Annotated in this window: 59 protein-coding genes and 3 tRNA genes (2 of these 62 only partly in view); 37 read left to right on the top strand and 25 right to left on the bottom strand. The window is 71.8% G+C overall.

Going from position 1 to position 55,621, the window contains the following annotated elements; all coding sequences use genetic code 11:
* Positions 1-265, top strand: the 3' portion of a protein-coding gene (gene ribH, locus SOM13_RS09175) for a 6,7-dimethyl-8-ribityllumazine synthase (protein WP_243216035.1). Its footprint begins 218 nt before the window's first position; the window shows 265 of its 483 coding nt (coding positions 219-483); its start codon lies beyond the left edge, outside the window; the stop codon is at positions 263-265.
* Between the two features lie 82 nt (positions 266-347).
* On the opposite strand, the gene SOM13_RS09170 is transcribed toward ribH, so the two are convergent.
* The 3 genes from SOM13_RS09170 to SOM13_RS09160 all read right to left on the bottom strand — a co-directional run bounded on the left by SOM13_RS09170 (position 348) and on the right by SOM13_RS09160 (position 2,362).
* Positions 348-1,151, bottom strand: a complete 804-nt coding sequence (locus SOM13_RS09170) for a dienelactone hydrolase family protein (RefSeq protein ID WP_320479501.1) — start codon at positions 1,149-1,151, stop codon at positions 348-350.
* A gap of 132 nt (positions 1,152-1,283) precedes the next feature.
* Positions 1,284-1,841, bottom strand: coding sequence for a TetR family transcriptional regulator (locus SOM13_RS09165; RefSeq protein WP_192058858.1), 558 nt, complete (start codon positions 1,839-1,841; stop codon positions 1,284-1,286).
* Between the two features lie 65 nt (positions 1,842-1,906).
* Positions 1,907-2,362 (bottom strand): GNAT family N-acetyltransferase, encoded by a 456-nt coding sequence (locus SOM13_RS09160; protein ID WP_320477812.1) that lies wholly within the window; start codon positions 2,360-2,362, stop codon positions 1,907-1,909.
* A gap of 325 nt (positions 2,363-2,687) precedes the next feature.
* On the opposite strand from SOM13_RS09160, the gene SOM13_RS09155 reads away from it, so the two are divergent.
* Entirely contained in the window at positions 2,688-3,707 is a 1,020-nt protein-coding gene (locus SOM13_RS09155; RefSeq protein WP_320479500.1) for a carbohydrate kinase family protein, read from the top strand.
* Between the two features lie 82 nt (positions 3,708-3,789).
* On the opposite strand, the gene SOM13_RS09150 is transcribed toward SOM13_RS09155, so the two are convergent.
* The 5 genes from SOM13_RS09150 to upp form a co-directional block, all read right to left on the bottom strand.
* A complete protein-coding gene (locus tag SOM13_RS09150; protein ID WP_320479499.1) occupies positions 3,790-5,223 on the bottom strand; it encodes a serine hydrolase domain-containing protein in 1,434 nt (477 codons plus the stop codon).
* A complete protein-coding gene (locus tag SOM13_RS09145) occupies positions 5,220-6,599 on the bottom strand; it encodes a deoxyribodipyrimidine photo-lyase (RefSeq protein WP_320479498.1) in 1,380 nt (459 codons plus the stop codon). Before SOM13_RS09145 ends, SOM13_RS09150 begins: the two co-directional genes overlap by 4 nt.
* Positions 6,596-7,066: a MarR family winged helix-turn-helix transcriptional regulator gene (locus SOM13_RS09140; protein WP_192058851.1), complete on the bottom strand. Its 471-nt coding sequence runs from the start codon at positions 7,064-7,066 to the stop codon at positions 6,596-6,598. Before SOM13_RS09140 ends, SOM13_RS09145 begins: the two co-directional genes overlap by 4 nt.
* Positions 7,067-7,348: 282 nt before the next feature.
* Positions 7,349-8,113: a winged helix-turn-helix domain-containing protein gene (locus tag SOM13_RS09135; protein WP_192058848.1), complete on the bottom strand. Its 765-nt coding sequence runs from the start codon at positions 8,111-8,113 to the stop codon at positions 7,349-7,351.
* Positions 8,114-8,634: 521 nt separating this feature from the next.
* On the bottom strand, positions 8,635-9,267 hold the full coding sequence (gene upp, locus SOM13_RS09130; RefSeq protein WP_192058846.1) for a uracil phosphoribosyltransferase: 633 nt from the start codon (positions 9,265-9,267) through the stop codon (positions 8,635-8,637).
* A gap of 92 nt (positions 9,268-9,359) precedes the next feature.
* On the opposite strand from upp, the gene SOM13_RS09125 reads away from it, so the two are divergent.
* Entirely contained in the window at positions 9,360-9,791 is a 432-nt protein-coding gene (locus tag SOM13_RS09125) for a nucleoside deaminase (protein WP_192059292.1), read from the top strand.
* Positions 9,792-9,826: 35 nt separating this feature from the next.
* Here SOM13_RS09125 and SOM13_RS09120 read toward each other — a convergent pair whose 3' ends face one another.
* Positions 9,827-10,789: a cation diffusion facilitator family transporter gene (locus tag SOM13_RS09120; protein WP_192058844.1), complete on the bottom strand. Its 963-nt coding sequence runs from the start codon at positions 10,787-10,789 to the stop codon at positions 9,827-9,829.
* Between the two features lie 45 nt (positions 10,790-10,834).
* Between SOM13_RS09120 and proC the strand changes: the two genes are divergently transcribed.
* On the top strand, positions 10,835-11,686 hold the full coding sequence (proC, locus tag SOM13_RS09115; protein ID WP_320479497.1) for a pyrroline-5-carboxylate reductase: 852 nt from the start codon (positions 10,835-10,837) through the stop codon (positions 11,684-11,686).
* A gap of 75 nt (positions 11,687-11,761) precedes the next feature.
* Here the strand turns inward: proC and SOM13_RS09110 are convergent, their stop codons facing one another.
* Positions 11,762-12,433 carry a potassium channel family protein gene (locus tag SOM13_RS09110; protein ID WP_192058839.1) on the bottom strand — a complete coding sequence of 224 codons (672 nt, stop codon included), beginning with the start codon at positions 12,431-12,433 and terminating at the stop codon, positions 11,762-11,764.
* Complete coding sequence (locus tag SOM13_RS09105) at positions 12,426-13,868, bottom strand: TrkH family potassium uptake protein (RefSeq protein WP_371740669.1); 1,443 nt, start codon at positions 13,866-13,868, stop codon at positions 12,426-12,428. The genes SOM13_RS09110 and SOM13_RS09105 overlap by 8 nt, the downstream gene beginning before the upstream one ends.
* A 72-nt stretch (positions 13,869-13,940) precedes the next feature.
* On the opposite strand from SOM13_RS09105, the gene SOM13_RS09100 reads away from it, so the two are divergent.
* From SOM13_RS09100 to SOM13_RS09085, 4 genes are all read left to right on the top strand, one after another.
* Positions 13,941-14,465, top strand: coding sequence for a metalloregulator ArsR/SmtB family transcription factor (locus tag SOM13_RS09100; RefSeq protein WP_320479496.1), 525 nt, complete (start codon positions 13,941-13,943; stop codon positions 14,463-14,465).
* Positions 14,466-14,572: 107 nt separating this feature from the next.
* The gene (locus SOM13_RS09095) at positions 14,573-14,767 is read left to right on the top strand and encodes a helix-turn-helix domain-containing protein (RefSeq protein WP_243215820.1); all 195 of its coding nucleotides are present in this window, start codon (positions 14,573-14,575) and stop codon (positions 14,765-14,767) included.
* A 106-nt stretch (positions 14,768-14,873) separates the two neighbouring features.
* Positions 14,874-14,972, top strand: a complete 99-nt coding sequence (locus SOM13_RS09090; protein WP_003792170.1) for a 30S ribosomal protein bS22 — start codon at positions 14,874-14,876, stop codon at positions 14,970-14,972.
* 102 nt (positions 14,973-15,074) lie between these two features.
* Positions 15,075-15,344, top strand: coding sequence for a glutaredoxin family protein (locus SOM13_RS09085; RefSeq protein ID WP_243215821.1), 270 nt, complete (start codon positions 15,075-15,077; stop codon positions 15,342-15,344).
* A gap of 93 nt (positions 15,345-15,437) precedes the next feature.
* On the opposite strand, the gene aspS is transcribed toward SOM13_RS09085, so the two are convergent.
* Positions 15,438-16,772, bottom strand: coding sequence for an aspartate--tRNA(Asn) ligase (gene aspS, locus SOM13_RS09080; protein ID WP_320479495.1), 1,335 nt, complete (start codon positions 16,770-16,772; stop codon positions 15,438-15,440).
* 83 nt (positions 16,773-16,855) lie between these two features.
* On the opposite strand from aspS, the gene SOM13_RS09075 reads away from it, so the two are divergent.
* Genes SOM13_RS09075 through ccsB form a run of 5 tightly spaced genes read left to right on the top strand, consistent with a single transcriptional unit; the run spans position 16,856 to position 21,717 of the window.
* The gene (locus tag SOM13_RS09075) at positions 16,856-17,503 is read left to right on the top strand and encodes a histidine phosphatase family protein (RefSeq protein ID WP_192058828.1); all 648 of its coding nucleotides are present in this window, start codon (positions 16,856-16,858) and stop codon (positions 17,501-17,503) included.
* Positions 17,500-18,132 (top strand): TlpA family protein disulfide reductase, encoded by a 633-nt coding sequence (locus tag SOM13_RS09070; RefSeq protein ID WP_243215822.1) that lies wholly within the window; start codon positions 17,500-17,502, stop codon positions 18,130-18,132. The genes SOM13_RS09075 and SOM13_RS09070 overlap by 4 nt, the downstream gene beginning before the upstream one ends.
* On the top strand, positions 18,133-18,936 hold the full coding sequence (locus tag SOM13_RS09065) for a cytochrome c biogenesis CcdA family protein (protein ID WP_320479494.1): 804 nt from the start codon (positions 18,133-18,135) through the stop codon (positions 18,934-18,936).
* Positions 18,920-20,710, top strand: a complete 1,791-nt coding sequence (gene resB, locus SOM13_RS09060) for a cytochrome c biogenesis protein ResB (protein WP_320479493.1) — start codon at positions 18,920-18,922, stop codon at positions 20,708-20,710. The genes SOM13_RS09065 and resB overlap by 17 nt, the downstream gene beginning before the upstream one ends.
* Complete coding sequence (gene ccsB, locus SOM13_RS09055; RefSeq protein WP_414655519.1) at positions 20,707-21,717, top strand: c-type cytochrome biogenesis protein CcsB; 1,011 nt, start codon at positions 20,707-20,709, stop codon at positions 21,715-21,717. The genes resB and ccsB overlap by 4 nt, the downstream gene beginning before the upstream one ends.
* 215 nt (positions 21,718-21,932) lie before the next feature.
* Here the strand turns inward: ccsB and SOM13_RS09050 are convergent, their stop codons facing one another.
* Positions 21,933-22,949: an o-succinylbenzoate synthase gene (locus SOM13_RS09050; protein WP_320479492.1), complete on the bottom strand. Its 1,017-nt coding sequence runs from the start codon at positions 22,947-22,949 to the stop codon at positions 21,933-21,935.
* 74 nt (positions 22,950-23,023) lie between these two features.
* Here SOM13_RS09050 and SOM13_RS09045 point away from each other — a divergent pair, with 74 nt between their 5' ends.
* The 4 genes from SOM13_RS09045 to SOM13_RS09030 all read left to right on the top strand — a co-directional run bounded on the left by SOM13_RS09045 (position 23,024) and on the right by SOM13_RS09030 (position 26,607).
* Positions 23,024-23,416, top strand: a complete 393-nt coding sequence (locus SOM13_RS09045; RefSeq protein ID WP_320479491.1) for a hypothetical protein — start codon at positions 23,024-23,026, stop codon at positions 23,414-23,416.
* 70 nt (positions 23,417-23,486) lie between these two features.
* A complete protein-coding gene (locus tag SOM13_RS09040; protein WP_192058818.1) occupies positions 23,487-24,395 on the top strand; it encodes a 1,4-dihydroxy-2-naphthoyl-CoA synthase in 909 nt (302 codons plus the stop codon).
* A 73-nt stretch (positions 24,396-24,468) separates the two neighbouring features.
* On the top strand, positions 24,469-25,653 hold the full coding sequence (locus SOM13_RS09035; protein WP_320479490.1) for an AMP-binding protein: 1,185 nt from the start codon (positions 24,469-24,471) through the stop codon (positions 25,651-25,653).
* Positions 25,654-25,662: 9 nt separating this feature from the next.
* Positions 25,663-26,607, top strand: a complete 945-nt coding sequence (locus SOM13_RS09030; protein ID WP_192058814.1) for a 1,4-dihydroxy-2-naphthoate polyprenyltransferase — start codon at positions 25,663-25,665, stop codon at positions 26,605-26,607.
* Positions 26,608-26,637: 30 nt separating this feature from the next.
* Here the strand turns inward: SOM13_RS09030 and SOM13_RS09025 are convergent, their stop codons facing one another.
* Positions 26,638-26,904, bottom strand: a complete 267-nt coding sequence (locus tag SOM13_RS09025; protein WP_192058812.1) for a DUF4229 domain-containing protein — start codon at positions 26,902-26,904, stop codon at positions 26,638-26,640.
* 109 nt (positions 26,905-27,013) lie between these two features.
* Here SOM13_RS09025 and SOM13_RS09020 point away from each other — a divergent pair, with 109 nt between their 5' ends.
* From SOM13_RS09020 to SOM13_RS09010, 3 genes are all read left to right on the top strand, one after another.
* Positions 27,014-27,373: a PLD nuclease N-terminal domain-containing protein gene (locus SOM13_RS09020; protein WP_192058810.1), complete on the top strand. Its 360-nt coding sequence runs from the start codon at positions 27,014-27,016 to the stop codon at positions 27,371-27,373.
* 7 nt (positions 27,374-27,380) lie between these two features.
* Positions 27,381-29,255, top strand: coding sequence for a 2-succinyl-5-enolpyruvyl-6-hydroxy-3-cyclohexene-1-carboxylic-acid synthase (gene menD / locus SOM13_RS09015; protein ID WP_320479489.1), 1,875 nt, complete (start codon positions 27,381-27,383; stop codon positions 29,253-29,255).
* Between the two features lie 98 nt (positions 29,256-29,353).
* Positions 29,354-30,205, top strand: coding sequence for a PPK2 family polyphosphate kinase (locus SOM13_RS09010; protein ID WP_320479488.1), 852 nt, complete (start codon positions 29,354-29,356; stop codon positions 30,203-30,205).
* 86 nt (positions 30,206-30,291) lie between these two features.
* On the opposite strand, the gene SOM13_RS09005 is transcribed toward SOM13_RS09010, so the two are convergent.
* Together SOM13_RS09005 and SOM13_RS09000 are read right to left on the bottom strand one after the other, a co-directional pair.
* Positions 30,292-31,743 carry an MFS transporter gene (locus SOM13_RS09005; protein ID WP_320479487.1) on the bottom strand — a complete coding sequence of 484 codons (1,452 nt, stop codon included), beginning with the start codon at positions 31,741-31,743 and terminating at the stop codon, positions 30,292-30,294.
* A complete protein-coding gene (locus SOM13_RS09000) occupies positions 31,740-32,972 on the bottom strand; it encodes an isochorismate synthase (RefSeq protein ID WP_320479486.1) in 1,233 nt (410 codons plus the stop codon). The genes SOM13_RS09005 and SOM13_RS09000 overlap by 4 nt, the downstream gene beginning before the upstream one ends.
* A 72-nt stretch (positions 32,973-33,044) precedes the next feature.
* Here SOM13_RS09000 and ubiE point away from each other — a divergent pair, with 72 nt between their 5' ends.
* The 8 genes from ubiE (at position 33,045) to SOM13_RS08960 (ending at position 41,069) form a co-directional block, all read left to right on the top strand.
* A complete protein-coding gene (gene ubiE, locus SOM13_RS08995; RefSeq protein ID WP_320479485.1) occupies positions 33,045-33,782 on the top strand; it encodes a bifunctional demethylmenaquinone methyltransferase/2-methoxy-6-polyprenyl-1,4-benzoquinol methylase UbiE in 738 nt (245 codons plus the stop codon).
* Complete coding sequence (locus SOM13_RS08990) at positions 33,779-34,897, top strand: polyprenyl synthetase family protein (protein WP_243215405.1); 1,119 nt, start codon at positions 33,779-33,781, stop codon at positions 34,895-34,897. Before ubiE ends, SOM13_RS08990 begins: the two co-directional genes overlap by 4 nt.
* Before the next feature lie 86 nt (positions 34,898-34,983).
* Positions 34,984-36,360 (top strand): FAD-dependent oxidoreductase, encoded by a 1,377-nt coding sequence (locus SOM13_RS08985; RefSeq protein ID WP_192058800.1) that lies wholly within the window; start codon positions 34,984-34,986, stop codon positions 36,358-36,360.
* Between the two features lie 113 nt (positions 36,361-36,473).
* Positions 36,474-36,962 carry a YajQ family cyclic di-GMP-binding protein gene (locus tag SOM13_RS08980; RefSeq protein ID WP_192058798.1) on the top strand — a complete coding sequence of 163 codons (489 nt, stop codon included), beginning with the start codon at positions 36,474-36,476 and terminating at the stop codon, positions 36,960-36,962.
* 3 nt (positions 36,963-36,965) lie between these two features.
* Positions 36,966-38,432: a cardiolipin synthase gene (cls, locus tag SOM13_RS08975; protein WP_192058796.1), complete on the top strand. Its 1,467-nt coding sequence runs from the start codon at positions 36,966-36,968 to the stop codon at positions 38,430-38,432.
* Positions 38,433-38,543: 111 nt separating this feature from the next.
* Positions 38,544-38,625, top strand: a tRNA-Tyr gene (locus SOM13_RS08970).
* 112 nt (positions 38,626-38,737) lie between these two features.
* On the top strand, positions 38,738-39,586 hold the full coding sequence (locus SOM13_RS08965; protein ID WP_320479507.1) for an inositol monophosphatase family protein: 849 nt from the start codon (positions 38,738-38,740) through the stop codon (positions 39,584-39,586).
* A 154-nt stretch (positions 39,587-39,740) separates the two neighbouring features.
* Complete coding sequence (locus SOM13_RS08960; protein WP_320479484.1) at positions 39,741-41,069, top strand: M23 family metallopeptidase; 1,329 nt, start codon at positions 39,741-39,743, stop codon at positions 41,067-41,069.
* A 139-nt stretch (positions 41,070-41,208) separates the two neighbouring features.
* Here SOM13_RS08960 and SOM13_RS08955 read toward each other — a convergent pair whose 3' ends face one another.
* On the bottom strand, positions 41,209-42,960 hold the full coding sequence (locus SOM13_RS08955) for a glycoside hydrolase family 13 protein (protein WP_320479483.1): 1,752 nt from the start codon (positions 42,958-42,960) through the stop codon (positions 41,209-41,211).
* 77 nt (positions 42,961-43,037) lie between these two features.
* On the opposite strand from SOM13_RS08955, the gene SOM13_RS08950 reads away from it, so the two are divergent.
* Positions 43,038-44,024, top strand: coding sequence for an aldo/keto reductase (locus SOM13_RS08950; protein WP_192058789.1), 987 nt, complete (start codon positions 43,038-43,040; stop codon positions 44,022-44,024).
* 14 nt (positions 44,025-44,038) lie between these two features.
* Here the strand turns inward: SOM13_RS08950 and SOM13_RS08945 are convergent, their stop codons facing one another.
* Positions 44,039-44,581 (bottom strand): 2'-5' RNA ligase family protein, encoded by a 543-nt coding sequence (locus tag SOM13_RS08945; RefSeq protein ID WP_320479482.1) that lies wholly within the window; start codon positions 44,579-44,581, stop codon positions 44,039-44,041.
* 138 nt (positions 44,582-44,719) lie between these two features.
* On the opposite strand from SOM13_RS08945, the gene SOM13_RS08940 reads away from it, so the two are divergent.
* The 5 genes from SOM13_RS08940 to SOM13_RS08920 all read left to right on the top strand — a co-directional run bounded on the left by SOM13_RS08940 (position 44,720) and on the right by SOM13_RS08920 (position 48,216).
* Positions 44,720-44,791 (top strand) — tRNA-Thr (locus SOM13_RS08940).
* Positions 44,792-44,842: 51 nt separating this feature from the next.
* Positions 44,843-44,916: transfer RNA gene (locus tag SOM13_RS08935), tRNA-Met, on the top strand.
* Positions 44,917-45,014: 98 nt separating this feature from the next.
* Positions 45,015-46,256, top strand: coding sequence for a type III polyketide synthase (locus tag SOM13_RS08930; protein ID WP_320479481.1), 1,242 nt, complete (start codon positions 45,015-45,017; stop codon positions 46,254-46,256).
* Positions 46,253-47,062, top strand: coding sequence for a class I SAM-dependent methyltransferase (locus SOM13_RS08925; RefSeq protein WP_320479480.1), 810 nt, complete (start codon positions 46,253-46,255; stop codon positions 47,060-47,062). Before SOM13_RS08930 ends, SOM13_RS08925 begins: the two co-directional genes overlap by 4 nt.
* Positions 47,059-48,216 (top strand): NAD(P)/FAD-dependent oxidoreductase, encoded by a 1,158-nt coding sequence (locus SOM13_RS08920; protein WP_320479479.1) that lies wholly within the window; start codon positions 47,059-47,061, stop codon positions 48,214-48,216. Before SOM13_RS08925 ends, SOM13_RS08920 begins: the two co-directional genes overlap by 4 nt.
* Before the next feature lie 48 nt (positions 48,217-48,264).
* Here the strand turns inward: SOM13_RS08920 and SOM13_RS08915 are convergent, their stop codons facing one another.
* Entirely contained in the window at positions 48,265-49,119 is an 855-nt protein-coding gene (locus SOM13_RS08915) for a UbiA family prenyltransferase (RefSeq protein WP_320479478.1), read from the bottom strand.
* A 222-nt stretch (positions 49,120-49,341) separates the two neighbouring features.
* Positions 49,342-49,551 carry a DUF3072 domain-containing protein gene (locus SOM13_RS08910; protein WP_192059271.1) on the bottom strand — a complete coding sequence of 70 codons (210 nt, stop codon included), beginning with the start codon at positions 49,549-49,551 and terminating at the stop codon, positions 49,342-49,344.
* Between the two features lie 220 nt (positions 49,552-49,771).
* Between SOM13_RS08910 and SOM13_RS08905 the strand changes: the two genes are divergently transcribed.
* The 3 genes from SOM13_RS08905 to SOM13_RS08895 are packed head-to-tail and all read left to right on the top strand — an operon-like array spanning position 49,772 to position 51,749.
* A complete protein-coding gene (locus SOM13_RS08905) occupies positions 49,772-50,233 on the top strand; it encodes an FAS1-like dehydratase domain-containing protein (protein ID WP_192058784.1) in 462 nt (153 codons plus the stop codon).
* Complete coding sequence (locus SOM13_RS08900) at positions 50,230-50,661, top strand: MaoC/PaaZ C-terminal domain-containing protein (RefSeq protein WP_320479477.1); 432 nt, start codon at positions 50,230-50,232, stop codon at positions 50,659-50,661. The genes SOM13_RS08905 and SOM13_RS08900 overlap by 4 nt, the downstream gene beginning before the upstream one ends.
* Positions 50,658-51,749, top strand: a complete 1,092-nt coding sequence (locus tag SOM13_RS08895; RefSeq protein WP_320477838.1) for a UDP-N-acetylmuramate dehydrogenase — start codon at positions 50,658-50,660, stop codon at positions 51,747-51,749. The genes SOM13_RS08900 and SOM13_RS08895 overlap by 4 nt, the downstream gene beginning before the upstream one ends.
* On the opposite strand, the gene SOM13_RS08890 is transcribed toward SOM13_RS08895, so the two are convergent.
* The 5 genes from SOM13_RS08890 to SOM13_RS08870 form a co-directional block, all read right to left on the bottom strand.
* Positions 51,746-52,399 (bottom strand): response regulator transcription factor, encoded by a 654-nt coding sequence (locus tag SOM13_RS08890; protein WP_320479506.1) that lies wholly within the window; start codon positions 52,397-52,399, stop codon positions 51,746-51,748. The two genes, SOM13_RS08895 and SOM13_RS08890, sit on opposite strands and share 4 nt — an antisense overlap.
* 2 nt (positions 52,400-52,401) lie before the next feature.
* The gene (locus SOM13_RS08885) at positions 52,402-53,667 is read right to left on the bottom strand and encodes a sensor histidine kinase (RefSeq protein ID WP_320479476.1); all 1,266 of its coding nucleotides are present in this window, start codon (positions 53,665-53,667) and stop codon (positions 52,402-52,404) included.
* A 49-nt stretch (positions 53,668-53,716) separates the two neighbouring features.
* On the bottom strand, positions 53,717-54,526 hold the full coding sequence (locus SOM13_RS08880; protein WP_320479475.1) for an ABC transporter permease: 810 nt from the start codon (positions 54,524-54,526) through the stop codon (positions 53,717-53,719).
* A complete protein-coding gene (locus SOM13_RS08875; RefSeq protein ID WP_320479474.1) occupies positions 54,523-55,443 on the bottom strand; it encodes an ABC transporter ATP-binding protein in 921 nt (306 codons plus the stop codon). Before SOM13_RS08875 ends, SOM13_RS08880 begins: the two co-directional genes overlap by 4 nt.
* A gap of 95 nt (positions 55,444-55,538) precedes the next feature.
* Positions 55,539-55,621, bottom strand: the 3' end of a protein-coding gene (locus SOM13_RS08870; RefSeq protein WP_320479473.1) for a pyridoxal phosphate-dependent aminotransferase. 1,120 nt of this gene lie beyond the right edge of the window; only the last 83 of its 1,203 coding nucleotides appear in the window; the start codon falls outside the window, past its right edge; the stop codon is at positions 55,539-55,541.

The following is a 55,621-nucleotide window of genomic DNA, read 5'->3' as shown; positions in this document are numbered from 1 at the left end:
CGCGGTCGTGGCGCTCGGCGTCATCATCCGCGGGGGCACGCCGCACTTCGAGTACGTGTCGGACGCCGCGACCTCCGGGCTCCTGCGGGTCAGCCTGGACACGGGCAAGCCCGTCGGCTTCGGGGTGCTCACTCTCGACGACGAGCAGCAGGGGCTCGATCGCGCCGGTCTGCCCGGCTCGAAGGAGGACAAGGGCGCCGAGGCCACCCACGCCGCCATCGCCACCGCCGTGCAGCTGCGAGCCCTGGCCTCGCCCCGGCCCTGACGGCCGAGGGCTGGGCCCCGGGCCCTGACCCCCGAGGGTCAGGCCCCGAGGGTCAGACCCACGAGGGCCACGCCCTCGTGGACTAGGCGAGCACCTCGTCGAAGAAGGCGCGCATCTGCGCCCACGAGCGTCGATCGGCCACGGCCTGGTACTGCGCCCCGTGCTCGGGCGAGTCGACCTCGGGCACGGCGAACGCGTGCATGGCGCCGCTGTAGGTCACGATCTGCCAGTCGGGTGCGCCCGCGTTCCGCAGCTCGTCCTCGAACGCGACGACGGCCTCGTCGGGGACGACCGGGTCGGCCGAGCCCGTCATCACGAGGATCGGCGCGTTGACCGCACCGGGCAGCGCGGGTGCACCGGTCGACAGGCCGCCGTGGAACGCCGCGACCCCGGCCACGGGCGCCCCGGCCCGGGCGAGTTCGAGCGCCGCCGATCCGCCGAAGCAGTAGCCCATCACGGCGATGCGCTCGGGGTCCACACCGGGCTCTGCGCGCAGTCGTTCGAGGCTGGCGAGGAGGCGTGCGCGGAGGGCCGGCACGTCGCCGTACCAGCGGCCCGCCTCGGCGGCGGCGCCGTCGGGCCCGGGGCGGACGCCCTGGCCGTAGACGTCTCCGGCGAGGGCGACGTAGCCGAGCCGCGCGAGCATCTGCGCGCGCACCTTGACGTGGTCGACGACACCGAACCAGTCGTGCAGCACGAGCACTGCGGGGCGCAGCTCCGACTCCGAGGAGGCGCGGGGCGGCGTCGCGAGGAACCCTTCGAGATCGGTCGCTCCGTCCCGGTACACGACGTCGCCCGATTCGACGCCTCCCGGGTCGGGCACCGTCGCAAGCAGTCGTTCGAGATCAGGGGAGAGGGGGGTCAGGGGTGCTTCGCTGTCGGTCACGCCGTCACGGTACTCCGGCCCGCTCGACCGTCGCCGCGCCTCCTCGGCACACAGCCGGCTGAACCCCGACGCGCCCGCCCGGTTCCTCCTCGGCACGGCAGCGGCAGCGGCTCGCAGGGGCCGCGCGTCGCGTCAGCCGACGAGCCGGGTGACCGCCTGCCGCACGACCTCGCAGCGGCGTTCGTGCGGCCCGGTGTGCAGATTCGACGCGTCGGGGGTGACGAACCAGGCGAGCACGAGGCCGAAGACCATCGTCAGCAGCTCGTCGGCATCCCACTCGGAGGGGATCGCGCCGGCCTGCTGAGCCTCACGCACCGCCCGTCGACGGTCTTCGAGCTGATCGTGGTCGACGACGCCAGGGCTGGGCAGCGACACCCCCTCGATCTGCCCCCAGAGCAGCAGGCGGGCGTCGTCGGGGTGGGTGGCGAGGTGGTCGTAGAGGCGGGAGGCCCAGCGGGGCAGATCGTGGGCGTCGAAGGGGATGGCGGCGAGCCAGCGATCGATGCTCTCGCCGAGTGTCGCGTCGAACAGCTCGCGCTTGGTGGCGAAGTGCGCGTAGAGCCGTTCTTTGCTCGCCTCGGCCTCGCGGGCGATGGTGTCTATGCGGGCCCCGGCGAGACCTCGGGCGGCGAACTCCGACCGCGCGGCCTCGAGCAGGCGCTCTCGCGGAGGTGTGGGGCGACGGGGCATCCCCAGATCATATGGCCGTCGGCGGTGCCCTGTGCACGACCCGGAGCGGCCGAGGAGGCGCGGTGTCAGCGGCCGCCGCCGGTCGCGTCGGCCGAGCGGGCCATCGGCACGTGCGGGATCTCGTCTTCGATGAACTCGGCGCCGTCGAGCACGAACCCGAACCGCGCGTACCAGTCGGCGAGGTGCGCCTGGGCGTCGAGCCGCACGAGTCGCCCCGCGCACCGGTCGAGCGCCAGGCCCATCAGCTGGGCGGCCAGCCCGCGACCTCGCGCCGTCGCAGCGGTGGCGACCCGCCCGATGCGACGGTCGTCGCCGTCGTGCAGCAGGCGCAGGGTGGCCGCCACCCGGCCGTCGACCTCGGCCCAGAGCATCGTGGCGTCGGGCTCGAGGTCGCGCCCGTCGAGCTCGGGGTAGGCGCACCGCTGTTCGACGACGAAGACGTCGACGCGCAGCTTCAGCAGCTCGTAGAGGGTGACGGGCGGCATGTCGGCGAGGGGCGCGGTGTGGAGGGTGACGTTCACGGGATCAGGGTATCGGCGGCCCCCGACACCGCGAGCGCGACGTCCTCTTCTCCCGGTGACACGCCTCCTGTACCCCCGCCTCGTACCCCGATCCCCTGGGCGCGTGTGTCGTTCCGGCGGCGGATGGTGCCAGCGGGTGAAGCTGACGGGGGTAGACGGGTGATTCTCCCCCCTGGGCCTCACGTCCCGGCCCGTGGCGTGATGGTGTTGTACGTCGTCCGGACCGACCCACCCGGCCCGACCGATCAGACCCGACCCGACCCGACCCATCCGACTCCGACCGACCGACCCCCGCGCGAACGCGATCGCGCCCCGTGGAAGACGCATGTCCCCCGACCACTCCGACCCCCTCACCCCGTCCGACCCGGTGGCGCCGTCCGACCCGGCCGCCCCCGCCGTCGACCCGACCGATCCGATCGATGTCCTCGACGCGGGCGATCTGGCGAGATCCGCTGGTGAGCCGCGCACGAGGGTGGTGGTCTTCGGCGACGTGCTCGACGACGTCATCGTCACCGCCGCGACGCCGGCGGCGAAGGGCACGGACACGGAGGCGCTGATCCGGCACCGGGCGGGTGGCGCCGCGGCGAACACGGCGGCGTGGCTCGGTTCGCTCGGCGGCGAGGTCGACTTCGTCGGGAGGGTCGGGGTCTCCGACCGGCACCGGCACGCGCAGCTGCTGGCGGACGCCGGCGTGCTGCCCCGGCTGAGCTACGACGCCCACGACCCGACCGGCACGGTCGTCATCACCGTGGAGGGCGAGGTGTCGTCCATGTTCACCGATCGGGGGGCGAGCGCCGCACTCGATCCCGACGACGTCCCCGACGAACTGCTCGAGTCCGCGGCCGTGCTGCACGTCACCGGCTACTCGGTGGTGCACTCGCGCACTCCCGTGCCGCTCCGCCGCCTCATGACCAGAGCGCGCGAGGCGGGCGTGGCGGTCTCCGTCGACCCGGGCAGCAGCGGTTTCATCGGCCGGTTCGGCGTCGCGGCGTTCCTCGACGCCATCGAAGGAGCCGACCTGTTCTTCGCGAGCCCGGCCGAGGGTCGGCTGCTGACCGGTCTCGACGACGAGCACGGGATCGCCACGGCCCTCGCCGAGCGCTTCGGCGTGGTCTGCCTCGTGCAGGACGACGGAGGCGCGGTGCTGGCCCGACACGGACGCTCGGTCGTCGACGTGCCCTCGGTGACGACCCGCGTGGTCGACCCCGTGGGAGTGGGCGACGCGTTCGCCGCCGGGTTCATCGACTCGTGGCGGACGACTCGCAAGCCGGGCGTCGCAGCCCGTCGGGGCGCCCGCGCCGCGGCCCGGGCCTTCGCCGTCGCCGGAGGCCGCCCGCCCGCCTGACGCCGACGGCGTCGGTGCGCGGCCCCCCCCGGGCGTCGGTGCGCGGCTCGGCCCCGGCGTCGGTGCGCGGCCCCGCCCGGCCTCAGTGCGCCGTCTCGGCCCGGACGGTGAGGGTCTGCACCCGGGGCGGGGCCTCGGGCGTGAGACGGATCTCGAAGCGCAGCAGACCCCGTGACCCGGCCCGTCGCCAGACCAGGTGCGAGGGCGCCTTCGACTCGTCGTCGGGAAGGGGCTCCGCCGAGGTCGGCGCGAGGCCGCCGACCGACTCGACGGCCTCGCCCCAGGTGCGTCGGCGTCGATCGAGGGGTATGTCGAGCTCGATGTTCTCGGCGAGCCAGTCGCCCGGTTCGCCGCCGCCGAGCACCAGCTCCTCGACCGCGTCGCGGGCGGCGAGGGTCTCGGGCCACGGCCGCACGCGGTTGCCGACCCCGGTGCCCTGCGCGGCCGTCTCGGCGAGCAGGCCGTCGAGCGCGAGCGTGATCGGCACCGACACCTGGGCGTAGGTCGCGTTCTCGAATCCGACGGCGCCGACGCCGGTGGCGGGGTGCCAGCGCATGTGCGCGGAGAAGCCGGGGTAGCCGCCGGAGTGCGAGACGATCGTGCCGTGGTCGGGGTGCTGCTCGACGAAGAGGCCGAGGCCGTAGCCGCCCGGGTGCGCGCCCAGCCCCGGGACGAAGCGCTGCAGCTGCTGCATCTCGCGTCGGGAGGCGCGCGACAGGATGCCGTCGAGGTCGCCCTCGCCGTCGGGATCGAACGCCGAGCCGAGCCAGCGGGCCCAACGAGCGAGATCGTCGGTGGTGCTGAACAGACCGCCGATCGGCGAGAAGGCGCCGGGACCCGAGAACGGCAGGGGCTCCCAGTCGTCGCCGACGCGTCGGTGTCCGATCGCCAGACCGCCGGCGGCGGGCACGTCGGTCGTGAAGCCGGTGGAGTCGAGACCGAGCGGCGCCAGGACGTCGTGTTCGACGACCTCGCGGTACGGGCGACCCGAGGCCTCGGCGACGACGCGGCCCAGCAGGGCGTATCCGAGGTTCGAGTAGGCGAACGCGGTGCCGGGGACGCTGTCGAAGCTCAGCCCGCGACGCAGCAGCGCGTCGAGGCCCTCGTCGGTCAGCGACTCCTGTCGGTCGCCCCACGGGTCGTCGGTCGGGAACCCGGCCGACATCGTCGCGAGCATCCTCAGCGTGGGCACGGGCGAGTCGGCGGTCGGCAGGGCGACGTCGGCGAAGGCCGGCACCCAGTCGGTCACGGGTGCGTCGAGGTCGAGGGCCCCGGTGTCGCGGAGCGCCAGCAGCACCGTCGCCGTGAAGCTCTTCGTGCACGAGGCGATGCGGTACGCGGTGTCCGGCCCGGGCGCGGCACCGTCTGCGCCATCACCGCCGAGCGTCCCGGAGGCGCCCCGGTGGGTCACCCCGTGCCGGTCGAAGGTCGCCCAGACCGCGCTCGGCGCCTTCCGCTCCGCCCGCCGGGCGGCGAACACCGCATCGATCCCGGAGGTGCGGGTCGGCTCGGTCACGACTGCTCACCCTCGGACGACGTGCGACGCATCGTCTCGTACGCGTCCAGAGCGGCACGTCGTGAGGCCTTGAGATCGACGAGCGGCTCGGGGTAGTCGTCGTCGTCGATCTCGGGCACCCACTGCCGGATGTAGTCGCGGTGCTTGTCGAACTTCGTCGCCTGCAGCTCGGGGTTGAACACCCGGAAGTACGGTGCCGCATCGGCGCCCGAACCGGCGGTCCACTGCCAGTTGGCGGGGTTGTTGGCCTCGTCCGCGTCGACGAGAGTGTCCCAGAACCAGGCCTCGCCGACGCGCCAGTCGACGAGCATGTTCTTGATCAGGAAGCTCGCGGTGACCATGCGCACCCGGTTGTGCATCCAGCCGGTCGTCCAGAGCTGGCGCATGCCGGCGTCGACCAGGGGGATGCCCGTGCGGCCCTGACGCCAGGAGTCGATCTCGCTCTCGGGCACGTCGGCCCACGGGAAGCGCTCGAACTCGGGTCGGTAGCTGACCGTCGCCAGATCGGGCGAGGTGAACAGGATCGTGTGGTTGAACTCGCGCCAGACGACCTCGCGGAGGAACGACTGGGCACGCTCGCGCGATGCGTCGGGCAGCGCCCCGCGCATCCGGTGCCAGATCTGGAACGGGCTGATCTCGCCGAACCGGAGGCGCGGCGACAGTCGACTCGTCGCCTCCTGCGCCGGGAAGTCGCGGTCCCCGTAGTCGGCCAGCGCGCCGGTCGCGAACGCCTCGAGCGTGTCGTGGGCTGCGGCCTCGCCAGGGGTCCAGGTGTCTCGGAGACCCGCGGCCCAGTCGGGTCGGGTCGGGAGGAGGCCCCAGTCGTCGAGCCGATCGCTCGCGACGTCGGCGGGCGAGGTCAGGGCGTCGGGCTCGTCGAGGGGGTGACGCGGCTCGGGTCGGTCGAGGCAGGCGCGGTAGAACGGCGTGAAGACCTTGAAGGGCTGCCCCTGCCCGGTCTGGATCGTCCAGGGCTCGAAGAGGAGGTTGGCCTGGAAGCTGTCGGCGACGAGACCGCGGTCGCGCAGCGAGGTCTTCAGCCCGGCGTCGGCGTCGCGCGCAGCCTTGCCGTAGCGGCGGTTCCAGTAGACGGCCCCGGCCGACACGTCGTCCACCAGGCGCGGGATCTCGATCGCCGCGGCGCCCCGACGGAGGGTCAGACTCGAGCCCTTGGCCCGCAGATCCGCGTCGAGGGCGGTGAGGCTGTGGTGCAGCCACCATCGTGAGGCGCCGCCGAGGGGTCGGATGCCCTCGGTGTCGTCGTCGAGCAGGTAGAGCACCACCACGGGCTCGCCCCGGTCGACGGCGGCGTTCAGCGCCGGGTTGTCGGCGAGGCGGAGGTCGTCGCGCAGCCAGACGATCGAAGGGGTGCTCATGCGGGGTGCTCCTGATCGGCGCGGGTGGCCGAGCCGTCGCCGAGTCGGAGCCTCGTGCACAGGTCGGTGAGGGTGACGAGCTCGTCGTGGTCGAGGCTGCCGCCGACGCGGCGACGGATGGTCGCGGCGTGGCTGATCGCCGTGCGCCGGTAGAGCTCGTAGCCGGAGTCGGTGAGGGCGACGATGATGCCGCGAGCGTCGCCCGGGTCGCTGAGCTTCTCGACGATGCCCCGGGCGGTGAGCCGGTCGACCAGTCGACTGATGCTCGGCTGGGTGAGCAGGAGGTGCCGGGTCAGATCGCGGATGCGGGCGCGCCGCTCGGGCTGACTCGACAGGTTGAACAGCACGTCGTACTCGTTGAACGAGATCTCCTGCGTCGGGAAGCAGTCGGTGAGTTCGCGCATCACGCTCACCTGCGCCCGGAAGAGCGCCTCCCAGGCGCCGACGGCCACGGATGTCTCGCTCATCTCTACCTCGCGTTCGTTTCCGTCGAGTCTACGAAAGCGCGGGGGTGTCCGTCCGCCACCGACGGTGCACGACAGAGGGCCGGTCGCCCAGTGGCGACCGGCCCTCATCCCTTGCACCGAGAGTGTCCTGCGATCTCATTCCACCTCGGCCGCCACAGCAAACGGCCTCGGTTCGATCAACCTATAACGAATCGGTAACGGCGGTCTAGCCCTGAAGCCAAGGATCAGCTGGGAACACGACCCGTCGCCGGTCGACCGGGCACGAGGCGCCGCCGGGTCGACTCAGAAGACGTCGGGCGACGGTGTCGAGGCGTGGCGGATCGACACGTCGGCGTGGCGGTCGAAGCGGTAGCCGGCCCCGCGGACGGTGCGGACGATGTCCTCGAAGGCGCCGAGCTTCGAGCGGAGGCGGCGGACGTGCACGTCGATGGTGCGCTCGTTCGGCACCTCGTCGTCGCCGTCGGCCCAGAGGCTCGAGATCAGCTCGGCGCGCTCGATGGTGCGGCCCTCGCGCAGCACGAGGTACTGCAGCAGCTCGAACTCCTTGTAGGTCAGCGGTGCGACGTCGCCGTCGAGCAGCAGGCGCTTGCGCGAGATGTCGACGACCACGCCGCCGCGGGCACCGGGCTCGTCGTCCTCCTCGACCTCCTGACGACGTGCGGCGAGCGCCGACGGGTCGTGCAGCGCCAGGCGCACGACGTCGACGTCGCGTCCGCCCGATCCGGTCGGTGCGAGGGCGACCGCGGCGTGGGTCTCGGCCGAGGGGGCGATCGAGGCCACGAGCGCCTTCAGCTGCGAGACGATGTCGCCGAGGTCGGTGCCGTCCGCGGCGGCCTTCAGCTCGTCGATGCCGACGTAGAGCACGAAGCCGCGTGCCTCCTGGCCCTCGGGCAGTGCCCGTGCTCGCCGCGCAGCGGGAGGTGCGACGGCCGCCGGGGCCGTCGCCTCGACGGAGTCGTCCACCGGCGGGACGGCGTTCAGGTGCCGGGCGGGGGCGATGGTGCGGGCGGAGGGGGCGGCGACGGGGCGGTCGAGGGTGAGGGACATGGGTACGCGGATCCTTGCGTGCGGGTGAGCGGTACCTCGGCGACGGTGACGCCATCGTTCGTCGCGGGTATCGCTCGGTTCGTGTCGGTGTCCGCTGCCGGTCAGGCGGTCGGCGGACGGTCGATGTCGTGACATCGGGGGGATGCGCGTCGGAGTGGTGACGCGGATGCATCCGGGAGTCGACGGCTCAGCAGCGGGGTGGGGCTGCGAGCTCAGCGTGCTGCGGAGGCAGCGACGGCGACTCGGCGAGGTGTGGCCGGATCAGGCACACATTCGACACAGGACGGCGTGCATCGGCATCATCATGCCGGTGCTCCCGGGGGCCTCAACGGAGGTCGGGATGAACACGCTGTCAGTCATGGGTTGATTGTGTTACAGCGTGCGTCGCGCTGTCAAGCACCATGCGGCGGGCGGCCTGGCGGGCCCGGGGGCCGCAGTCGGCGCGACGACGACGAACCGCGCCTCCCGAGGTCGGAGACGCGGTTCGGAAGCCCGCAGGAGGCGCGGGTCGGGAGGTCGGTTCAGGCCAGGCCGTAGAGGCGGTCGCCCGCGTCGCCCAGCCCGGGCACGATGTAGCCCTGCTCGTTCAGCCGCTCGTCGACGGCGCCGAGCACGACGTGCACGTCGCGGCCGGCCATGGCCTTCTCGACGGCGGCGAGGCCCTCGGGTGCGGCGAGGATGCAGACGGCCGTGACGTCGACGGCGCCGCGATCGAGCAGGTAGTCGATCGCCGCGATCAGCGAGCCGCCCGTGGCGAGCATCGGGTCGAGCACGAAGCACTGGCGGTTCGAGAGATCGTCGGGCAGGCGCTCGGCGTACGTGGTCGGCTCGAGCGTCTCCTCGTCGCGCACCATGCCGAGGAACCCCACCTCGGCCGTCGGCACCAGCTTGGTCATGCCCTCGAGCATGCCGAGACCGGCGCGGAGGATCGGCACGACGAGCGGCCGGGGCTGGCTGATCTCGAGACCGGTCGTCGGGCCGACGGGGGTGACGATGTCGACGGGCGAGGTGCGCACGTCGCGCGTGGCCTCGTACGCCAGCAGGGTGACGAGCTCTTCGGTCAGGGCCCGGAAGGTCGGTGCCGGCGTGCGCTTGTCGCGGAGCACGGTCAGCTTGTGGGTGATCAGGGGATGGTCCGCTACGTGCACTCGCATAGGCTCAACGGTAGCGGAGTCGACCGGCCCGCACCCGCCCGCCGAGAGGTCGCCGCCGCGTGATCGCGCATCCCCCCGAGTTCGACGTCTGGATGGGCCTGGCGCTCGCCGAGGCCGACGCCTGCCGCGTGTCGGACGACGTGCCCGTCGGTGCGGTCGTCGTCGACGCGTCGGGGGCCGTGATCGGCACCGGTCGCAACGAGCGCGAACTGCGCCAGGACCCGACGGCCCACGCCGAGGTGCTCGCCCTCCGCGACGCCGCACGCGCCACCGGCGACTGGCAGCTGACCGGCGTCACCCTCGTGGTCACGCTCGAGCCGTGCCCGATGTGCGCGGGGGCGATCCTCGCGGCGCGGGTGCCGCGCGTCGTCTTCGGCGCCTGGGACGACAAGGCGGGCGCGACCGGCAGCGTCTACGACATCGCGCGCGATCGTCGGCTGCCGCACCGCTCGGAGGTCGTCGCGGGCGTGCGCGAACCCGAGTGCCGGGCCCGCCTCGACGACTTCTTCGCCGCGCGCCGCTGAGTCCGTCTCGCCGGGGGAGCCGAGGAGGCGCGGTGTCAGTCGGCCGCGCGGATCACGATCGCGTCGGTGGGCGGGTCGACCCGACCGGGGCGCACCCACACGTCGGGCTCGATGTAGATCACCCGGGCGATCGGCACCGCGGCGCGGATGCGGGTCTCGACGGCGTTGATGGCGCTCGAGACGTCGGCGAGCACGGTGCGACCGGGCATCGACACCTTGACGCCGACCAGCAGCTCGTCGGGGCCGAGGTAGAGCGTCTTCATGTGGATGATCGACTCGACGTCGGACCCGTCGGTGATCGCGGCGCGGATCTTCGCGACGTCGTCGGCCGAGGCCCCCTCGCCGACCAGCAGGCTCTTGGTCTCGATGCCGAGGATGACCGCGACCGCGACCAGCAGCACGCCGATCGCGAGCGTGCCGATGGCGTCGAAGACGCCGTCGCCGGTGATCCAGGTGAGCACGACGCCGATCATGGCGAACGAGAGACCGAGGAGCGCCGCGGCGTCCTCGAGCAGCACGACGGGCAGCTCGGGCGCCTTCGCGCGGCGGACGAACGACACCCAGCTCTGCTGGCCCTTGCTCGGGCGCGACTCGCGCACGGCGGTGCGGAGCGAGAAGCCCTCGAGGGCCAACGAGACGGCGAGCACGAGCACGGGCAGCCACGGCACCTCGAGCGGGTGCGGTTCGCGCAGCTTCTCCACGCCCTCGTAGAGCGAGAAGACCCCGCCGACGCTGAACAGGATGATGGAGACGACGAAGGCGTAGACGTAGCGCTCCCGCCCGTAGCCGAAGGGGTGCTCGGCGTCGGCGGCCTTCTTGGCCTTGCGCCCGCCGAGCAGCAGGAGCACCTGGTTGCCCGAGTCGGCGAGCGAGTGCACGCCCTCGGCGAGCATCGACGACGAGCCCGAGAAGGCCCAGGCGATGAACTTCGTGACCGCGATGCCCAAGTTGGCGCCGAGCGCCGCGATGATCGCCTTGTTGCCGCCGGATGTGCTCATGTCGTGATCCCCTCGAGTCGCCAGGGTCGATCTTAGGATGGCCTGATGGTCACCATGCTCCCCACCACAGCGATTCTCGGCGCCGGCTCGATGGGAGGCGCGATCCTCTCCGGTCTGCTGCGACCCGGTGTCGTCGTCGACGGCGGCATCCGGGTCACCAACCGGTCGGAGGCGAAGGCGGTCCCGCTGCGGCACGGCACCGTCACCTCGCTCGCCACCGAGAGCGATCCGCGCGCGAACGCGTCGGCGGTCGTCGGGGCGAAGCTCGTGCTCATCGGTGTCAAGCCGCACATGGTGGTCGACCTCCTGTCCGAGATCGGTTCGGCGCTCGACCCCGGGGCGGTCGTCGTCAGCCTGGCGGCCGGCGTCACGACCGAGACGATGGAGGCGGCCCTGCCGCCGACCGTCTCGGTGCTGCGCTCGATGCCGAACACCCCCTCCGTCGTCGGGCTCGGGGTCACCGGGCTGAGCGCCGGTTCGCGGTCCACCGACGACGACCTCGCGCTGGCCCGGACGCTCTTCGAGGTCGTGGGCGAGGTGGTGGTGGTCGACGAAGACCGCATCGACGCGCTCAGCACGATCTCCGGGTCGGGGCCGGCCTACGTCTTCCTCCTGATCGAGAAGCTCCAGCAGGCGGCGATCGGGCTCGGCTTCACTCCGGCCCAGGCGGCCACGATGGCCCAGGGCACGTTCCGCGGGGCGAGCGAGCTGCTCGCCGCGAGCGACGTCGGGCCGGCCCCCGACGCGCCGGCCGAGCTGCGCCGCCGGGTGACCAGCCCGGGCGGCACGACCGAGCGGGCCGTGGCCGTGCTCGACGCGGGCGGGCTCGCCGACCTGTTCGACCGGGCGACGGCGGCGGCGCTCGAACGCAACCGCGAGATCGCGGCCGGTCGCTGACCCGGCCGACCCGCGCCTCCTCGGCTGCGGTCTCCGCGAGGTCGCAGCGACCGCGGCATCCGGGCCCTGCCGGGGTCAGCCCTCGAGCGCCGCGAACCTCTCGATGGCGGTGCTGTCGCCCGACACGATGATCAGGTCGTGGTTGCTGATGACGGTCTCGGGGGTCGCCTCGCTGAAGGCGCCGCCGGGGCTCTTGACGCCGACGATGGTGACGCCGTACTTCTTGCGGATGTTCGAGGCCGCGAGGGTCGAGCCGCGCACCGGCTTGGGCGGGTACATCTTGACGATCGCGAAGGCGTCGTCGAACTCGATGTAGTCGAGCATGCGACCCGAGACGAGGTGCGCGACGCGCTCGCCGGCCTCGCGCTCGGGGTAGATCACGTGGTTGGCGCCGATCCGGGCGAGGATCTTGCCGTGCGACTGGCTGATCGCCTTCGCCCAGATCTGCGGCACCTTGAGGTCGACGAGGTTCGCGGTGATGAGCACGCTCGCCTCGATCGACGAGCCGACGGCGACGACGGCGATGCTGAAGTCCTGGGCGCCGATCTGCTTCAGCGCGTCGATGCTGCGCGCGTCGGCCTGGACGGCGTGCGTCACCCGGTCGGCCCACTTCTGCACGAGACCGGCGCTGGTGTCGACGGCGAGCACGTCGCGGTCCTGCCGTTCGAGCTGACCCGCGGTCGCTGCACCGAAACGGCCCAGGCCGATGACGAGGACGGGGGCGTCGTGCTTGATCTTGTCAACCAACGATCGGTCGCTCCTCGGGTCGGGTGAACAGCTGGCGCCGTTGGCTGGCGGCCAGGGCGACGGAGAGTGTCACTGTACCAACGCGGCCCATCCACATCGTGACCGCGAGGATGTACTTGCACGAGTCGGGCAGGTCGGCGGTCAGACCGGTCGACAGGCCCGACGTCGCGAAGGCGGAGATCACCTCGAACAGCACGTGCTCGAGCGGCTCCTTCGTGATGTGCATGATCAGGATGCTCGCGACCGCGACGATCGTGGCGCCCCAGAGCACGACGCTGACCGACAGTCGCAGCACGTCGCTCGGGATGCGCCGCCCGAAGGCCTCCATCGAGCGGTTGCCCCGCGCCTCGGCGAACGCCGCCAGGAAGAGCACGGCGAGGGTCGTGACCTTGATGCCGCCGGCCGTCGAGGCCGAGCCGCCGCCGATGAACATCAGCATGTCGGTCACCAGCAGCGACGAGCCGTTCAGATCCGAGATGTCGATGGTCGAGAAGCCGCCCGATCTCGTCATCTGACTCAGGAAGAGCGACTGGAAGATCGTCGGGAACGCCGCGATGCCGCCGAACGTGTCGGGGTTGTCGAACTCGAGCACGATGAACAGCAGGGCGCCGGCGAACAGCAGGATGAAGCTGGTGACGAGCGTCAGCTTCACGTGCACCGACCAGCGGCGGGGGTGCCAGGGGTTGCGGGCCAGGGCGTAGATGACGGGGAACCCGATGCTGCCGAGGAAGACGCCGATCATGATCAGGGTCAGGAACCAGTAGTCGTGGGCGAACGGCGCGAGCCCCTCGGCGTTCGGTGAGAACCCCGTGTTCGTGAAGGCCATCGCCGAGTAGTAGAAGCTGTCGAGCACCGCCTCGCCGATCGGGATGCCGTCGATCACGAGACGCGGCAGCAGCAGCACCGCGATCACCGCCTGGATGACGGCCGAGCTCAGGGCGACCGTGGCGAGCAGCCCGCCGACCTCGCCGAGGCGCACGGCCTGCCCCTCGGGCACCGGGCCGGCGTGCACGCGCAGCGGATTGCTGTCGGAGGCGGCCATCAGCCGGGCGCGCAGCCCCAGCTTCCGAGACACCACCAGGCCCATGATCGAGGCGAGCGTCAGCACGCCGATGGCGCCGATCTGCACGCCGACGAAGATCACCACGTGGCCGAAGACCGACCAGTGCGTCGCCATGTCGACCGTCGCGAGACCGGTCACGCAGATGACGGAGACCGCCGTGAACAGCGAGTCGACGAGGGGTGTGGACCGCCCGTCGGCCGCCGCGACGGGCAGCGAGAAGATCGCCGTGAACAGCAGGATCAGACCCGTGAAGATCATGATCGCGAAGCGCGCGGGTGAGTGGCGACCGATGTCGTCGACGTAGTCGGTGATGCGGCGGACCGGCCCGCGGGACGCGACCCGGAGGGGTCCCTGCCGGATGGTGCGCGGGATGCGCCGGGAGGCGGGGGAGGGGCGCGTCACCCGTGCATGGTACTCCGGGCCGGTCGTCGTTACTGTGGCTGCATGCCTGACCTCTTCACCGTGATCGCCGACGGGACCCGCCGAGACCTGCTGGCCGTGCTGCTCGAGGCCCGCGTCTCGGGCGAGTCGGCCACCGGCGACGTGTCGGTCGGCGAGCTCGTCTCGCGCCTCGGCATCAGCCAGCCGACCGTGTCGAAGCATCTGCGGGTGCTCCGCGACGCCGGGCTCGTGCATGTGCGCGAGGGCGGACAGCATCGCTTCTACGGCATCGACACCGCACCGCTCGAGACCGTCGAAGACTGGCTCATCCCGTTCCTCGGCGTGGAGGTGGAGATCGACACGGCCGCGGGCGGGGCGTTCGCGGCGTGGGCGGGGGCCAGCGTGCCGGCCCCGTTCCGTCGGGCGGCCGAGAGCATCCCCGACGCGGGCGACGTGGGCAGCTCGCTCGGCCGTGCGGTCGCCGATGCGCAGCACCGCGCCTCCTCGGCCCTGCACGACGCGTCGAGCGCGCTCGACGAGCGCGTGATCGAGCCCGTCCGCAAGCGACTGGGTCGCGGCGGCGTCTGAGCGTTGCACGAGGTCACGTGCGCCCCTAGAGTGACCATCAGGCACACGAGTCACATGCGTGCGCCTGCACCCACTCGGGGAGTCCGGGTCGGACACGAGGGGGAGACATGGCGGACGACCTGTCGGACGTGAGGTTTCTCACCGTCGCCGAAGTGGCGGACATGATGCGCGTGTCGCGGATGACCGTCTATCGCATGGTGCATTCGGGAGAGCTGCCGGCCATCCGGTTCGGGCGCTCGTTCCGTGTGCCCGAGTCGGCGGTGGCGGCCGTGCTGCGCACGGGCATCGCCGACGTCGGCTGACTCGACTTCGACTTTCGGCAGTCGCCCTAGTAGACTGCCCCGAGGTATTTTTCCGCGGTTCTGATTCGGACCCGGTCGGTCCAATCCAGAAATCAGTGAGGTCTCTATGGGTTCTGTCATCAAGAAGCGTCGTAAGCGCATGGCGAAGAAGAAGCACCGCAAGCTGCTTCGCAAGACTCGTCACCAGCGACGCAACAAGAAGTAGTCGCAACATCGTCGATGCCCCCGCAGGCCCTGTGCCGGCGGGGGCATCGTCGTACCCGCCGGCGGGTCGTCGACGGGTTCCCCGCTTGCTAACGTGGCAGACGTGAGCGCACCGACCATCACCCTCCTGACCAAGCCCGGCTGTCACCTCTGCGACGAGGCCCGTACGGCGCTCGACGGTGTCCTCACCGAGACCGAGTTCGCCGGTGCGGGCCTCGGCTACGACGAGAAGAGCATCCTCGACGACGTCGCGCTCGAGGCCGAGTACGCGGAAGAGATCCCCGTCGTGCTGATCGACGAGCGGGTCCACACCATCTGGCGCATCGAGCCCGAGCGACTCCGCGCGGCCCTGCGCCGGTCCACCGCCGGCTGAGTCGGCCCACCGACGAGAAAGGACGACCCTCCGCCGAACGTGGCGGAGGGTCGTCCCTTCGATGCTCTCGGGCGTCGTGCCCGGGGCCCGCGCCTACGGGGTCAGGCGGCTGGGGCCACGGAAGAGGTAGGTGACCTCGCGGAGGTTCGGCTGGCGCAGCATCAGCATCAGCACGCGGGCCAGGCCCATGCCGAATCCGCCGTGCGACGGGGCGCCGTAGCGGAAGAAGTCGAGGTAGCCGCCGAGCTCCTCCGGCTTCATGCCCTTCTCGCGGATCTGGGCCTCGAGCACGTCGACGCGGTGCTCGCGCTGGGCGCCGGTCGTTATCTCGGTGCCGTTGTAGATGAGGTCGTAGCTCTTCGTGAGCTGCGGGTCGTCGTCGTGACGCATGTGGTAGAACGGCCGGATCGACGCGTCGTAGTCCGTGAGGAACACGAAGTCGTGGTCGAACGTCTCCTTGACGTAGGCGGCGATCTGACGCTCGCCCTCGGGGTCCATGTCGGCGTCGGCACGGGGCACGACGTAGCCGCGGTCGGCGACGATGCGCTTGGCCTCGGCGAGGGGGATCCGCGGGAACGGCGTGGTCGGCACGGTCAGGTCGACGTCGAAGAGCTCCTTGATCTCAGAGCCGTGCTTGTCGACGACCGCGGTGAAGGCGGCGACGAGCAGCTCCTCCTGCATCGTCATGACGTCCTCGTGGCTGTCGACGTAGCTGATCTCGGCGTCGACGCTCGTGTACTCCGTCGCGTGACGCGAGGTGAACGACGGGTCGGCACGGAAGACGGGTGCGATCTCGAAGATCTTGCCGAAGCCGGCGCTCTGCGCCATCTGCTTGAAGAACTGGGGGCTCTGCGCCAGGAACGCGCTGCCCTCGAAGTACTCGACCTTGAACAGCTCGGCGTTCGACTCGCTCGCCGAGGCCATGATCTTCGGGGTGTGGATCTCGATGTAGCCGCGCTCGACCCAGTAGGTGCGCATGGCGTGCTCGAAGGTCGTCTGCACGCGGAAGATGAGGGCATTGCGGGGGACGCGGAGGTCGAGGAACCTCCAGTCCATGCGCTTGTCGATGCCGCTGTCGGGGGCGATCGGCGTCTCGGGGTCGGCGGCGCTGTCGACGACGAGGGTGGCGATCTTGACCTCGATGCCGCCGAGCTTGACGCGCTCGTCGTGCTTGAGCTCACCCGTCACCGTGACGAAGCTGCCCTGCGCCAGACCCGAGATGGCGTCGGCGATCTCATCGACCTCGCCGTTCGCGGCGAGCACGTCGGCGGCGGTGCGCGGGCGGACCAGCTGGACGGCGCCCGACTCGTCGCGGAGCACGACGAACTGCACCTTCTTCTGGTCGCGGACGGTATCGACCCAGCCCGCCACCGTCACGGTGCCGTCGGGGAGGGGCGAGAGGTCGCTGATGAGGGTGCGTTCGATCACGAGGCTCGACTTTACAGGGCGGTCGGATCTTTGCGGTTCCCGTGAGGGAGGTGTGCGCGGGGCCTCGACCTAGACTGGAGGGCATGCCCGCCCAGCACATCCACCTCGTCCGGCACGGTGAGGTGCACAACCCCGAGCACGTGCTCTACGGCCGTCTCGACGGCTTCGGCCTCAGTGATCTCGGGCACCGGATGGCCGCCTCCTCGGCCGACATGCTGCAGCAGCAGGGTGCGCCGGTCGTCGCCGTCACCGCGAGCCCCCTCCAGCGCACCCGCGAGTCGGCCGCGCCCTGGGCCGAGCGCTTCGGTCTCACGGTCGCCGTCGACGATCGCCTCGTCGAGCCGGCCAACAAGTACGAGGGTCGTCGCTCCGACTTCACGATCCGCAAGCAGCTCGCCGTCCCCGCCGAATGGCCGTGGATCGTCAACCCGCTGAAGCCGAGCTGGGGCGAGGCCTACGTCAGCATCGCGTCGCGCATGCTCGCGGCCGTCGAAGACGCCTGGGCCTCGGTCGACACCGGCGACGTCGTGCTCGTCAGCCACCAGCTACCGATCTGGATGGTGCACCGCAGCGTCACCGGCGCCCGTCTGTTCCACGACCCCCGGCGCCGTCGGTGCTCGTTGTCGAGCGTCACGACCCTCGAACGTCGCGGCGACGCCTTCGTCGAGGTGGGCTATCAGGATCCCGCGCGAGACTTGCTCGATTCCGCCGTCGATCTTGGAGCAGTGTGACCACCCGTAAGACCTCCACCACCCGTCGGGCGACCACGATCTCGCGGGTGCTCGCCGGCGCCGCCGTCGTGGCTCTCGCCCTGACGGGCTGCACCTCCCAGAACGACGACCTCGCGGCCGACTTCGGCGACGGCACCACCGAGAACTACATCTCGGGCAGCGGCACCGTGACCGAGATCGCCCCCGAAGACCGCGGCGACCCCGTCGAGTTCACCAGCGAGACCGACACGGGCGAGACGCTGTCCCGATCCGACTACGACGGCGACGTCGTCGTCCTCAACTTCTGGTACGCGGGCTGCCCGCCCTGCCGCGCCGAGGCCCCCGACCTCGAGCAGGTCAACGACGACTACGCCGACCAGGGCGTGCAGTTCATCGGCGTGAACGTCCGAGACCAGGCGGCGACCTCGCAGGCCTTCGCCCGCACCTTCGACGTGGGCTACCCGTCGGTCGTCGACACGAACGACGGGGCCGTGCAGCTGGCCCTCGCCGGCACGATCGCACCGAACTCCGTGCCGACCACGATCGTCCTCGACCAGCAGGGCCGGATCGCCGCGCGCATCCTCGGGGGTCTCGACGGTCCGAGCATCCTCGACACCCTGGTGTCCGACACCCTCGCCGAGCAGTCCTAGGTGTACCAGGGCAATCCCTTCTTCGAGGCGGTGGTGAGCGGGCAGCTCGCCGTCGCGCTCCCGGTCGCCCTCCTGGCCGGTCTCATCTCGTTCCTCTCGCCGTGCGTGCTGCCGCTCGTGCCGGGCTACCTCGGCTACGTCGGCGGGCTGACGGGTCGATCGGTCCCCGCGGCCCGTGGCGACGCGGCGCCGACGCCCGACGCCGTGACCGCAGCCGCCCGCCGCGATCGCCGTCGCGTCGTGCTCGGGGTGCTCCTGTTCGTCGCCGGCTTCACGGTCGTCTTCGTCGGGGCCAACCTCGCGTTCGCGGCCGCCGGCTTCTGGCTGATCCAGTGGCGCGACCTCATCGTGCGGCTGATGGGCCTGGTGGTGATCGTGCTGGGTCTCGTCTTCATCGGGCAGTTCGGCTTCTTCCAGCGCACGCTGAAGCTGCCGGTCACGCCCGCCACGGGTCTTGCCGGGGCCCCGCTGCTCGGCATCGTCTTCGGCATCGGCTGGACACCCTGCATCGGTCCGACCCTGGCCGCCATCACGGCCATGTCGCTCGACTCCGCGTCGCTCGGGCAGTCCGTGCTGCTCGGCCTCTTCTACTGCATCGGACTCGGCGTGCCGTTCCTGCTCGTCGCCCTCGGCTTCGGCTGGGCGTCGCGGTCGATCTCGTTCGTCAAGCGGCACATGCGCGCCGTCAACATCGTCGGAGGTTCCATCCTGATCGTCATCGGCCTGCTCATGGTGTCGGGCCTCTGGTCCGATCTGATGTCCCGTCTCGGGTCGGTGATCGCGAGCTATGGCACGATCGTCTGACCGCGAGCCGCTGACGCCGGCCGACGAGACCGACGCCTCCGCCGATCCGCTGCGGCCGAGCGACCACGTCGATTCGGTCCGGGCTCCGTCCGAGGGCAGGGGCGGCGACGGGGTGACGCAGCCGCGACTCGGCCCGATCGGCTACCTCCGCTTCTTCTGGCGGCAGCTGACCAGCATGAAGACGGCGCTGTTCCTCCTCATGCTGCTGGCGGTCGCCGCGATCCCCGGTTCGCTCGTGCCCCAGCGCACCTCCGACCCGAACGGGGTCGTCCAGTACCGCACCGACAACCCCGATCTGTTCCCGATCCTCGACAAGCTCGGCGTCTTCGACACCTACTCGTCGCCGTGGTTCTCGGCGGTCTACCTGCTGCTGTTCATCTCGCTGATCGGCTGCATCATCCCGCGGACGAAGCACCACTTCGAAGCCCTCCGCGCCCGTCCGCCCAAGACCCCGGCCCGGCTGTCGCGTCTCGCCGGCTACCGGACGGTCACGATCGATCAGAGCGGAGGAGGCGCGGGTCGGCCCTCCGTCACCCCCGCCGCCGCCGTCGAGGCGGCCCGTGCGCAGCTGAAGCGCGCCGGCTACCGCACCGAGGTCTTCGCCGACTCGGTCAGCGCCGAGCGCGGCTATCTGCGCGAGACCGGCAACCTGGTCTTCCACGCGGCGCTGGTCGGCGTGCTGCTGACCGTCGGCGTCGGGGGAGGATTCGGCTACGCCGGTCAGCGCGTCGTCGTCGAGGGTCAGACCTTCACGAACGTGCTCGGTTCGTACGACTCGTTCAATCCGGGTCGGTGGTTCGACGACTCGCAGCTCGACCCGTTCAGCATCACCCTCGACCGGTTCACGACCGACTACGAGGAGCAGAACCGCGACGCCCTCGGGCAGGCCCTCGACTACACCGCCGACGTCACGACCCGCACGCAAGACGGTGACGACGACGAGAAGCGTCAGATCAAGGTCAACAGCCCGCTCGCCATCGGCGGCTCGAACGTGTACCTGCTCGGAAACGGCTACGCGGTCGACGTGACGGTGCGCGACGGCGACGGCGACGTCGCCTTCCGCGACACCATCCCGTTCCTGCCGCAGAACACGAACCTCATGTCGCAGGGCGTCATCAAGGTGCCCGACTCGTCGCCTGAACAGCTCGGCATGATCGGCTTCTTCTACCCGTCGGCGGTCGACACCGAGTCGGGCATGCTGGCCTCGAACTACCCCGACACGCTCAACCCGGTGCTCAGCCTCAACGTGTACACGGGCGACCTCGGACTCGACGACGGCGTGCCGCGATCGGTCTACGCCCTCGATACCGTGGGGCTGACCGAGGTGGCGGGTGCCGACGCCGACACGAGCGCCATCCGCGTCACCCCCGGCGAGACCGCCGATCTGCCGAACGGTCTGGGCACCGTGACCTTCGACGGCGTCAAGCGCTTCGCGTCGTTCGACGTGCATCACGACCCGTCGCAGCTGTGGGTGCTGCTCTTCGCCGGCCTCAGCTTCGCGGGTCTGCTCACGGCGCTGTTCGTGCCCCGACGCCGGGTCTGGGTCAAGGCCCGAGACACCGGGTCCGGTCTCGTGCTCGAGTACGCCGGTCTCGCGCGCGGCGAGGATCCGACCCTCGAGAGGGCCGTGGGCGACATCACCCGAACGCATCTGACCGGGCTGGGCGTGCCCGCCGAGGCGGCGAAGGCGGTGGCCTCGGGCGAGACAACCGCTTCGACGTCGAGAGACGACGAGTCGTCGCCCGCACCCGACGGACGTAAGCTCTCCTCGTGACCGCCGACCTCGCCTACTACTCGCTCGTCGCCGTCTACTCGGCGATGGCCATCTACACGATCTCGTTCGTGGCCTACGCGCTCGACCTGGCGAAGCGCTCCGGCGACGCCCAGCTCGCGGCGAAAGAGGCGTCGAGTCTCGACGGCGGTCGCGCGCCGGTGGCCTCGGCCTCGACCGCACGCGGTTCGTCGACCGTGGTGCTCGACCGCCCGGCCACGACCATCGGCGGTGACACGACCGACTCGTCGGGTCGTCGCCGCCCGTCGCGCTTCGAACGCGTCGCCACGTCGCTGATGGTCCTCGGCCTCGTCGTCCACGTCGCCTCGGTGATCATGCGAGGCGTCGCCGCCGAGCGGGTGCCGTGGGCGAACATGTTCGAGTTCTCGCTGACCGGCACGGCGATCATCGTGGGCGTCTATCTGCTGGTCAAGCAGTTCGTCGACATCTCGTTCCTCGGCGCGTACGTGATGGGTCTGAACCTGATCCTGCTCGCCATCGGCACGGTCAACTACTACGTCGCCGTCGTGCCGCTGCAGCCCGCACTGCAGTCCGCCTGGCTCGTCATCCACGTGCTCGTCGCGATCCTCGGCACCGGGTTCTTCGCCATCGCGGCCGGCCTGTCGATCGCCCAGCTGATCCAGACGCGTCGCGAGCAGGCGAAGCTCGCCGGTCTCGGCTTCATGCAGACGCTGCCCGGCGCCGATCGTCTCGAAGACCTCGCGTACCGCGTGGCGCTCGTCGGCTTCGTCCTCTGGACCTTCACCCTCATCGCCGGCGCCGTCTGGGCCGAGCGCGCGTGGGGCCGGTACTGGGGCTGGGACACCAAAGAGGTCTGGACCTTCATCATCTGGGTGCTCTACGCCGGTTACATCCATGCGCGGGCGACGCGCGGCTGGCGCGGTTCGCGGTCGTCGTGGCTGTCGATCATCGGCTTCGCGGCCGTCATGTTCAACTTCTCCGTGGTCAACGTCTTCTTCAAGGGTCTGCACGCCTACTCCGGCCTCTGACCCGCGCCGCGTCTGATCCGCGCCGCCGCCGACCAGCGCTGCGTGCGTCGATCGGGGTCGGGCGGGTTCCCGTCATCCCTGGCGGGTCAGCGCTGACCCGCCCCAAGTGACGGGAACCCGCCGCAGTACGTTTCTGCCACTGCCACTGCCACTGCCACTGCCACTGCCACTGCCGCTGCCGCTGCCACTGCCACTGCCGCAGTGTGCCGCCGCCCTCAGCCGGCGAGCACGGCGTAGGAGGCGCGGAGCCGCTCCAGCCAGAACTCCCGTCGGTCGTCGCTCGCCGCGTGCCGCCGCAGCAGGTCGACGTCGACGTCGACGCGGCGCACCTCGATCGCTCCGTCCACCGGCAGCAGCGGCGCTCGCGTCACGTCGGCCGCCAGCAGTGCGGCCGTTCCCAGTCCGCAGTCGTGCCGCAGCTCGGGCATCGCGGCGGCGAGGTGGGCGCCCATGCTCAGCCCCACCGAGGTGTCCAGGGCGCTCGACACGACGACCGGCAGCCCGGCGGCGGCGACGATGTCGAGCGCGGCCGTGATCCCGCCGAGGGGCTGCGCCTTGATCACGAGCAGGTCGGCGGCCCCGGCCCGGGCGACGGCGAGCGGGTCGGCGGCCTTGCGCACGCTCTCGTCGGCGGCGACGGGCACGCCGAGCCCGGCGGTGCGACGCCGCAGCTCCGCGAGCTCGGGCACCGTGGCGCACGGCTGTTCGACGTACTCCAGGGCGTACGGGGCCAGGGCGACCAGCGCCTCCTCGGCCTGCGCGACCGTCCATGCTCCGTTCGCGTCGATGCGCACGCGACCGGTGTCGCCGATGTACTCGCGGGCGGCGGCGACGCGGGCGACGTCGTCGCGCAGCGTCTCGCCGGGGTCGGCGACCTTCACCTTGACGGTGCGGCAGCCGGGGTAGCGGTCGAGCACCGTCCGCACCTCGCCGGGAGCGACGGTCGGCAGCGTCGCGTTGACGGCCACCGAGGAGGCGCGGGTCGTGTGCTCGACGCCCCACCCGAAGTCGATGGTCGCCGCCAGCCAGGCGCTCGCCTCGGCGGGGCCGTATTCGACGAACGGGCTGAACTCGGTCCAGCCGTTCGGGCCCTCGACGACGAGGGCCTCGCGGGCGTCCAGGCCCCGGAACCTCGTGCGGAGCGGCAACCGAACGACGTGCGCGTCGTCGAGCAGATCGGCGAGCGGGGGGAGGCGCGGCGCGGCGCGCGGGGCGGGGCTGCTGTTCGACACGGGGCCAGTCTCGCACCGCGGGCTCGACCCGGGCGGCCCCTGGCGCACCCTGGGGTTGGGTAGCATCGTGGGCCATGGCCGCAGCAGAGAACGACCCGAACGACCCGACCACCCGCCCGGCCGCACCGGAGGGCCTCGACATCCTGGCCGACGACGCCTCGGGCGTCGAGGTCGGCGATCGCCCCGCGGCATCTCGGCGTCTCGGCCTCGTGACGTTCGTGCTGGCGCTCGCTCTGCTGGCCCTCGACGGGATCGCGGTGGCGCTCCTGGCCGGAGACCTGGTCACCCCGGCCGCGACGATCGCGCTCGTCACGATGCTGGCCTCGATCGTCGTCGGGGTCGTCGCGCTCGTCGCGGTCGTCCTCCGCCGCGGTCGCTGGTTCGCCGTGGCGGCGGTTCTTCTCAGCGTGCTGGCGAACCCGTTCGTGCTCGTCTTCCTGCTCGCCCGGGTGCTCCCCGCCTTCTGACCCGCGCCGCGGTCACCCGCACCCGCTCACCCGCACCCCGGCGTCGGCGGCCGGTCGTAGGCTGGGGCGCATGAGCGACGCCGTCTCCGACCTGTTCGACCCCACCGAGTGGCGAGAGGTCGACGGGTTCGACGGCCTCACCGACATCACGTACCACCACAGCGTCGATGGGCGGGTGGCGAGGGTCGCGTTCGACCGGCCCGAGGTCCGCAACGCCTTCCGTCCGCACACCGTCGACGAGCTCTACCGGGCGCTCGATCACGCTCGGATGAACAGCCGCATCGGCGTCGTCCTGCTGACCGGCAACGGGCCGAGCGCGAAAGACGGCGGGTGGGCGTTCTGCAGCGGTGGCGATCAGCGCATCCGCGGTCGCGACGGCTACAAGACCGAGGGCGATCAGGCGAACGTGGCCGACCCGGCGTCGGCGGGTCGCTTGCACATCCTCGAGGTCCAGCGCCTCATCCGCTTCATGCCGAAGGTCGTCGTCGCCGTCGTGCCGGGCTGGGCGGCCGGCGGCGGTCACTCGCTGCACGTCGTCTGCGATCTGACGATCGCCAGCCGCGAGCACGGCAGGTTCAAGCAGACCGACGCCGACGTCGGCTCGTTCGACGCCGGCTACGGCAGCGCCTACTTCGCGAAGCAGATCGGTCAGAAGTTCGCCCGCGAGGTGTTCTTCCTGGCCGAGGAGTACAGCGCCGACCGCGCATACGAGATGGGCGCGGTCAACCGCGTCGTCCCGCACGCCGACCTCGAGCGCGAGGCCCTCGCGATGGCGCGCACCATCCTCACCAAGTCGCCGACGGCGATCCGCATGCTCAAGTTCGCGTTCAATGCCACCGACGACGGCATCGTCGGGCAGCAGGTCTTCGCGGGGGAGGCCACGCGCCTGGCGTACGGCACCGACGAGGCCGTCGAGGGTCGCGACTCGTTCCTCGAGAAGCGCGAGCCCGACTGGTCGCCGTTCCCCTGGCAGTACTGATGCCCGTCGTCGACGCCGGGCTCGCGAGGCGGGCGTCGCGAGGCCGGCACCGCGAGCCGAGGAGGCGCGACGCATGACCCGCCCCCTCCGCCCGATCGACGCCCGTGACCAGGGCGCCGTGCTCGAGGCCCTCCGGGTCGCCCTGGCAGGTGGCCCGGCCGTCGCGCCCCGCACCGACGACCGGGTGCCCGACGACCTCCCCGCGACCGTCCCGGTGGCCGTCGCGCTCGTCGTCGAGACGAGCGGGTCGACCGGTCACGCGAAGCGCGTCGCCCTCTCCGCCGACGCCCTCCTGGCCGGGGCCGCCGCCGCCGACCAGGCGCTGTCCGGTCCGGGTCAGTGGCTGCTCGCCCTGCCCGCCCACTACATCGCCGGTCTGAACGTGCTCGTGCGGTCGATCACCGCCGGCACCGAGCCGGTGCTGCTCGGGCCGGGCGGCTTCGATCCGCGCGCCTTCGCCCGGGCGGCCCGGCGACTCGACCACCCGGTGCGCTACGTCTCGCTCGTGCCCGCGCAGCTGGCGGCCCTGCTCGACGCCGCTGAATCGGAGCGGGGGTCCGAGGCCGCAGGGGCCGGGTCCGCACCCGACGACGCCGGTGTCGCCGGGGCGCTGCGCGGGTTCGCGGCGGTCCTGGTCGGGGGGCAGGCGACGCCGGCGTCCCTGATCGCCCGAGCGCGCCTCCTCGGCGTCCCGATCGTCCGCACCTACGGGGCGAGCGAGACCTCGGGGGGCTGCGTCTACGACGGGGTGCCCGTCGGTCGCACCCGGGTCGAGATCGTCGACGGGCAGATCGAGCTGAGCGGGCCGTCGCTGTTCGACGAGTACCTGGCCGACCCCGAGCGGACGGAGGCGGCGCTCACGACGCGCGACGGCCTCCGCTGGTACCGCACGGGCGACCACGGCACGGTGTCCGACGAGGGCGTGCTGACCGTGACGGGACGCCTCGACGACGTCATCGTCTCCGGCGGCGAGAAGGTCTCGCTCGGGGTGGTCGAGCGCGTCGTGCGCGAACGACCCGGCCTCGACGCCGCCGTCGTCGTGCGCTCCCCGCACCCCCGGTGGGGCGAGGTGCCCGTCGTCGTGACCACGGGCGCGGCGCCCGATCTGCTCGAGCTGCGGCGGGCGGTCGTCGAGCGTGCAGGGCGGGCGGCCGCGCCCGATCGCGTCGTCGTGCTGGCCGCGCTGCCGCTCCTCTCGAGCGGCAAGCCCGATCGTCGCGCCCTCGAGCGCGCGGTCGGGGGCGACCGGCCGAACTAGAATCGGGCCGTGGCGAAGACGAAGAGCAAGAAGGCACGACCCGGCGGACGACCCGGCGGGCGACCCGGTCGGCAGCCCGCGCGGCGGGTGACCGCCCGCGACTGGATCGGCGGCGCTCGTCTGCGCACCCTGCCCCTGGCCGTGGCGCCGGTCGCGCTCGGCACCGGCGTCGCCGAGGCCAACGGGTCGAGCGACCTCCTCCTCGCCGTGCTGTGCCTGGTCGTCGCCGTGCTCCTGCAGATCGGCGTCAACTTCGCCAACGACTACTCCGACGGCATCCGGGGCACCGACGCCTTCCGGGTCGGGCCGTCGCGGCTCACGGCCTCGGGGGCCGTCCGTCCCCGCAGCGTCCTCCGGGTCGCGCTCGGCTCGTTCGCCGTCGCCGCCGCGGCCGGTGTCGCCGTCGTGATTCTCTCGGGTCACTGGTGGCTGCTCGCCGTGGGGGCCGCCGCCGTCGTCGCCGCATGGTTCTACACCGGCGGCAAGCGCCCCTACGGCTACAACGCCCTCGGCGAGGTCTTCGTCTTCGTGTTCTTCGGCCTCGTCGCGACCGTCGGCACGACGTACGTCCAGCTCGACCGGTTCCCGGCCGACGCCTGGATCGCGGGCGTCGCATCGGGGCTCTTCGCCTGCGCGGTGCTGATGGTCAACAACATCCGCGACATCCCCCAAGACGCCGCCGCGGGCAAGCGCACCCTGGCGGTCGTGGTCGGCGACCCGGTCGCGCGGGCGCTCTACGCGCTCTTCCTGCTGCTGCCGTTCTTGATCCTTGCGTACTTCGGGTTCCTGTACTTCGATGCGCCGTACGTCTACTTCACGCTGATCGCGGCCATCCCCGCGGCCATCATCGGCGTCACCGGTCGCACGCCGCGCGAGCTCATCCTCGCCCTGCAGCTGTCGTCGCTGACGGCGCTGCTGTGGGCGTTGGCGCTGTCGGCGGTCCTGTACTTCTAGGCTGCGGCCCGACTGCGCTCCGCTCGACGCTCAGACGTCGTCGCGGTCGGAGCGGCGGATCTCCTCGTCCTCGGCGATGTCGTCGCCGTGACGCGTCTCGGGCTTCGATCGACGCTCCGCGAGGTCGAGGGCGACACGACGTCGGAGCGGTGCGAAGAAGATGTACGAGACGCAGAGCCCGACGATCGCCGCGACGATCGTCGCGATGTAGGGGTCGATGCGGATCACGAGCAGGACGGCCAGCGCCACTGCGAAGATCCCGAGACGGATGAACGTGTACTTGACCCAGGGTTTCACCCGGCGATTCTACGGCGGCGAGACCGTGCCCCAGCCGGGTGGCTCACAGGTCGGCCACGGAAGGGCCCACGGTCAGGATCCGCACCGGGACGCCGCCTATAGTCGAGGAATGGTGAGGTTGTACGTCGTTGGCATCGTGATCGCCGCTGCCTTCATCATCTACGCCCTGGTCGACTGCCTCTTCGCGGACGCCTCCAGGTTCCGTGCTCTGAACAAGCCCCTCTGGGCGTTGATCATCGTCGTCCTGCCCGTGATCGGCGCCATCCTCTGGTTCCTCCTCGGCAAGAACCGCAAGAACCGGCAGCCCGAACGGCGCCGGTTCGTCGCTCCCGACGACGACCCCGAGTTCTCCGGCCGCTCGGCCTCCAACATCAGCGATCTCGACCGCGAGACCACCGACGAGCGCATCCGTCGTCTCGAGCAGGAGCTCTCCGAGCTCGACGAAGACGGCAAGACGGGCACGGCGTAAGCCGGCCATGTCCAGCGACCGCGACGATCAGTCGAGCGGCAGCCCCGCGACGGATTACGCCGTCGAGCTGCTGTCCGCCCTCGTCGACGTCGGCGTCCGCGATGTCGTCCTCAGCCCCGGCTCCCGTTCGCAGGCGCTGGCGCTGGCCGCCGCCGAGCTCGAGCGCTCGGGGCGGATCCACCTCAGGGTCCGCATCGACGAGCGATCGGGGGCGTTCCTCGCCCTCGGGCTGGCCGTCGAGACCGGCGCACCCGTCGTCGTGATCACGACCTCGGGCACCGCCGTCGCCAACCTGCACCCGGCCGTCCTCGAGGCCCATCACTCCGGGGTGCCCCTGGTGCTGCTGACCGCCGACCGACCGACCGAGCTGCGGGGCATCGGCGCCAACCAGACCACCCACCAACCCGGTCTCTTCGGTCGCGCGGTCGCGTTCGTCCGCGACGTCGAGGCTCCCGTCGAGGGGCCGGTCGACGTCGACGCCGTCCGCGCCCTCGCGCACGACGCCGTCTCCGCCGCCCTCGGCCACCGGCAGGCGGCCGGGGGTTCGCCGTACGGCGATCTGCCCGCCCCCGGGCCGGTGCAGCTGAACATCGCCTTCCGAGAGCCCCTGTCGGCGCCCGTCGTGCGGATCCCCGACGCCCGCCCCGATGCGGTGACCCGCGCCTCCCCGGTGTCCCGTCTCGCCCTCGAGGTCGACAGGGTCCCGGCGACGATCGTCGTGGCCGGTCACGCGGCGACCGACGAGGCCGAGCGAGTCGCCCGTGCCCTCGGTGCGCCGCTCGTGGCCGAGGTCTCGAGCGGCGCGCACTTCGGTCCCAACCTGGCGCTGGGCTATCGGGCGCTGCTCGGCGAGCACGCGTTCGGGGGCGCGGTGCGACGCGTGATCGTCTTCGGTCACCCCACCCTCACCCGGCAGATCCCGGCACTGATCCAGCGGTCCGACGTCGAGGTGATCGTCGTCCGCGGCTCGTCGCCCGAGGCCTACGACCCGGGCCGCGACGCCCGTGTGGTCGACGCCGTCGATGTCCCCGAGGGCGCCGCGGCAGTCGAGCCACGGCGGCACGGCCGACACCAGGCCGACGCGGCGGCGGTCGACGACGCCGCGGCCACTGCGACGGCCGTGGCCACTGCGACGGCCACGGCCACGGTTGCCGGCGCCGACGGCCCGTCGCCCGAAGACCGCCCGCATCGCGCCTGGGTCGGTCGCTGGGTCCAGGCCGGACGACTCGTGGTCGGCGACGACGAGTCCGCGCCCGACCTCGAGTCGGCCACGAGCGACGAACCCGCCGAGCGGGCCGCGTTCCTCCGCGGCGAGGTGGCGCTGCTGCGTCGTGAGGTCTCCCGTCGCGCCCTGGTCGAGACCCTGTGGCGCGTCACCTGGCCCCACGACCGACTCGTGCTCGGTGCGTCCCGGCTGATCCGCGAGGTCGACGAGGTCGTGCCCGGCAAGCGCATCCCCGTGCACGCCAACCGGGGTCTCGCGGGCATCGACGGCACGATCGCCACCGCCACCGGCATCGCCTACGCGAGTCAGCTCGACGAGTCGCGCCCGGGGGTCACGCGGGTGCTGCTCGGCGATCTCACCCTGCTCCACGACGTCGGCTCGATGCTCTTCGGCGACGGCGAGGTGAGACCCCGCCTGCAGGTGATCGTCGGCAACGACGGCGGGGGGACGATCTTCGACGGGCTCGAGGTGGCGGCCACGGCCCCCGCCGACGCGATGACCCGTGTGCAGTTCACCCCGCACAGCGTCGAGCTGTCGGCCCTGGCCGCGGCCTACGGGTGGCAGTACTCACGCGCGGGCACCCGGGCCGAGCTCGACCGTGACCTCGCCCGACGCTGGGACGGCCCCGTGCTGATCGAGGTCCCGCTCGTCCGCTGACCCGCCGACGGCGGCTCGACGTCCGGCCTCCGGGCGGCCGGCTCACGGCCTCCCGCGGTCTTGGTCCCCGCTTCACGCCCGAGTCGTAGGCTCGACCCATGGCCAAGACCTGGACGACCCCGCCCGCCGTGTCCCTCCGAGCCGACGACGCCGTCGACCTGGCGGCGATCGATCCGTCGTCGACGCCCGGGTTCGCGGGAGACAAGCAGTACGCCGCGCAGTCGCTCGAGTCCGGTCGTGACACTCTCGGCGACCTGCAGGAGAGATTCTTCGCCTCCAGCCGCCATGGCGGCGACAAGGGTTCCGTGCTGCTCGTGCTGCAGGGCATGGACACCGCGGGGAAGGGCGGCATCGTCCGTCACGTGGTCGGAGCCGTCGATCCTCAGGGCGTCGCGCACCACGCCTTCAAGACCCCGACGGAGGAGGAGCTCGCGCACGACTTCCTGTGGCGCGTGCGCCGCGAGCTGCCGGGCCCGGGCATGATCGGCGTCTTCGACCGGTCGCACTACGAGGACGTCCTGATCGGCAAGGTGCGCCGCCTCGCCTCGCCGGAGGAGGTCGAGGGTCGTTACGACGACATCGTCGAGTTCGAGCGCGAGCTGGCCGAGGCCGGCACGACCGTCGTCAAGGTGATGCTGCACATCTCGTCCGACGAGCAGAAGTCGAGGCTGCGCGAACGACTCGACCGCCCCGAGAAGAACTGGAAGTACAACCCCGGCGACCTCGACGAGCGCCTACTCTGGGACGACTATCAGGAGGCCTACCAGACCGCGATCAGGCGGACGTCGACCGACTCGGCTCCGTGGTACGTCGTCCCCGCCGACCGGAAGTGGTACGCCCGGGTGGCCGTGCAGCGCCTCCTGATCGACGCCCTGGCGGCACGCCGCCCGGAGTGGCCGAGCGCCGAGTTCGACGTCGAGCTCGAGAAGACCCGCCTCTCGTCCACCTAGGCGCCCGAGGCCCCGCGGGTCGCCCGCTCGCGGCCGTCTCAGCTCGGGGTCGTCTCAGCGCGGGGTCGTCTCAGCGCGGGGTCGCCTCAGCGCGGGGCCGCCCGCAGCGACGCCCCCGTGCCGCGCGGCAGGCTGAGACCCTCGACGATGCTGACCAGAGCCAGAGCCGCCAGCACGATCAGGGCGATGCGGTAGCCGGTCGGGTCGCCGACGCCGGTCGTCCCCAGCACGCCGTCGGCGATGCGGACCACCAGAGCTGTCAGAGCGACCCCGAGTCCGACGGCGAGCTGGCCGGTGATCGACGACAGCGCGTTCGCCGCACCGAGGCGCTCGGGCGGCACGTCGGCGAACTGCAGCGTGTTGTAGGCGGTGAAGCCGACCGAGCGGAACACCCCGCTCGCGAGCAGCACCAGGGCGATGACCACGGGCGACGTCTCGGCCGTCACGAGGGCCGCCCCCACGAACGTCGCAGCGAGGCCGACGGTCGAGACGGTGACGATCGGGATGACCGCGAGACGCCGCAGCAGCGGCGTCGTGAACGGCTTGACGCCGAGGTTGCCGACGAAGACCCAGGTGAGCATCAGACCGGCCTCGGCGGGCGACCACCCGAAGCCGTCCTGCAGCAGCAGGGGCACGACGAAGGGCACCCCGTTGACGACGGCGCGGTAGACCGAGCCGCTGAGGTTCGTCACCCGGAACGACGGGATGCGGAACGCCGTCAGATCGAGCAGGGGGTGCGCCACCCGACGGAACCAGCGGCCGGCGGCGAGCACCAGCAGCACCGCGAGCACGAGCAGCCCCGCGCCCGTGACGGCGGTCGGGGCGCCGCCGAGCAGCTCGAAGGCCACCACCCCCGACACGACCGCGGCGACGACGAGGCCGAGCCCGACGACGTCGAGACGGGCGCGCGGGGCACGAGGCACGGCCGGGATCACGCGCCACGCGGCGACCAGCAGCGCCGCCCCGACGGGCACGTTCACGAGGAACACCCACTGCCAGCCGAGGTGCTCGGTGAGCAGGCCGCCGACGAGCGGCGCGATGACCGGTGCCACCAGGGCGGGCCAGGTGAGGTACGCGATGGCGCGGATCAGCTCCGACTTCTCGGTGCTGCGCAGCACGATCAGGCGCCCGATCGGCACCATCATGCTGCCGGCGAGACCCTGGACGGCACGCGAGGCCGTCAGCGAGACGAGGTCGCCGCTGAGCGCGCAGGCGAGCGAGGCGACCGTGAACAGCACGATCGCGGCCAGGAACACCCGACGTGCGCCCCACCGCTCGGCGAGCCAGGCCCCGAGCGGGATGAACGCCGCCACCGCGACGAGATAGCTCGTCACCGCGATCCCCACCTCGGCGGGCACGACCTCGAAGTCGCGGGCGATGGAGGCGGTCGCCGTCGACAGGATCGTGGCGTCGAGGTTCTCCATGAAGAACGCCGCGGCCACCACCAGCGCCACCGGTCGCGACCACGACCCGGGTGCGGACTCCGCGTCGAGCCGGCCGGGCCCCGCGGGATCCCGAGGAGGCGCGGGTGGCGTCACTGCGCGAACGCCCCGACCACGGGCTGGAACTTCATGCGGGTCTCGGCGACCTCGCGATCCGGCACGGAGTCGGCGACGATGCCGGCCCCGGCGAAGGCCCGGACGGTGCCGTCGGGGGAGACCTGGGCGCAACGGAGAGCGATGGCCCACTCGCCGTCGCCGTCGGCGCCGACCCAGCCGACCGGGCCGGCGTAGCGACCGCGGTCGAACGGTTCGAGCTCTCGGATCAGAGCCAGCGCCTCCTGGGTGGGGGTGCCGGCGACGGCGGCCGTGGGGTGGAGGGACGCGATCAGGTCGAGAGAGCTCGACCCGTCGGTGAGGCGGCCTCGCACGTCGCTCGCGAGGTGCCACAGATTCGGGAGCTTGAGGGTGAACGGCTGCTCGGCCGTGACGATGCCGTCGGCATGCCGACCCAGCGAGAGCAGGAGACTACGGAGCGCGTACGAGTGCTCGTCCAGGTCCTTCGGCGAGGTCGCCAGAGCGTGGGCCGCGCGCTCGTCGCTGGCCGCGTCGACGCCCCGGGCAGCGCTGCCGGCCAGCACGCGCGCCGTCACCTCGCCGCGCTCGGTGCGGACGAGCGTCTCGGGGCTCGCGCCGATCAGCCCGTCGACCGCGAAGGTGTAGCAGTCGGGGTAGGCCGTCAGCAGGGTCGCCGCGACGAGGCGCAGATCGGCCTCGGCGGGGATCCGCCCGACGAGGTCGCGGGCCAGCACGACCTTGCTGACGTCGCGGTGCTCGATCGCCTCGACGGCGCGGGCGACGGCGTCGGCGTAACCCGCGGCCGACAGGTCGCCGTCGGTCAGTCGCAGTCGGACGGAGGCGCCCACCGGCATGGCCGCGGGCGTCGCGGCACCGTCGACCCTCGTGATCCAGGCGACGCCGTCGCGACGACCCAGCACGATCCGAGGCACGATCAGGACGCTCGTGTCGGTCGACTCGTCGTCGAAGGCGAACGAGCCGAAGGCGATCAGACCACTGCCGGCGACGCCCACCTCGTCGTCGACGGTGGCCCGGGCGGCGACCTCGCGCCAGGCGTCGGCCGCGTCGGTCATGCGGGTCGGACCGGTGCATTCGAGCCGGAGGGCCTCGCCGATGCCGGCCATCCCGGCACCGCCCCGGACGAAGATCAGGGGGTCGCGTCGATCGACGACGTCGAGGAGGGGGCTGATGTGGTCGATCCGCGTGCTGCGCACGGACAACGACGGGGCTCGGAACGACGGGAGGTCCACCGCGACAGACTACTCGCGGAGCGTGCTTCACACTCGGGCTATGCACCGGAGGTGCCGGTAGGATCGCTCCTCGTGACCAAGGCCGACATGAACAAGCAACCCGCAGAGGTCGCGTCGATGTTCGACGGCGTCGCCGCGAACTACGACCGCACCAACGACGTGCTGTCGGCCGGCAACGCCGCCCTCTGGCGCGTGGCCACCGTGAAGGCCATCGGGGCGGGCCCCGCCGACAGGGTCCTCGACATAGCAGCGGGCACGGGCACCAGCTCCGCGGCCATCGCCAAGCGCGGTGCCGAGGTCGTCGCCCTCGACTTCAGCCACGGCATGGTCGAGGTGGGGCGGAAGCGCCACCCCGAGATCGAGTTCATCGAGGGCGACGCCGAGAAGCTGCCCTTCGACGATGCCACGTTCGACGCCGTCACCATCTCGTTCGGCCTCCGCAACGTCAACCGCCCCCAGGTGGCGCTCGCCGAGATGAACCGGGTCCTCAAGCCCGGCGGTCGTCTCGTCGTCTGCGAGTTCTCGACACCGCCCTTCGGTCTGCTGCGCGCCGCCTACCGCGCCTACCTCCGCTTCGGCATGCCGTTCATCGCGCGCTTCGCCAGCAGCAACGGCCCGGCCTACACCTACCTCGCCGATTCGATCGCCCAGTGGCCCGACCAGCAGGTCCTCAGCCAGTGGCTGCGAGGTGCGGGCTTCAGCCGCGTCGCCTACCGCAACCTGTCGTTCGGCATCGTCGCGCTGCACCGCGGTCGCAAGCCGTCCGCTCCGTCGACCCGCGCCTCCTCGAAGAAGCGGGCGACCTCGTGAGCGCGGGTGGGCCGACGACCCACCGCAACAGCCTCGGCACCTCGCTCGGGCTCGGCGAGAAGCTCTTCGCGACACCGGCCGAGCGGCGCTTCGTCGCCGCCGTCGACAGCGGGCTCGAGCTCGTCGAAGAGGGTCTGCTCCGCGAGATCGCGTTCGCCGACGAGATCGCCGACGCGACCACCCGCTACCTGCTCGCCGCGGGCGGCAAGCGGGTGCGTCCGACCCTGACCCTCCTCATCGCCCAGCTGGGCGAGGGCGCGACGCCCGGCATCGTCGCCTCGGCCCAGGCCACCGAGATCACTCATCTCGCGTCGCTGTACCACGACGACGTCATGGACGAGGCGCAGATGCGCCGCGGGGTGCCGAGCGCGCAGGCCGTGTGGGGCAACAACGTCGCCATCCTCAGCGGAGACCTGCTCTTCGCCCGGGCCAGCACCATCGTCTCAGGTCTCGGCCAGGAGGCGATCCTGCTGCAGGCCGAGACGTTCGAGCGGCTCTGCCTCGGTCAGCTGCACGAGACGATCGGGCCGCGCGAAGGCGACGATCCGATCGCCCACTACATCGACGTGCTCGCCGACAAGACCGGCTCGCTCATCTCGACGGCGGCGCGCGCCGGCGTCATGTTCAGCGGCGCACCGCGCGAGTACCTCGCGCCCGTCGCCGAGTTCGGCGAGAAGATCGGCATCGCCTTCCAGCTGATCGACGACGTCATCGACCTCTCCGACCAGCCCGCCGAGACGGGCAAGAAGGCCGGCACCGACCTGCGCGCCGGTGTCGTCACGCTCCCCGTGCTCTATCTGCGCGAGCTCGCCCGCACCGACCTCGAGGCCTCGGCGCTGCTGTCCGAGATCGACCGCATCGTCGAGGCGACCCACGGCGACGTCGACGGGGCCGAGATCGACGAGTCCGCGCGCAACGCCGCCGAGACCACCCTCGACGACGAGTTCGCCGACGTGGTCCGGCGTCTGCGCGAGCACGACGTCACCGAGCGCACCCGCCTCGAGGCCCACCGGTGGGCGCGCGAGGCGCTCGACGCCCTCGCCCCGCTGCCCTCCGGCCCGGTGAAGAAGGCCCTGACCCGCTTCGCCGATCGAGTGGTCGAGCGGTCCGCCTGACCGGCACCGCCCCTCCTCGTCCCCGAATCACGCATCACCGTCAACCCGCTCGCATCGCCGAGCCCCTCAGCGAGAGAGAGAACACCGTGACCACCTTGCGACTGGCCATCGTCGGAGCCGGACCAGCCGGCATCTACGCAGCCGACATCCTGCTCAAGGCGCCCAAGGGCTTCGACGTCCAGATCGACCTGTTCGAGCAGCTGCCCGCGCCCTACGGCCTCGTCCGGTACGGGGTCGCGCCCGACCACCCGCGCATCAAGGGCATCGTCAACGCCCTGCGCGACGTGCTCGACAGCGGCGACATCCGCGTCTTCGGCAACGTGCGCTACGGCGTCGACATCACCCTCGACGACCTGAAGAAGCACTACAACGCCGTCGTCTTCTCGACCGGTGCGATCCGCGACGCCGATCTCGACGTGCCCGGCATCGAGCTCGAGGGCAGCTACGGCGCCGCCGACTTCGTCAGCTGGTTCGACGGTCATCCCGACGTCCCCCGCACCTGGCCGCTCGACGCGTCCTCCGTCGCGGTCGTGGGCGTCGGCAACGTCGCGCTCGACGTCTCGCGGATCCTCGCGAAGCACGCCGACGACCTCCTGCCGACGGAGATCCCCGACAACGTCTACGAGGTGCTCAAGGCCTCGCCCGTCACCGACGTGCACGTCTTCGGGCGCCGCGGCCCCGCGCAGGTCAAGTTCACGCCGCTCGAGCTGCGCGAGCTCGGCGAGCTCCGCGACGTCGACATGATCGTCTACGACGAGGACTTCGACCACGACGAGGCGTCGAAGACGGCCATCGCGACCAACAAGCAGGTCTTCGTGATGGACAAGGTGCTGAACCAGTGGCGTCAGCGCGAGGTCGGCGAGGCCTCGCGTCGTCTGCACCTGCACTTCTACGCGAAGCCCGTCGAGATCGTCGGCGACGAGCAGGGGCGCGTCTCGGCGTTCCGCTACGAGCGGACCCGGCCCGACGGACAGGGTGGCGTCGAGGGCACCGGCGAGGTGCGCGACGTCCCCGTGCAGGCGGTCTACCGGGCCGTGGGCTACTTCGGCTCGCCGCTCGACGGCATCCCGTTCGACGAGCGCCGCGGCGTCATCCCGAACCACGAGGGCCAGGTGATGGACGACGACAACCAGATCGTCCCCGGCGTCTACGCCACCGGCTGGATCAAGCGCGGCCCCGTCGGCCTCATCGGTCACACGAAGAGCGACGCGATGGAGACCGTCTCGCACGTCATCAACGACCAGGCCAGCTGGTGGCAGCCCGCCGAGACCGACCCCGAGGCCGTCCCGGCGCTGCTGGCCGAGCGGGGCGTCGCCTACACCGACCTCGAGGGTTGGCACCGCCTCGACGAGCACGAGCAGGCGCTCGGGGCCGCCCACGAGCACGAGCGGGTCCGCGTAAAAGTCGTCCCCCGCGACGAGATGGTGCGCGTCTCGCGCGCCGAGGCCGGGCAGACCGCCTGACCCGCGCCTCCTGAGTCCGCACGTCCGGGCCGCCCTGCGACCGTGCTGGCCGCGGGCGGCCCGTGGTGCGTCCGGCGGGACCACCGTCGGAGGGTGTCGCTAGGCTGTCCGGCATGGCAGATAGTTCTTTCGACGTGGTCAGCAAGGTCGACAAGATGGAGGTCGACAACGCCCTCCATCAGGCGCAGAAGGAGATCGAGCAGCGCTACGACTTCAAGGGCGTGGGCGCGTCCGTCGATTACAGCGGCGAGAAGCTGCTGCTGAAGGCGAACACCGAAGAGCGGGTCAAGGCCGTGCTCGACGTGCTCGAGTCGAAGTTCATCAAGCGCAGCATCAGCCTCAAGCACCTCGACGCGGGCGAGCCGTTCGCCAGCGGCAAGGAGTACCGCATCGAGGCCGCGCTCAAAGAGGGCATCGAGCAGGACCAGGCGAAGAAGATCGGCAAGATCATCCGCGACGAGGCGCCGAAGAGCGTCAAGAGCCAGATCCAGGGCGACGAGCTGCGCGTGCAGTCGAAGAGCCGCGACGACCTGCAGGCCACCATGGCTCTGCTGAAGAAGGCCGACCTCGAGGTCGATCTGCAGTTCGTCAACTTCAGGTAGTCGATGGAGATACCCACGTGGGTGGCCCCCACCCTCGCCGTGATCGGCATCGTCGTCGACATCGCGATCCGCGTCTTCGCGATCGTCTACGTGCCGATCAACCGGAGACCGCAGACGGCCACCGCGTGGCTCCTCGCGATCTTCCTGATCCCGTACGTCGGGTTCGTCCTCTTCCTCCTCATCGGCAGCAGGCGTCTGCCGCGGCGTCGCCGTGAGAAGCAGGCGGAGATCAACAAGTACATCGTCGAGACCACCGAGGGCATCGAGCGGGTCAAGCGAGACCACCCCTGGCCCGCCTGGCTCGACACCATCGTCGAGCTGAACCGCACGCTCGGCGCGATGCCCCTCGTCGGCGGCAACACGGCCGAGCTGCACTCCGACTACCAGGCCTCGATCGACGCGATGGTGGCCGCCGTCGACGACGCCCAGCGCTGGGTGCACGCCGAGTTCTACATCACGAGTCTGGACGCGACGACCGAGCCGTTCTTCGTCGCCCTCGAGAACGCTCGGCGTCGCGGTGTCACCGTGCGGCTGCTGATGGATCACATCGCCAGTCGCGGGTACCCGGGCTACCGCAAGACGCGTCGACGCCTCGACCGCATCGGGGTCGAGTGGCGACTGATGCTGCCCGTGCAGCCGTTCAAGGGCAGGTACCAGCGGCCCGATCTCCGCAACCACCGCAAGCTGCTCGTGATCGACGGCACGGTCGCCTTCACCGGCTCGCAGAACATGATCGAGCGCGGCTACCAGCGGCGGAAGAACCGCCGTCGCGGCCTCACCTGGAAAGACTTCATGGTGCGGTTCGACGGGCCGATCGTCGCCGGCATCAACGCCCTCTTCGTCACCGACTGGTACAGCGAGACCGACGAGCTGCTGCTGCGTGAGACCGACCCGGTGCACGTCGCCGACTCGGTCGAGACGATCGACTGCCAGGTCGTGCCGAGCGGCCCCGGCTTCGAGGGCGAGAACAACCTGCGGCTGTTCAACTCGCTGCTCTACAGCGCGCAAGACCGCATCATCCTCACGAGCCCGTACTTCGTGCCCGACGAGTCGATGCTCTACGCGGTCACGACGGCTGCGCAGCGCGGGCTCGACGTGCAGCTCTTCGTCAGCGAGATCGGCGACCAGCCGGTCGTCTACCACGCGCAGCGCTCGTACTACGAGGCGCTGCTGCGTGCCGGGGTGCGAATCTTCCTCTACCGCTCGCCGACGGTGCTGCACGCGAAGCACGTCACGATCGACGACGAGGTGGCGGTGGTCGGCTCGAGCAACATGGACATGCGCTCGTTCAGTCTCAACCTCGAGATCTCGGTCATGATCCGAGGGAGGCGCTTCGTGCGCCAGCTGCGCGAGGTCGAGCAGGAGTACCGCGAGGCGAGCCACGAGCTCCTCCTCGACGAATGGCTGGCCCGGCCGTTCCGGTCGAAGGTGCTCGACAACGTCGCCCGTCTCACCTCCGCAGTGCAGTAGCCCACGCCCCCGCGCCGGCGCGGGGGAGCGGCGGGTGGTCCACGGGAGGGTCGAAAGGCTGTATATTTGTCTGGCGCCTCCGGTCGGTGAACACACGGGCTGGGTGTGCATGGCAAGTTACCCAAGCGGCCAAAGGGATCTGACTGTAAATCAGACTGCTCAGCATTCGGGGGTTCGAATCCCTCACTTGCCACACACGGAACACCGAGCAACACCTCGAACGGACTCGATCACTCGAGTCCGTTCGTGTTTCACGACTCGACCCCCCCTCAGGAGGCACCGTGCCCGAGAATCCCGAGCGCGACATGCCCGACTCCGAGCGGCCAGGGCTCTGGGAGTCCGGGTTCGACGGTCGGGCCGTGTCCGCGCTCCTCGACGTGGCCCGCTCCGTCGCCACCGACGCCGCGGCGCTCGCCGCCCGACGCCGCTCCGAGGGCGTCGAGGTCGCCGCGACGAAGAGCAGCCTCGTCGACGTGGTCACGCACACCGACCGCGAGGTCGAGGAGTTCATCCGTGCGCGGCTCGCGCGCGAGCGCCCGGGTGACGGGTTCTTCGGCGAGGAGGGCGAGCCCGACGACTCCCGCACCGGGCTGACCTGGGTGGTGGACCCGATCGACGGCACGGTGAACTTCCTCTACGGGATCCCGCAGTGGGCGGTCAGCGTCGCGGTCGTCGAGCACGGCCCCGATCCGAGCTCGTGGCGTGCCCTCGCCGCCTGCGTCGTGAATCCGCTCGCCGGTGAGACCTTCGAGGCATCGAGGGGAGGAGGCGCGTGGTCGTCGGGTCGTCGCCTCACGGTCTCGACCCCCGCCTCCTTGTCCCAGTCGCTCGTGGGGACCGGCTTCTCGTACGACGCCGACAGGCGGGTCGAGCAGGCCGCCGTGCTCGGCCGGTTCATCGGGAGCGTCCGCGACATCCGTCGCATGGGGGCGGCATCGCTCGATCTCTGCGCGGTCGCCGACGGACGTCTCGACGCCTACGCCGAACGCGGATTGAAGCCGTGGGATCACGCGGCGGGCGCGCTCGTCGCGGCCGAGGCGGGGGCCGTCGTGGGCGGCGAGGGCGACGCCCCGGCCGATGAGCGGCTGACGGTCGCGGCGGCGCCCAGCATCTCCGACGCGTTCCGCGACGCCCTCGACGACGCCGGTTTCTGATCGTCGGACACCGGGCGCGGCTAGCCATTCGTTCACCGTTCGGCTACCCTGGACTGGTTCGTTACTTTTCCGTGACATGTTCTACGGGGTAGCGGCCGAGAAGAAGAGGGAGCACCCGCCTCTCCGTCCCGACAACCCCGAGGATCCATCAGACGTGTCGAAATACCAGAACATCTCCGAGCCCGCCGGCGACGGAACCCCGTCGCTTCGAGCAGAGAACGATCTTCTGGTCACCGTCTCGGACGCCCCGACGGCGAGCATCACCATCCCGACCTTCGCGACGCGCCGTGAGCTCCGCGAGGCCGAGCGTGCCGCCGCGGCCCTCGCCGCACCGACCATCGCCGACGAGTCCGAGACGGCCCGCCTCGCATCGTCCGCGGCCGCCGTCGGCGTCGAACGGGGCACCGCCGCCGCAACCGGCATCTCGTCGCCCGTCGTCGCAGCGCCTGACGTCGCACCCGTCGTTCTCGAGGGCGAGTCGGCGTCCATCGTCACGAACGACGCCGCCACCGTCCCGGCCCCCGACTCGCGTCGGGCCCGTCGCGCTGCCGAGGCCGCAGCCGCCGCCTCGGCTCGCAAGCGCTCGCCTCGCACCGTCTCGTCCACCGCAGCGAGTCCCGCCGTCGGCGCGGCAGCCACCGGGCGTCGCACCGGCCCCGCCCGCAGCTCCGGCAGCGCAGCAGGTCGCAGCGGCGCCGCCCGCAGCACCGCAGCACGCAGCGCGTCCTCGAGCCGCGCCTCCTCGGCCCGCACCTCGGCAGCATCCGCGACCACCGCCTCCCGCGGCTCGTCGTTCTCGCGCACCTCGCAGCGCGTGACCGTCGTCGGCGCCATGCTGTTCGCGAGCGCGATGCTCGTGGCGACCTCGGTGCCGGCCAACGCCTTCTTCGTCGACACCCCTGAGCTGACCGCGGCCAAGAAGGCCGCAGGTGCTCAGAGCTTCGTCGCCGCCGGCGCCGCCCCCGAGGCCAGCGTCTCGCGCGACGGCTACTCGGTCAGCACGATCGTGGTCAACGAGTACGCCTCGACCAGCTCGAGCACGTTCACGAACGATGTCGCCGGCACCGTCCAGTGGCCCTTCCAGACCGGTGTGCCGATCAGCAGCGGCTTCGGCGCGCGTCAGGTCAGCAACTGCAGCTTCTGCTCCACCTTCCACCAGGGTCTCGACTTCATCCCGGGTGCGGGCTCGCCGATCCAGGCGATCGCCGACGGCACCGTCAGCGCCGTCACCGGTCCGTCGGGCGCCTTCGGCAACCACGTCGAGATCGAGCACGTCGTCGACGGCCAGAAGGTCACGTCGACGTACTCGCACATGCAGTCCGGCTCGGTCGAGGTCTCGGTGGGAGACACGGTCACCGTCGGTCAGATCATCGGCGCCGTCGGCAGCACCGGCAACAGCACCGGCGCCCACCTGCACTTCGAGATCCACCTCAACGGCGTGCCCGTCGACCCGTACCCCTGGCTGACCGCCAACACCAACTGATCCGACCGGCACGAGCCGACGCAGGCCGGTAGGCCGGCACGAGCCGAAGCAGGCCGGTCGAGCGGCGCGGCGAGGAACGGCACCACGAGAAGACCCCCGGGCAGTCCGGCCGGGGGTCTCGTCGTTCAGCGCGTCAGGATCACACGTCGGTCTCGCGCAGCCACACCGCGGCGTTCGGCGGCAGGGCCGGTCCGTCGAGGCTCATCGTCGACAGCAGCACGTCGCCGAGGGGCAGCTCGACGGCCACCTCGCCCAGGTTGGCGAGAACCGTCACGCCCGCGCTGCGGAACGCCACGACCTCGTCGGAGTAGTCGTCCAGCCAGACGATGTCCGACGTGCCGAGGCCGATCTCCGAGCGCAGCCGGAGCGCCAGGCGGTACAGCTCGAGGGTCGAGCCCGTCACGCCGGTCTGCTCGTCGCGGGCGTAGGTCGACCAGTCGCTCGGCTGGGGCAACCAGGAGGCGCCGGTCGAGTTGAAACCGAAGGCCGGCGCCGCGGACTCCCAGGGCAGCGGCACTCGGCATCCGTCTCGCCCGTATCGTTCTCCGCCCGTGCGGAACCAGGTCGGATCCTGTCGGCTCTCGTCGGGGAGGTCGATGGCCTCGGGGAGGCCCAGCTCCTCACCCTGGTAGAGGTACGCGCTGCCCGGCAGGGCCAGCATGACGGCCGTCGCGGCCCGCGCCCTGGCGAGACCGAGCTCGGGTATCGGGAGCCCGGCGCTGCGCGGGCCGATGCCGTGGCCCTGGGGGTTCTCGGCGGTGAGGGCGAGGCGACTCGCGTGCCGGACGACGTCGTGGTTGCTCAGCACCCAGGTGCTCGGGGCCCCCACGCTCGAGAACACCTCGATCGAGGAGTCGACGACGCGCCGGATCTCGCTCGCCGACCAGCCGGTCTCGAGATACGAGAAGTTGAAGGCCTGGTGCATCTCGTCGGGGCGGACCCACTCGGCCAGTCGCGAGAGAGGCTCGACCCAGGCCTCGGCCACGAGCACGCGATCGCCCTCGTACTCGTCGAGCACCTTCCGCCACGAGCGGTAGATCTCGTGCACGCCGTCCTGACCCCAGTAGGGCGGGGGAGCGGAGTCGCCCTGACCGCCGCCCATGCTGCCCGAGTCGGCGGGGGGCGTGTAGTCGGGCAGGCCCTCGGCCTTGATCATGCCGTGGGCGACATCGACCCGGAATCCGTCGACGCCGCGGTCGAGCCAGAAGCGCAGCACGTCGACGAACTGCTCGCGCACCCAGGGGTCGGTCCAGTCGAGGTCGGGTTGCGACGAGTCGAAGAGGTGGAGGTACCACTGACCGGCCGTGCCGTCGGCCTCGGTGATCCGCGTCCAGGCCGGCCCGCCGAAGATCGACTCCCAGTTGTTCGGGGGGAGCTCGCCGTCGACGCCGCGGCCGTCGCGGAACAGGTAGTGCCCTCGCTCGACCGAGCCCGGCTCGGCCGCCAGCGCCGCCTGGAACCAGGCGTGCTCGGACGAGGTGTGGTTGGGCACGACGTCGACGATCACCCGGAGGCCGAGGTCGGTGGCGCGTGCGCGCAGGGCGTCGAAGTCGGCGAGCGTGCCGAACAGGGGGTCGACGTCGCGGTAGTCGGCCACGTCGTAACCGGCGTCGCGCTGGGGCGACCGGTAGAACGGCGACAGCCAGACGGCGTCGACCCCGAGGTCGGCGAGGTCGCCGAGTCGCGAGGTGATGCCGGGCAGATCGCCGACGCCGTCGCCGTCGGAGTCGGCGAACGATCGGGGGTAGACCTGGTAGATGACGGCGGAGCGCCACCATTCGCCGCCCTTCTCGGACGAGGCGGCGGGGGCCTCGTCGAGTGCGGTCGGCGTGTCGGTCTCGGAGTCTGCGGGGGCGTCGAGTGTGTCGCCCGTGGGCTCTGCTGAGGACATGAGGCCACGATACGGCAGGGCCTCGACCCGCCATCCGCTAGCGTGCAATCACCACCCGACCATGATTGGCGCCGACCGTGACCCCTCAGAGTGTCCCTCCGACCGTCGAGCCGTCGCCCGCGGCCTCGCAGCCCGACGAGACGCCCTTCCCGCTCGCCCTCGGCACGAACGTCTTCGGCTGGACGGTGGGCGCACCCACCGCGTTCGAGGTGCTCGACGTGTTCGTCGGAGACGGCGGACGCATCATCGACACGGCCGACGTCTACTCCGCCTGGCTGCCGGGCAACGTCGGCGGCGAGTCCGAGACGATCATCGGGCGGTGGATCGCCCGACCCGGCAACCGCGAGCGGGTCGTGCTGAGCACCAAGTGCGGCCAGCATCCCGAGGCTCCGGGTCTGACGCGCACGAGCATCCGGATGGCCGTCGACGCCTCGCTCCGTCGTCTGCGCACCGACTACATCGACTACTACTTCACCCACTTCGACGACGACGAGACCCCCCTCGACGAGACCGTCGGCGCCCTCAGCGAGCTCGTCGACGAGGGCAAGATCCGCCACCCCGCCGCGTCGAACTACACCGGCGCGCGCCTCCGCCAGGCGCTCGCGATCGCCGATCGGGACGGCCTGCATCCGTTCGCGGCGGTCCAGGCCGCCTACAACCTCGTCCGCCGGGCGGACTACGAGAGCGACGTCCAGCCGCTCGTCGACCACTTCGGTCTCGCCGTCCTCCCGCACTCCTCGTTGGCCAGCGGGTTCCTCACCGGCAAGTACCGCGGCGACGCCGGTCGAGGCGACTCGCCGAGGGGCAATCGCGCGCTCAGCTACGTGACCCCCCAGAACCTCGCCATCGTGGAGGTTCTGGCCGACATCGCCGAGCGGCAGCGGGTCGTACCCGGCGCCGTCGCCATCGCGTGGCTGGCCACGCGGCAGAACGTCATCGGAGCCCTGGCGAGCGCCCGGACGACGATCCAGCTCGAAGGTCTGCTCGACGCGGCCCACGTGGAGTTCTCCGACCACGACCTCGAGACGCTCGAGGCCGCGTCGACGCCGATCCCCTCGACCTGAGACCGGTTCCCGGGTCAGAGCCCGACGACGACCTTCGCGTCGGAGTCCCATCGCCGCATCGACACGAGACGGCTGGTGGAGACCCGCCCGGCGTCCGTCGCCTCCTCCGCCTCCTCCGCCTCGGAGAGGACCTCGATGGCCAGCGCGAGCTGGTCGGGGGACAGCCGCGAGGCGAGCGTGAGGTGAGGCATCCAGCGACCGGGGGCGGCGTGGTCGACCGGCGCCGCGCCTCCTACGCTCTCGTGCACGTCGCGGTGCAGATCGAGCAGGTCGGCGGTCGGCACGAGGGCCCGGGCGAGCACCAGCCCCCGCGGGGGTCGGCCGAAGACGATCAGGCCGGCGAACGCGACCGGCAGGGGCAGCGCCGATGCGATGCGCCGGAGGCGCGGGTCGGCCCGGTCGTCGAACCCGGCCGCCACCGAGACGGAGACGTGCGGTGCGTTGGTCGCCCCCGAGTGGTGCGCGAGCGAGGGCAGACCGGCGTCGGCCAGCACCTGCCACGAGTCGCGGACGGCGCGGTCGGTCGTCTCGTCGAGGAGCAGTTCGATGCTGTGCACCCTCCGAGTCTGCTCCGACGCCGCACCCGTCGGCGCACCCGCAGTCGCACTCGTGCGAGGTGGCATCAGCACCCCTCCGGCTCTGCTAACATTGCCTGGTGCCAATCGGCCGCGAGCAGTTCGCGACCTGGTGGTCACGCCCCGATAGCTCAGTGGTAGAGCACTTCCATGGTAAGGAAGGGGTCGTCAGTTCAAACCTGACTCGGGGCTCCGGCTGTCACCATCCCGTCGCTGAGCGATCCGACGGGGTTCACAGCCTGCGGCGGGGTAGCTCAGTTGGTTAGAGCACACGGCTCATAATCGTGGTGTCGCGGGTTCGAGTCCCGCCCTCGCTACCGCAAGGCCCTCTTCGGAGGGCCTTCTCCCGTCATGCGGTGTCGACCCGCCCGGCCTTCACCGGTCGTGTGCCAGCGGCGGCGGCATAGCATGACGTATGTCCGCTCTCGCCGACCCCGTCAGCATCCGCAGCATCGGCACAGCCGTTCCCGACACCGTCATCCGTCAAGACCACATCCGCGACGTCTTCCGCTCGCAACCCGGGTTGAGCCGGCTGGCGACCCGGCTGGTGGGCTCCGTTTTCGACGCCGCCGCCATCGACACGCGGCACACGGTCATCGACGAGCTCGGCGTGGCCGTGCCCGACGCGACCGCGACCGCGCCCGACGTGACCGCGACCGTTCCCGACGCGGCCGCGACCGCGACCGACGCGATCGACGTCGAAGGCACCGCGACCCCGCCCGTCTTCCTCGACCCCGAGACCGGCCTGATCCTCGACCCCGGCACCGGGGCTCGCAACGACGTCTACGTCGAGCGCAGCCCGGCCCTCTTCGAGGCGGCCGCGCGCGATGCGCTCGATCGCGCCGACGGGATCACCGCCGCCGACGTCACGCACGTCGTCACGGTCTCGTGCACCGGGTTCTTCGCCCCGGGGCCCGACTACCTGCTCGTCCGGGCGCTCGGGCTCGCGCCGTCGACCCGGCGGCTGCACATCGGCTTCATGGGCTGCTACGGGGCGTTCCCCGCGATCCGCTCGGCCCGTGACACCTGCCTGGCCGACCCCGACGCCGTCGTGCTGGTCGTCTGCGCCGAGCTGTGCACGCTGCACCTCCGCAGCTCGTCCGACCCCGACGCGATCGTCGCGTCGTCCGTCTTCGCCGACGGAGCCGCCGCCGTGATCGTGACGGCCCGACCCGCACCGGCCGGCAGCCGGGTGCTCGACGTCGAGGCCCTCGAGACGGTGCTGACGCCGGTCGGCGAGGGCGACATGGCCTGGAGCATCGGCGACAGCGGCTTCGACATGGTGCTGAGCAGCTACGTCCCGCACATCGTCGAGGAGCACGTCGACGAGGCCCTCGCCGCACTCTGGGTCGACGGCCTGAGTGCCGCCGACGTCGATCTCTGGGCCGTGCATCCCGGCGGCCGCAGCATCGTCGACCGGGTGCAGAGCCGACTCGGCCTCGACGACGCCCAGATCGCGGCGTCGCGTCGGGTGCTGCGCGACTCGGGCAACATGTCGAGCGCGACGGTGCTCTTCGTGCTGCGCGAAGCCCTCGAGAGCGGAGGAGGCGCGTGGTCGTCCACCGCGCCTCCTCGGCCCCAGAGGATCGTCGCGATGGCGTTCGGACCCGGGCTGACGGTCGAGACGGGTTCGTTCCGCAGCCGGGTCGCGTCGTGAGCCGAGCGGCGGAGGCGGTCCGGGGCGACCGGCGCGTCGACCTGAGCCGCCGGGACGTCGGGCTCGTCGAGCTGATGGACGACCCCGCGTGCGACCTCGACCGCCTCGAGCGCACGTACGCGGCGTTCCCGCTCGTCAACGGCGTCGTCGCGGGGTGGGGGCGGGTCTACCGCGAGCTGCTGCGTCCCCTGCTGTCGGCGGAGCGGACGCTGCGGGTGCTCGATGTCGGCTCGGGCGGCGGAGACGTCGCACGGTGGCTGGTCCGACGCGCCCGACGCGACGGTCTGCGGCTGCAGGTCGTGGCGGTCGACCCTGACGAGCGGGCCCACGCATGGGCGTCCCGTCGACCCGAGCCCGGCGTCGAGTACCGCTGCGTGTCGAGCGGCGAGCTCGTGGCTGCGGGCGAGACGTTCGACGTGGTGATCTCCAATCACGTGCTGCATCACCTCGACGACGAGGCTCGCGAGTCCGTGCTCGCCGACAGCGAGCGCCTGGCCGACCGGCTCGTCGTGCACAGCGACATCCGGCGGGCCCGCCTCGCGTACCTGGGCTACTGGCTCGGCAGCCTGGTGCTCGACCGCCGGTCGTTCGTCCGGGTCGACGGCCTGCGATCGATCCGGCGGAGCTTCCGGGTCGACGAGCTGCGCGCCGTGGCCCCTCCCGGGTGGCGGGTCGTCGGGCGCGAGCCGTTCCGCCTGTGGCTCCTGCACGAGACGCCCGCCCCGGGCCGAGGAGGCGCGGTGTCGGAGTCGACGGCGGCCGGGGCCCCGCAGGCGGTTCGCCTCCCGGGAGGAGGCCGCGCATGATGCGGATGCACGACGTCGTCGTGGTGGGCGGCGGCTCGGTGGGGGTCTTCGCCGCGCTGCTGCTGGCCCGGCAGGGGGTCGACGTGGCGGTCTGGGAGCGCCGCGCCGCGCCTCCTGAGCTGTCTCGGGCGATCGGGATCCATCCGCCGTCGCTCCGGGCGTTCGAGGCCGTCGATCTGGCCGACGAGATCGTCGCCGGCGCGGTCCGCATCACCGATGCCGAGGCGCGGGGTTCGGGCCGCACCCTCGGCCGGCTGGGTTTCGGGGCGGCCGACAGCCGGTACCCGTTCGTCGCGGCGAGACCGCAGTCCGAGACCGAGCGGCTGCTGAGGGCCCGGCTCGAATCTGCGGCGCCGGGGTCGCTCCGCCGCGGCGTCGAGCTGCGATCGCTCGAGCAGAGCTCCGAGCACGTCGTGCTGCACGGGGTCGGCCCCGACGGTCCGGTCGAGATCGCGGCTCGATTCGTGCTGGCGGCCGACGGCGCCCGCAGCACCGTCCGGCGCCTTCTGGGCATCTCCGCCCCCGTCGTCGAGCGCGGCGACCACTACGCGATGGCGGACGTCCGAGACGACACGGGCGACGGCGACCGGGCCGTCGTCTCGGTCGAGCGCGCCGGGGTCGTCGAGTCGTTCCCGCTGCCGGGAGGCGTGCGCCGGTTCGTCGTCGCCACGGACGCTCCGGCCGAGAACGTGACGGCCGAGACCGTCGTGCGACTCGTGACGGAGCGGACCGGTCTCCCGCTCGACGCGGCGACCAGCACGATGACCAGCGCGTTCTCGGTGCGGACCCGGCTGGCGACCTCGACCGTGGCCGGACGCGTCGTTCTGCTCGGCGACGCGGCCCATCAGATCAGCCCGATCGGCGGTCAGGGGATGAACCTCGGCTGGCTCGACGCGCAGGCGGTCGTCCCGGTGGTCCGACAGGCCCTCCGTCGGGCCGGTGGGCGTCGCCTCGACCCTCAGGCGTTCGCCCGATACGAGGAGGCGCGGGGTCGGTCGGCCCGGCGTGCAGCCCGTCAGGCGCAGCTGAACACCGTGCTCGGCCGCCCGTGCGGACCGGTCGCCTCGGCGGTCCGTCAGAACGGGCTCCGTGTCGCCCTCGCTCTGCCGACCGCGAGGCTGCTGGCCGCCACCTACTCGATGCGGTTCGCCTGACCCGGGATCCGTCGACGTCGGGCCGGCCGCGACACCGTGGCGCCTGTGTCAGCCGGCGGTGAGAGCCGCGCCGCTCGTGGCGAGCTGGGCGACGAGCACGAGCGCCGCGAGCATGATCAGTCGGAACAGCAGTCGCGACGAGCGCCCTCGCACGACCGCGATCGCACCGACGACGGCCAGGGCGACGACGACCGCGGCCCCGGCCACCGCGAAGATCCCGGACTGCCGCTCGGCCGTGCCGCCGGTCGTGAGCTGACCGACGAGCGCGAGACCCGCCGCCGTGCCGAGCGCGCCGAACGCCACGAGCCCCGCGCGGAGCCGACCCAGTCGGTGCGGCAGCCCCACGACGCCGGTACGGGCGTCGTCGCCGAGATCGGGCAGGACGTTCGTGAAGTGGATGGCGACGCCGAACACGGCACCGACGCCGAGGGCCCAGACGGCGGGCGGCGTCGGCGGCGCCGCGGCGAGCGTGACGACCGCGGGCAGCACGCCGAAGCTGACGACGAAGGGGACGACCGATGCCACGGTTGACTTGAGCCCGGCGTTGTAGGCGAGGCCGGAGGCGACCAGGACGGCGTGGGCCACGCCCGTGCCGACGCCGAGGGTGAAGGGCAACACGAATCCGACGACGGCGCACGCCACGGCGACGGTCGTGACCGCTCGAGTGGAGACCAGCCCCCGGGCGATCGGCTTGTCGAGTCGCCCGACGGCACGATCGCGCTCGGCGTCGAGGAGGTCGTTCGACAGCCCGATCGTCAGCTGGCCGGCCAGCACCGCGAGGGCGACGACGGCGAGTCTGATGGGCGGGAGACCGACGGCGATGCCGAGCACGACGGTCAGCACGGTGACCATCAGGGTCGGCCCGGGGTGCGACGAGCGCCAGACGGCGCCGAGGAGCGTCACCTGCCGGCTCCCGTCGCTGTGGGCAGTGAGCGGACGATACGGAAAAGCGTGCCCGGACCGTGGAAGGCCCGGGCACGTGATCCGGTGCCCACCGGCCGCGGGAGCGAGCGGATCAGAACCAGCTCCAGACCGAGAGAGGACACCTGCGCCGAGTTACCATCCCAGACGTGGGTCGAGCATACGTCGACCCGGTCGCCGTGAACAGACCCGGACCGCGCCCACTCAGGCGCCGCGCCCCGTCTTCTGCTGCAGACGGTCGATGTGCTCGCTCGCCTCGGCCTTCGTCATGTCGGCGGGCAGCTCTTCTCCGGCCTCGCGGGCGAGGGTGTCGAGGTAGCTCTTCTGCGGGCCGGTGATCGGCTCGTCGCCCGTGACCCACTGCTCGGGGTCTTTCGAGGCGGTGTTCGAGGCGTCGGGGCGCTCGCCGCCCAGGGTCTCGCCGGCGGGGGCGCCGCCGCTCGGGGCCTGACCGCCGAGGGTCTCGCCGCCGGGGGTCGTCGTGGTGCTGTCGGCCGTGGTCTCGTCGCCCTCGGGCGCAGCGGGATCGACGGGGGTGATGTCGGGATCGATGTTGGAGTCGCTCATGACGCGACCGTACGCCGTGCCACCGACACCGGCCCGCTCGCGTACCCCGCTCGCTAGACTCGTCGGCGTGTCTGTGAATCCCGAGTTGTCAGGGCGGGTCTTCCCGCCGGCGCCGCCGTACCTGGTGGGCCGAGAGAAAGTGCGCGAATTCGCCCGGGCCACCGGCTCGACGAGTCCGCTGTCGCTCGACGTCGAGGCCGCCCGCGCCGCCGGTCACGCCGACGTCGTGGCACCGCCCACCTTCGCCGTCGTCGTCCAAGAGGCCACGCTGGCCCAGCTGCTCGCCGAGCCCGACGCGGGCATCGACTTCTCGCGGGTGGTGCACGGCGAGCAGAGCTTCTCGCTCTCCCGGCCGATCGTCGCCGGCGACGAGCTGACGGCGACCCTCACGGTCACCGGCGTGAAGACGCTGGGTGGCAACTCGATGGTCACCGCGTCGTCCGACATGGTCGACGCCGACGGCGCTCACGTCGTCACCGCCGTGTCGACGCTCGTCGTCCGCCCCGAAGACGACGGGTCCGACTCGTGAGCGGGCTCGCGGTCGGCCAGGTCGTCGCCGACAAGAGGTACCTCGTCACCCGCGACACCCTGGTGCGGTACGCCGGGGCGTCGGGTGACTTCAACCCGATCCACTACCGCGACGACGTCGCCGCGTCGGTCGGGCTGCCGGGCGTGCTCGCCCACGGCATGCTCACCATGGGCACCGCCGTCCAACCCGTCGTCGAGTGGCTCGAGGGCTCGGGCGATGACGCCGGGGTGCTCGGCTGGGTCAGCGGGTACCAGGTGCGCTTCACGCGACCCGTCGTCGTCGACCCGGTCGTCGGCGCCGAGATCGCCGTCACCGCGACCATCGCCCGCCTCGACGAGGCGGCGGGCACCGCGCGCGTCGACCTCACCGTGACCTACGCCGACAAGACCGTCCTGGGCAAGGCCCAGGTCGTGGTGACGCTGGCGTGACGACCCTCGCCGAGCTCACCACGATGCAGGTGGGCGGCACCCCCGCTCGCCTGGTCGAGGCCACCACCACCGACGAGCTCCTCGCCGCAGTGCGAGACGCGTCGGCCGACGGCGAGCCGTGGTTCGTGCTCGGCGGCGGGTCGAACACCGTCGCCTCCGATCAGCCGTTCGACGGCACGGTCGTCCGTGTCGCGACGCGGGGCGTCGACCGGGTGGCCTCCGACGACGGCCTCGTGCACCTCCGCGTGGCCGCCGGCGAACCGTGGGACGATCTCGTCGCCGCCACCGTCGACCAGGGGCTGTCGGGTCTCGAGGCCCTGAGCGGCATCCCCGGCTCGACCGGGGCGTCGCCGATCCAGAACATCGGCGCCTACGGCCAGGAGGTCGCATCGACCCTGGTCGCCGTCGACTTCCTCGACGACGGATCAGGCGAGTTCGTGCGCATCCCGGCCGCCAATCTCGAGCTCGGCTACCGCACGAGCGTCTTCAAGAAGGGGCGACGCGGTGTCGTCACCGCCGTCGAGTTCGCCCTCGTCGACGAGGGCGGCGTCAGCGAGCAGGTCGCCTATCCGCAGCTCGCCAAGGCCCTCGGGGTCGAGCTCGGCGCCCGGGTGTCCGTCGCCGACGTACGGGCCAGCGTCCTGGCGCTGCGTGCCGCCAAGGGCATGGTGCTCGACGCGACCGACCGCGACACCGCCTCGAGCGGCTCCTTCTTCACGAACCCGATCGTCTCGCGGGCCGTCGCGGCCGAGCTGCCTGCCGACGCTCCGCGATGGCGACTCGAACCCGACGCCGAGCCCCGCGTCGTTCCCCTCGGTGAAGAGCCGGCCGCGCCGCCGCCGGCACGCACGGGGGCGGTCAAGCTCAGCGCCGCCTGGCTGATCGAGAACGCCGGCATCGGTCGCGGCTTCCGCCTCCCGGGCTCCGGAGCCGCCATCTCGTCGAAGCACACGCTGGCGATCACGAACCGGGGCGCGGCGACGGGCGACGAGGTCGTCGAGCTCGCACGGTTCGTCCAGCAGCGGGTGACGGCCGAGTTCGGAGTCGTGCTGCACCCCGAGCCCGTGCTCCTCGGCCTCGCGATCTAGCCCCGCCGGTCGCTCGGCAGGTAGCCCCGCTCGATCGCCAGGGTCACGGCGCGGGTGCGATCGCCGACGCCGAGCTTGCCGAAGACGTGCACCAGGTGCGTCTTGACGGTGGGCTCGCCGATGAACAGCCGTCGGGCGATCTCGGGGTTCGAGCAGCCCGCCGCGACCAGGGTCAGCACCTCGGTCTCGCGGGGGCTGAGCGGGTTGTCGTCTCCGGCGCCCGGGGCGGGCCCTCGGCGGGCCGAACCCACGAGACGCGCGGCCAGCGCCGGCGCCAGGGCGACCTGACCCGCGACGACGGCACGCAGCCCGGCGAGCAGCTCGTCCTCCGGAGACGCCTTCAGCAGATAGCCGCTCGCACCCGCCTCGATCGCCGAGAGAAGGTGGTCGTCGGTCTCGTAGGTGGTCAGCACGACCACGCGCGTGGTCGGTCTCGCCGCCAGCACGGCCTCCGTCGCGGCGACGCCGTCGAGGCCCGGCATGCGGAGGTCCATGACGACCAGATCGGGCTGCAGAGCGGCGGCGAGGGCCACGGCCTCGAGCCCGTCGCTCGCCTGTCCGACGACGTCGAAGTCGTCGGTCGCCCCCAGGAGGGCCGCGACGCCCTGGCGGACGATCGGATGGTCGTCGGCGACCAGCGTCCGGAACACCGTCACGACGGGACTTCCCCGGCGAAGGCGGGCCGAGCGTCGACCGCCGGGGGCGACGTCGGGGCGGCCGCGCCCGCCTCGAGCGGCAGCCCGCACGTGATGGTCGTGCCCGAGGGGCTGCTGGCGATCGAGAACGATCCGCCGGCGAGTGCGATGCGCTCGCGCAGACCGGGCAGCCCGAAGCCGGTGGAGGGCGACTCGGGGTCGAAGCCGCGCCCGTCGTCGGCGACGCTCAGCTCCGCCGTGCCGCGCCGGGCGGAGAGCACGACCCGAGCCGTGGGCGACGCACTGTGCTTGCGGATGTTGGCCAGCGCCTCCTGCACGACCCTGATCAGCACGACCTGCAGGTCGCGCGGCAGGTCGACCGCCTCGACCCGCACCGAGACGTCGACGCCGCTCTCGCGTCGGAACCTCTCGGCGACGCGTTCGACGGCCGCGGCGACGTCGTGACCGGTCAGCCCCGAGGAGGCGGTGGCCGCGACGAGCGTGCGCGCCTCGGTGAGCGCCTCCCGCGCCGCCGACTCGATCGTGGTCAGCCGGTCGAGCGCCCCGTCGACATCGCCCTCGGCGAGCGTGCGACGCGTGCGCTGGGTCAGCATGACGACGCCGGTGAGACTCTGCGCGATGGTGTCGTGGATCTCGCGGGCGAGCCGCTCGCGCTCCGTGCTGCCGCCGATGTCGCGGTTGCGCGCCGCCAGCTCGGCCTGGGCCTCGCGCAGCTCGTCGAGCAGGCGGCCGCGCTCGATCCCGACCCGGGCGATGGTGGTGATCCAGAGGCCGAGCGCGATGCTGAAGACGAGCGAGAGGGCCTCGCTGGTCACCACGGTCGCCAGTGTCTCGGGCGACCAGCCGAGACTGATCACGAAGCCGGTCGAGATCGCCAGGCAGAGTGCGACGTTCGCCGTGATCGCCGAACGGATCGTCGGCATGAGGGTCCACAGGGTCGGCATGAGAAACGCCTGCACGGCGGCGAACCCGGGCGTGGTGGCGACGGCCGCGCCGCCGACCGCGACGACGGCCGAGGCCGCGACGACCGCCGATCGCGACAGCAGCCCGTCGTCGCGGCGGATCACCGGGCGGACGACGGCGACCCAGACGACCACGAGCCCCGCCACGACCGCGAGGGACGCCCCCGTCGGCCGGTCCGACGACGAGCCGAGCACGGCCAGGACGACCACGGTGAGACCCAGGCCCGCGTCCCACCACCGCATCGAGATCGCGGTGCCCGCCGGGGCGGCCTGCTCGGCGTCGCTGCGGCCTCTGTCCATGCCCGTCACGCTAGCGCCCGCCACACCGGCCCGGTCACCCCGGCACCCGTCACGTGTCCTTCCTGATCCAGCGGAAGGTCAGCACCGAGGCCGCGGCGCCGGCCACGAGCCAGACGGCCAGCCAGAGCGCGACCCTCGGGAGGTCCCACGAGCCGCCGGCCTCGGCCGCCGCGAACGTGTCGGGCAGGAACACGCTGCGCATGCCCTGGGCCAGCCATTTCAGCGGGAACACCGACGCCACGCTCTGCAGCCACTCGGGCAGCTGGGTGAAGGGCAGGTACACGCCCGAGATGAACTGCAGCACGAGGGTGATCGGCACGATCACCGCCGTGGCGCTCTTGCCGCTGCGGGGCACCCGCGACAGAGCGATGCCGACGAGCGCCGACGTGGCGATGCCCAGCAGGTACACCCAGGCGAAGGTCGCCCACGACGAGGCGTCGGCGGGCAGCGGTACGCCGAACAGCAGGCGGGCGACGAGCACGAGCAGGGCGACCTGCAGCAGGCTCGTGACGAGCACCTGGCCCAGCTTGCCGACGAAGTACGAGGCGACCGGCAGAGGCGTGCCCGCCAGGCGCTTGAGGGTGCCGTCGCCGCGTTCGAGGGCGATGTCGACCGCGAGATTCTGCACGCCCGACAGCAGGATGCCCGCCGCGATCATGCCGGGCAGGTAGAACGCCGCGGCGCCGACCTCGCTGCCGTCGGCCCGGGTGCCGAACGACCCCGACGCGCTGAAGGCGGTCGAGAAGATCGCCAGCATCACGATCGGGAACAGGAACGTGAAGAACACGGTGTCGCCGGCTCGGAAGTAGGCGCGCACCTCGTAGCGCGTGCGGCTGGCGCCGAGCGCGAGGGTCCTCACGACGTCACCCCCGCCGAGGAGGCGCGGTGTCCGTCGGTCGCGCCCCGCGCCTCCTCGACGCCCCCGGCCTCCTGCTCCGCTCGCGCCACCAGGTCGAGATAGACGTCCTCCAACGACGGCCGGATCACCTCGAGCGACCGGGGCTCGCCGCCGTCGGCGTGCAGGCGGGCGACCAGAGCGCCCGGCTCGGTGGTGCGGACCTCGTGCCGTCCGTCGTCGTCGAGCCAGCTCACCCGGGGCGTGCGCGCCTCCTCGTCGCCGAGCTCGTCCGGTCGCCCGAGGGCGACCAGCCGGCCGCCGGTCACCACGGCGACCCGGTCGCTCAGCTGGGCCGCCTCGTCGAGGTAGTGGGTCGTCAGGACGATGCTCGTGCCGTCGGAGGACAGCGAGCGGATGAGCTGCCAGAACTGACGCCGGGCCTCGGGGTCGAAACCGGTGGTCGGCTCGTCGAGGAACAGCAGCTCGGGTCGGCCGACGACCCCGAGGGCGACGTCGACGCGTCGACGCTGCCCGCCCGACAGCGAGCGGATGCGGGCGTCGGCCTTGTGCTCCAACCCGACGGCCACGAGCACCTCGTCGACGTCGCGGGGCCGGGGGTAGAAGCCCGCGAAGTGCGCGATCTGCTCGCGGACGGTCGCGGTGCCCTGGTCGCCCGAGCTCTGGAGCACGATGCCGAGCCGGGCCTTCCAGTCGAGCCCCCCGTGGCGCGGGTCGACGCCGAGCACCGAGACGTCGCCGCCGGTGCGGTCCCGGTAGCCCTCGAGGATCTCGATGGTGGTCGATTTGCCGGCGCCGTTCGGGCCGAGCAGCCCGAGGGTCTCGCCCGGTTCGACATCGAACGAGACGCCCTGCAGGGCCCTGGTCGCGCCGTAGCTCTTCGTGAGGTCGCGCACACGCACGACGGGTTCTGAGGTCATGTCACCAGAGTGCGCCGTCGACGACCGGCGTACCAGGGTGGATCGGACGACCAGGGGTCGTCCGATCGGACGACCCCTCGTCGCTCGGCGCCGTGCTAGGCGAAGAGGCGCTGCAGGCGTCGGACGCCCTCGAGCAGCTCGTCGTCGCCGAGCGCGTACGACAGCCGCAGGTAGCCGC

The sequence above is a fragment of the Frigoribacterium sp. CFBP9030 genome (genome assembly GCF_034045195.1).
Lineage (GTDB): Bacteria > Actinomycetota > Actinomycetes > Actinomycetales > Microbacteriaceae > Frigoribacterium.
The sequence above is the reverse complement of the archived record's forward strand: the minus strand, read 5'-3'. Positions and strand labels throughout refer to the sequence as shown.

Excerpts from the sequence above, each read along its gene's own strand:
- resB (WP_320479493.1), top strand. The coding sequence starts at position 18,920 with ATGGCACGATCGTCTGACCGCGAGCCGCTGACGCCGGCCGACGAGACC.
- proC (WP_320479497.1), top strand. The coding sequence starts at position 10,835 with ATGGTCACCATGCTCCCCACCACAGCGATTCTCGGCGCCGGCTCGATG.
- SOM13_RS09090 (WP_003792170.1), top strand. The coding sequence starts at position 14,874 with ATGGGTTCTGTCATCAAGAAGCGTCGTAAGCGCATGGCGAAGAAGAAG.
- SOM13_RS08885 (WP_320479476.1), bottom strand. The coding sequence starts at position 53,667 with ATGGACAGAGGCCGCAGCGACGCCGAGCAGGCCGCCCCGGCGGGCACC.
- SOM13_RS09045 (WP_320479491.1), top strand. The coding sequence starts at position 23,024 with ATGGCCGCAGCAGAGAACGACCCGAACGACCCGACCACCCGCCCGGCC.
- SOM13_RS09010 (WP_320479488.1), top strand. The coding sequence starts at position 29,354 with ATGGCCAAGACCTGGACGACCCCGCCCGCCGTGTCCCTCCGAGCCGAC.
- SOM13_RS09155 (WP_320479500.1), top strand. The coding sequence starts at position 2,688 with ATGTCCCCCGACCACTCCGACCCCCTCACCCCGTCCGACCCGGTGGCG.
- SOM13_RS08930 (WP_320479481.1), top strand. The coding sequence starts at position 45,015 with ATGTCCGCTCTCGCCGACCCCGTCAGCATCCGCAGCATCGGCACAGCC.
- menD (WP_320479489.1), top strand. The coding sequence starts at position 27,381 with ATGTCCAGCGACCGCGACGATCAGTCGAGCGGCAGCCCCGCGACGGAT.
- SOM13_RS09100 (WP_320479496.1), top strand. The coding sequence starts at position 13,941 with ATGCCTGACCTCTTCACCGTGATCGCCGACGGGACCCGCCGAGACCTG.
- SOM13_RS09165 (WP_192058858.1), bottom strand. The coding sequence starts at position 1,841 with ATGCCCCGTCGCCCCACACCTCCGCGAGAGCGCCTGCTCGAGGCCGCG.
- SOM13_RS08980 (WP_192058798.1), top strand. The coding sequence starts at position 36,474 with ATGGCAGATAGTTCTTTCGACGTGGTCAGCAAGGTCGACAAGATGGAG.
- SOM13_RS09095 (WP_243215820.1), top strand. The coding sequence starts at position 14,573 with ATGGCGGACGACCTGTCGGACGTGAGGTTTCTCACCGTCGCCGAAGTG.
- SOM13_RS09140 (WP_192058851.1), bottom strand. The coding sequence starts at position 7,066 with ATGAGCGAGACATCCGTGGCCGTCGGCGCCTGGGAGGCGCTCTTCCGG.
- SOM13_RS09040 (WP_192058818.1), top strand. The coding sequence starts at position 23,487 with ATGAGCGACGCCGTCTCCGACCTGTTCGACCCCACCGAGTGGCGAGAG.
- SOM13_RS09035 (WP_320479490.1), top strand. The coding sequence starts at position 24,469 with ATGACCCGCCCCCTCCGCCCGATCGACGCCCGTGACCAGGGCGCCGTG.
- SOM13_RS08920 (WP_320479479.1), top strand. The coding sequence starts at position 47,059 with ATGATGCGGATGCACGACGTCGTCGTGGTGGGCGGCGGCTCGGTGGGG.
- upp (WP_192058846.1), bottom strand. The coding sequence starts at position 9,267 with ATGCGAGTGCACGTAGCGGACCATCCCCTGATCACCCACAAGCTGACC.
- SOM13_RS09125 (WP_192059292.1), top strand. The coding sequence starts at position 9,360 with ATGGGCCTGGCGCTCGCCGAGGCCGACGCCTGCCGCGTGTCGGACGAC.
- SOM13_RS08875 (WP_320479474.1), bottom strand. The coding sequence starts at position 55,443 with ATGACCTCAGAACCCGTCGTGCGTGTGCGCGACCTCACGAAGAGCTAC.
- SOM13_RS08965 (WP_320479507.1), top strand. The coding sequence starts at position 38,738 with ATGCCCGACTCCGAGCGGCCAGGGCTCTGGGAGTCCGGGTTCGACGGT.
- SOM13_RS08955 (WP_320479483.1), bottom strand. The coding sequence starts at position 42,960 with ATGTCCTCAGCAGAGCCCACGGGCGACACACTCGACGCCCCCGCAGAC.
- SOM13_RS09145 (WP_320479498.1), bottom strand. The coding sequence starts at position 6,599 with ATGAGCACCCCTTCGATCGTCTGGCTGCGCGACGACCTCCGCCTCGCC.
- cls (WP_192058796.1), top strand. The coding sequence starts at position 36,966 with ATGGAGATACCCACGTGGGTGGCCCCCACCCTCGCCGTGATCGGCATC.
- SOM13_RS09020 (WP_192058810.1), top strand. The coding sequence starts at position 27,014 with ATGGTGAGGTTGTACGTCGTTGGCATCGTGATCGCCGCTGCCTTCATC.
- SOM13_RS09075 (WP_192058828.1), top strand. The coding sequence starts at position 16,856 with ATGCCCGCCCAGCACATCCACCTCGTCCGGCACGGTGAGGTGCACAAC.
- SOM13_RS09120 (WP_192058844.1), bottom strand. The coding sequence starts at position 10,789 with ATGAGCACATCCGGCGGCAACAAGGCGATCATCGCGGCGCTCGGCGCC.
- SOM13_RS09135 (WP_192058848.1), bottom strand. The coding sequence starts at position 8,113 with ATGTCCCTCACCCTCGACCGCCCCGTCGCCGCCCCCTCCGCCCGCACC.